This is a genomic window from Brachybacterium sp. AOP24-D1-21 (assembly GCF_052378665.1).
Lineage (GTDB): Bacteria > Actinomycetota > Actinomycetes > Actinomycetales > Dermabacteraceae > Brachybacterium.
This window is the reverse complement of record NZ_JBQSXX010000001.1, coordinates 2,823,127-2,879,421: the sequence shown is the minus strand read 5'-3', so window position 1 is coordinate 2,879,421 and position 56,295 is coordinate 2,823,127. Positions and strand designations below refer to the sequence as shown.

Annotated in this window: 55 protein-coding genes (2 of these 55 cut by a window edge); 26 read left to right on the top strand and 29 right to left on the bottom strand. The window is 69.9% G+C overall.

Features of this window, described 5'->3' with window-relative positions; all coding sequences use genetic code 11:
* Positions 1-1,404 carry the 5' portion of a hypothetical protein gene (locus ACT3UF_RS12935; RefSeq protein ID WP_441444722.1) on the bottom strand. 108 nt of this gene lie to the left of the window's left edge, so the window shows 1,404 of its 1,512 coding nt (coding positions 1-1,404); its start codon is at positions 1,402-1,404; the stop codon falls past the left edge of the window.
* Positions 1,401-2,069, bottom strand: coding sequence for an ABC transporter ATP-binding protein (locus ACT3UF_RS12930; RefSeq protein ID WP_441444723.1), 669 nt, complete (start codon positions 2,067-2,069; stop codon positions 1,401-1,403). The genes ACT3UF_RS12935 and ACT3UF_RS12930 overlap by 4 nt, the downstream gene beginning before the upstream one ends.
* 379 nt (positions 2,070-2,448) lie before the next feature.
* Between ACT3UF_RS12930 and ACT3UF_RS12925 the strand changes: the two genes are divergently transcribed.
* Positions 2,449-2,988 (top strand): CarD family transcriptional regulator, encoded by a 540-nt coding sequence (locus ACT3UF_RS12925; protein WP_441444724.1) that lies wholly within the window; start codon positions 2,449-2,451, stop codon positions 2,986-2,988.
* A gap of 59 nt (positions 2,989-3,047) precedes the next feature.
* Here the strand turns inward: ACT3UF_RS12925 and ACT3UF_RS12920 are convergent, their stop codons facing one another.
* Together ACT3UF_RS12920 and ACT3UF_RS12915 are read right to left on the bottom strand one after the other, a co-directional pair.
* Positions 3,048-4,364 (bottom strand): MFS transporter, encoded by a 1,317-nt coding sequence (locus tag ACT3UF_RS12920; protein WP_441444725.1) that lies wholly within the window; start codon positions 4,362-4,364, stop codon positions 3,048-3,050.
* Positions 4,365-4,522: 158 nt separating this feature from the next.
* Positions 4,523-5,185 carry an SRPBCC domain-containing protein gene (locus tag ACT3UF_RS12915; protein ID WP_441444726.1) on the bottom strand — a complete coding sequence of 221 codons (663 nt, stop codon included), beginning with the start codon at positions 5,183-5,185 and terminating at the stop codon, positions 4,523-4,525.
* Between the two features lie 156 nt (positions 5,186-5,341).
* Here ACT3UF_RS12915 and ACT3UF_RS12910 point away from each other — a divergent pair, with 156 nt between their 5' ends.
* From ACT3UF_RS12910 to ACT3UF_RS12875, 8 genes are all read left to right on the top strand, one after another.
* Positions 5,342-6,088, top strand: coding sequence for an HAD family hydrolase (locus tag ACT3UF_RS12910; RefSeq protein WP_441444727.1), 747 nt, complete (start codon positions 5,342-5,344; stop codon positions 6,086-6,088).
* Positions 6,085-8,631 carry a glycoside hydrolase family 65 protein gene (locus ACT3UF_RS12905; protein ID WP_441444728.1) on the top strand — a complete coding sequence of 849 codons (2,547 nt, stop codon included), beginning with the start codon at positions 6,085-6,087 and terminating at the stop codon, positions 8,629-8,631. Before ACT3UF_RS12910 ends, ACT3UF_RS12905 begins: the two co-directional genes overlap by 4 nt.
* Before the next feature lie 96 nt (positions 8,632-8,727).
* Positions 8,728-9,900, top strand: a complete 1,173-nt coding sequence (locus ACT3UF_RS12900) for a YihY/virulence factor BrkB family protein (RefSeq protein WP_441444729.1) — start codon at positions 8,728-8,730, stop codon at positions 9,898-9,900.
* Positions 9,897-10,463 carry a peptide deformylase gene (gene def / locus ACT3UF_RS12895; RefSeq protein ID WP_441444730.1) on the top strand — a complete coding sequence of 189 codons (567 nt, stop codon included), beginning with the start codon at positions 9,897-9,899 and terminating at the stop codon, positions 10,461-10,463. The genes ACT3UF_RS12900 and def overlap by 4 nt, the downstream gene beginning before the upstream one ends.
* An 85-nt stretch (positions 10,464-10,548) precedes the next feature.
* Positions 10,549-10,974 (top strand): ubiquinol-cytochrome c reductase iron-sulfur subunit, encoded by a 426-nt coding sequence (locus ACT3UF_RS12890; RefSeq protein WP_441444731.1) that lies wholly within the window; start codon positions 10,549-10,551, stop codon positions 10,972-10,974.
* Complete coding sequence (gene trmB, locus ACT3UF_RS12885) at positions 10,964-11,788, top strand: tRNA (guanosine(46)-N7)-methyltransferase TrmB (RefSeq protein ID WP_441444732.1); 825 nt, start codon at positions 10,964-10,966, stop codon at positions 11,786-11,788. The genes ACT3UF_RS12890 and trmB overlap by 11 nt, the downstream gene beginning before the upstream one ends.
* Before the next feature lie 73 nt (positions 11,789-11,861).
* A complete protein-coding gene (locus tag ACT3UF_RS12880; protein ID WP_441444733.1) occupies positions 11,862-12,911 on the top strand; it encodes an LCP family protein in 1,050 nt (349 codons plus the stop codon).
* Positions 12,912-12,978: 67 nt separating this feature from the next.
* Positions 12,979-13,329, top strand: a complete 351-nt coding sequence (locus tag ACT3UF_RS12875; protein WP_441444734.1) for a DUF4235 domain-containing protein — start codon at positions 12,979-12,981, stop codon at positions 13,327-13,329.
* A gap of 146 nt (positions 13,330-13,475) precedes the next feature.
* Here the strand turns inward: ACT3UF_RS12875 and phoU are convergent, their stop codons facing one another.
* On the bottom strand, positions 13,476-14,156 hold the full coding sequence (gene phoU / locus ACT3UF_RS12870) for a phosphate signaling complex protein PhoU (RefSeq protein WP_441444735.1): 681 nt from the start codon (positions 14,154-14,156) through the stop codon (positions 13,476-13,478).
* Between the two features lie 174 nt (positions 14,157-14,330).
* Between phoU and ACT3UF_RS12865 the strand changes: the two genes are divergently transcribed.
* The gene (locus ACT3UF_RS12865; RefSeq protein ID WP_442332149.1) at positions 14,331-15,563 is read left to right on the top strand and encodes a sensor histidine kinase; all 1,233 of its coding nucleotides are present in this window, start codon (positions 14,331-14,333) and stop codon (positions 15,561-15,563) included.
* 1 nt (position 15,564) lies between these two features.
* A complete protein-coding gene (locus tag ACT3UF_RS12860) occupies positions 15,565-16,254 on the top strand; it encodes a response regulator (protein ID WP_441444737.1) in 690 nt (229 codons plus the stop codon).
* An 85-nt stretch (positions 16,255-16,339) separates the two neighbouring features.
* Here the strand turns inward: ACT3UF_RS12860 and ACT3UF_RS12855 are convergent, their stop codons facing one another.
* Positions 16,340-16,837 (bottom strand): hypothetical protein, encoded by a 498-nt coding sequence (locus ACT3UF_RS12855; RefSeq protein ID WP_442332150.1) that lies wholly within the window; start codon positions 16,835-16,837, stop codon positions 16,340-16,342.
* 324 nt (positions 16,838-17,161) lie between these two features.
* Here ACT3UF_RS12855 and ACT3UF_RS12850 point away from each other — a divergent pair, with 324 nt between their 5' ends.
* Positions 17,162-17,644: a CarD family transcriptional regulator gene (locus ACT3UF_RS12850; protein ID WP_441444739.1), complete on the top strand. Its 483-nt coding sequence runs from the start codon at positions 17,162-17,164 to the stop codon at positions 17,642-17,644.
* 14 nt (positions 17,645-17,658) lie between these two features.
* Complete coding sequence (locus ACT3UF_RS12845) at positions 17,659-18,402, top strand: 2-C-methyl-D-erythritol 4-phosphate cytidylyltransferase (RefSeq protein ID WP_441444740.1); 744 nt, start codon at positions 17,659-17,661, stop codon at positions 18,400-18,402.
* A gap of 125 nt (positions 18,403-18,527) precedes the next feature.
* Here the strand turns inward: ACT3UF_RS12845 and ACT3UF_RS12840 are convergent, their stop codons facing one another.
* Entirely contained in the window at positions 18,528-18,839 is a 312-nt protein-coding gene (locus ACT3UF_RS12840; protein ID WP_441444741.1) for a hypothetical protein, read from the bottom strand.
* Positions 18,840-18,849: 10 nt separating this feature from the next.
* Entirely contained in the window at positions 18,850-19,605 is a 756-nt protein-coding gene (locus ACT3UF_RS12835; protein ID WP_442332151.1) for an IspD/TarI family cytidylyltransferase, read from the bottom strand.
* A gap of 153 nt (positions 19,606-19,758) precedes the next feature.
* On the opposite strand from ACT3UF_RS12835, the gene ACT3UF_RS12830 reads away from it, so the two are divergent.
* Genes ACT3UF_RS12830 through ilvA form a run of 3 tightly spaced genes read left to right on the top strand, consistent with a single transcriptional unit; the run spans position 19,759 to position 21,931 of the window.
* The gene (locus ACT3UF_RS12830; RefSeq protein ID WP_441444743.1) at positions 19,759-20,076 is read left to right on the top strand and encodes a PTS sugar transporter subunit IIB; all 318 of its coding nucleotides are present in this window, start codon (positions 19,759-19,761) and stop codon (positions 20,074-20,076) included.
* The gene (gene ispF / locus ACT3UF_RS12825) at positions 20,073-20,621 is read left to right on the top strand and encodes a 2-C-methyl-D-erythritol 2,4-cyclodiphosphate synthase (RefSeq protein WP_441444744.1); all 549 of its coding nucleotides are present in this window, start codon (positions 20,073-20,075) and stop codon (positions 20,619-20,621) included. Before ACT3UF_RS12830 ends, ispF begins: the two co-directional genes overlap by 4 nt.
* Positions 20,618-21,931 carry a threonine ammonia-lyase IlvA gene (gene ilvA / locus ACT3UF_RS12820; protein ID WP_444598948.1) on the top strand — a complete coding sequence of 438 codons (1,314 nt, stop codon included), beginning with the start codon at positions 20,618-20,620 and terminating at the stop codon, positions 21,929-21,931. The genes ispF and ilvA overlap by 4 nt, the downstream gene beginning before the upstream one ends.
* A 117-nt stretch (positions 21,932-22,048) precedes the next feature.
* Here ilvA and galE read toward each other — a convergent pair whose 3' ends face one another.
* The 3 genes from galE to ACT3UF_RS12805 form a co-directional block, all read right to left on the bottom strand.
* On the bottom strand, positions 22,049-23,047 hold the full coding sequence (gene galE, locus ACT3UF_RS12815; protein ID WP_441444746.1) for a UDP-glucose 4-epimerase GalE: 999 nt from the start codon (positions 23,045-23,047) through the stop codon (positions 22,049-22,051).
* A gap of 86 nt (positions 23,048-23,133) precedes the next feature.
* Positions 23,134-24,594, bottom strand: a complete 1,461-nt coding sequence (locus ACT3UF_RS12810) for a GuaB1 family IMP dehydrogenase-related protein (protein ID WP_444598947.1) — start codon at positions 24,592-24,594, stop codon at positions 23,134-23,136.
* 75 nt (positions 24,595-24,669) lie between these two features.
* Positions 24,670-25,014 carry a hypothetical protein gene (locus tag ACT3UF_RS12805; RefSeq protein WP_444501703.1) on the bottom strand — a complete coding sequence of 115 codons (345 nt, stop codon included), beginning with the start codon at positions 25,012-25,014 and terminating at the stop codon, positions 24,670-24,672.
* 256 nt (positions 25,015-25,270) lie between these two features.
* Here ACT3UF_RS12805 and ACT3UF_RS12800 point away from each other — a divergent pair, with 256 nt between their 5' ends.
* A complete protein-coding gene (locus tag ACT3UF_RS12800) occupies positions 25,271-27,256 on the top strand; it encodes an LCP family glycopolymer transferase (RefSeq protein WP_441444748.1) in 1,986 nt (661 codons plus the stop codon).
* A gap of 81 nt (positions 27,257-27,337) precedes the next feature.
* On the opposite strand, the gene ACT3UF_RS12795 is transcribed toward ACT3UF_RS12800, so the two are convergent.
* Positions 27,338-28,774 carry a mycothione reductase gene (locus ACT3UF_RS12795; RefSeq protein ID WP_441444749.1) on the bottom strand — a complete coding sequence of 479 codons (1,437 nt, stop codon included), beginning with the start codon at positions 28,772-28,774 and terminating at the stop codon, positions 27,338-27,340.
* A gap of 92 nt (positions 28,775-28,866) precedes the next feature.
* Here ACT3UF_RS12795 and ACT3UF_RS12790 point away from each other — a divergent pair, with 92 nt between their 5' ends.
* From ACT3UF_RS12790 to ACT3UF_RS12780, 3 genes are all read left to right on the top strand, one after another.
* Positions 28,867-31,242: an ATP-binding cassette domain-containing protein gene (locus ACT3UF_RS12790; RefSeq protein WP_441444750.1), complete on the top strand. Its 2,376-nt coding sequence runs from the start codon at positions 28,867-28,869 to the stop codon at positions 31,240-31,242.
* 35 nt (positions 31,243-31,277) lie between these two features.
* On the top strand, positions 31,278-32,117 hold the full coding sequence (locus tag ACT3UF_RS12785; RefSeq protein WP_441444751.1) for a putative RNA methyltransferase: 840 nt from the start codon (positions 31,278-31,280) through the stop codon (positions 32,115-32,117).
* 174 nt (positions 32,118-32,291) lie between these two features.
* Positions 32,292-33,113 carry an HAD hydrolase family protein gene (locus ACT3UF_RS12780; RefSeq protein ID WP_441444752.1) on the top strand — a complete coding sequence of 274 codons (822 nt, stop codon included), beginning with the start codon at positions 32,292-32,294 and terminating at the stop codon, positions 33,111-33,113.
* A 117-nt stretch (positions 33,114-33,230) separates the two neighbouring features.
* On the opposite strand, the gene ACT3UF_RS12775 is transcribed toward ACT3UF_RS12780, so the two are convergent.
* The 6 genes from ACT3UF_RS12775 to sucC all read right to left on the bottom strand — a co-directional run bounded on the left by ACT3UF_RS12775 (position 33,231) and on the right by sucC (position 39,218).
* Complete coding sequence (locus ACT3UF_RS12775) at positions 33,231-34,052, bottom strand: hypothetical protein (protein ID WP_442332074.1); 822 nt, start codon at positions 34,050-34,052, stop codon at positions 33,231-33,233.
* Positions 34,053-34,138: 86 nt separating this feature from the next.
* Positions 34,139-35,041, bottom strand: coding sequence for a C40 family peptidase (locus ACT3UF_RS12770; RefSeq protein ID WP_441444754.1), 903 nt, complete (start codon positions 35,039-35,041; stop codon positions 34,139-34,141).
* 200 nt (positions 35,042-35,241) lie between these two features.
* Positions 35,242-35,949 (bottom strand): metal-dependent transcriptional regulator, encoded by a 708-nt coding sequence (locus tag ACT3UF_RS12765; RefSeq protein ID WP_441444755.1) that lies wholly within the window; start codon positions 35,947-35,949, stop codon positions 35,242-35,244.
* Positions 35,950-36,041: 92 nt separating this feature from the next.
* On the bottom strand, positions 36,042-36,959 hold the full coding sequence (locus ACT3UF_RS12760) for a CPBP family intramembrane glutamic endopeptidase (protein ID WP_441444756.1): 918 nt from the start codon (positions 36,957-36,959) through the stop codon (positions 36,042-36,044).
* A gap of 186 nt (positions 36,960-37,145) precedes the next feature.
* The gene (gene sucD / locus ACT3UF_RS12755; RefSeq protein ID WP_441444757.1) at positions 37,146-38,036 is read right to left on the bottom strand and encodes a succinate--CoA ligase subunit alpha; all 891 of its coding nucleotides are present in this window, start codon (positions 38,034-38,036) and stop codon (positions 37,146-37,148) included.
* Between the two features lie 12 nt (positions 38,037-38,048).
* Positions 38,049-39,218 carry an ADP-forming succinate--CoA ligase subunit beta gene (gene sucC / locus ACT3UF_RS12750; RefSeq protein WP_441444758.1) on the bottom strand — a complete coding sequence of 390 codons (1,170 nt, stop codon included), beginning with the start codon at positions 39,216-39,218 and terminating at the stop codon, positions 38,049-38,051.
* A 270-nt stretch (positions 39,219-39,488) separates the two neighbouring features.
* Here sucC and ACT3UF_RS12745 point away from each other — a divergent pair, with 270 nt between their 5' ends.
* From ACT3UF_RS12745 to ACT3UF_RS12730, 4 genes are all read left to right on the top strand, one after another.
* On the top strand, positions 39,489-39,821 hold the full coding sequence (locus ACT3UF_RS12745) for a hypothetical protein (protein WP_441444759.1): 333 nt from the start codon (positions 39,489-39,491) through the stop codon (positions 39,819-39,821).
* Between the two features lie 14 nt (positions 39,822-39,835).
* Positions 39,836-40,321, top strand: coding sequence for a hypothetical protein (locus ACT3UF_RS12740; RefSeq protein WP_441444760.1), 486 nt, complete (start codon positions 39,836-39,838; stop codon positions 40,319-40,321).
* Positions 40,322-40,470: 149 nt separating this feature from the next.
* Positions 40,471-43,479: a multicopper oxidase domain-containing protein gene (locus ACT3UF_RS12735; protein WP_441444761.1), complete on the top strand. Its 3,009-nt coding sequence runs from the start codon at positions 40,471-40,473 to the stop codon at positions 43,477-43,479.
* Between the two features lie 28 nt (positions 43,480-43,507).
* Positions 43,508-43,924: a VOC family protein gene (locus tag ACT3UF_RS12730; protein ID WP_441444762.1), complete on the top strand. Its 417-nt coding sequence runs from the start codon at positions 43,508-43,510 to the stop codon at positions 43,922-43,924.
* A 163-nt stretch (positions 43,925-44,087) separates the two neighbouring features.
* On the opposite strand, the gene ACT3UF_RS12725 is transcribed toward ACT3UF_RS12730, so the two are convergent.
* Both ACT3UF_RS12725 and ACT3UF_RS12720 read right to left on the bottom strand, forming a co-directional pair.
* The gene (locus ACT3UF_RS12725) at positions 44,088-46,925 is read right to left on the bottom strand and encodes a UvrD-helicase domain-containing protein (RefSeq protein WP_444608372.1); all 2,838 of its coding nucleotides are present in this window, start codon (positions 46,923-46,925) and stop codon (positions 44,088-44,090) included.
* Positions 46,926-47,046: 121 nt separating this feature from the next.
* The gene (locus ACT3UF_RS12720) at positions 47,047-47,394 is read right to left on the bottom strand and encodes a hypothetical protein (RefSeq protein ID WP_444608371.1); all 348 of its coding nucleotides are present in this window, start codon (positions 47,392-47,394) and stop codon (positions 47,047-47,049) included.
* A 60-nt stretch (positions 47,395-47,454) separates the two neighbouring features.
* Between ACT3UF_RS12720 and ACT3UF_RS12715 the strand changes: the two genes are divergently transcribed.
* Positions 47,455-48,603, top strand: coding sequence for a lysylphosphatidylglycerol synthase domain-containing protein (locus ACT3UF_RS12715; protein ID WP_444608370.1), 1,149 nt, complete (start codon positions 47,455-47,457; stop codon positions 48,601-48,603).
* A 101-nt stretch (positions 48,604-48,704) separates the two neighbouring features.
* On the opposite strand, the gene ACT3UF_RS12710 is transcribed toward ACT3UF_RS12715, so the two are convergent.
* The 3 genes from ACT3UF_RS12710 to ACT3UF_RS12700 are packed head-to-tail and all read right to left on the bottom strand — an operon-like array spanning position 48,705 to position 50,444.
* Entirely contained in the window at positions 48,705-49,181 is a 477-nt protein-coding gene (locus ACT3UF_RS12710; protein WP_444608369.1) for a hypothetical protein, read from the bottom strand.
* Positions 49,162-50,229, bottom strand: a complete 1,068-nt coding sequence (locus tag ACT3UF_RS12705) for an alpha/beta hydrolase (protein WP_444608368.1) — start codon at positions 50,227-50,229, stop codon at positions 49,162-49,164. The genes ACT3UF_RS12710 and ACT3UF_RS12705 overlap by 20 nt, the downstream gene beginning before the upstream one ends.
* On the bottom strand, positions 50,226-50,444 hold the full coding sequence (locus ACT3UF_RS12700) for a BldC family transcriptional regulator (protein WP_441444768.1): 219 nt from the start codon (positions 50,442-50,444) through the stop codon (positions 50,226-50,228). Before ACT3UF_RS12700 ends, ACT3UF_RS12705 begins: the two co-directional genes overlap by 4 nt.
* A gap of 314 nt (positions 50,445-50,758) precedes the next feature.
* On the opposite strand from ACT3UF_RS12700, the gene ACT3UF_RS12695 reads away from it, so the two are divergent.
* Entirely contained in the window at positions 50,759-50,959 is a 201-nt protein-coding gene (locus ACT3UF_RS12695; RefSeq protein WP_441444769.1) for a DUF3073 domain-containing protein, read from the top strand.
* A gap of 141 nt (positions 50,960-51,100) precedes the next feature.
* On the opposite strand, the gene purM is transcribed toward ACT3UF_RS12695, so the two are convergent.
* The 6 genes in view from purM to ACT3UF_RS12665 are tightly spaced (at most 53 nt apart) and all read right to left on the bottom strand, a layout consistent with a single transcriptional unit that may run on beyond the window.
* Positions 51,101-52,249: a phosphoribosylformylglycinamidine cyclo-ligase gene (gene purM, locus ACT3UF_RS12690; protein WP_441446313.1), complete on the bottom strand. Its 1,149-nt coding sequence runs from the start codon at positions 52,247-52,249 to the stop codon at positions 51,101-51,103.
* On the bottom strand, positions 52,246-53,736 hold the full coding sequence (gene purF, locus ACT3UF_RS12685; RefSeq protein ID WP_441446312.1) for an amidophosphoribosyltransferase: 1,491 nt from the start codon (positions 53,734-53,736) through the stop codon (positions 52,246-52,248). The genes purM and purF overlap by 4 nt, the downstream gene beginning before the upstream one ends.
* Positions 53,737-53,789: 53 nt before the next feature.
* Positions 53,790-54,236: a hypothetical protein gene (locus ACT3UF_RS12680; RefSeq protein WP_441446311.1), complete on the bottom strand. Its 447-nt coding sequence runs from the start codon at positions 54,234-54,236 to the stop codon at positions 53,790-53,792.
* Between the two features lie 5 nt (positions 54,237-54,241).
* Positions 54,242-55,039, bottom strand: coding sequence for a copper homeostasis protein CutC (locus tag ACT3UF_RS12675; RefSeq protein ID WP_441446310.1), 798 nt, complete (start codon positions 55,037-55,039; stop codon positions 54,242-54,244).
* The gene (locus ACT3UF_RS12670; RefSeq protein WP_441446309.1) at positions 55,036-55,440 is read right to left on the bottom strand and encodes a sterol carrier family protein; all 405 of its coding nucleotides are present in this window, start codon (positions 55,438-55,440) and stop codon (positions 55,036-55,038) included. Before ACT3UF_RS12670 ends, ACT3UF_RS12675 begins: the two co-directional genes overlap by 4 nt.
* Position 55,441: 1 nt before the next feature.
* A protein-coding gene (locus ACT3UF_RS12665; protein ID WP_444605755.1) for an adenylosuccinate synthase crosses the window boundary here: on the bottom strand, positions 55,442-56,295 show its 3' portion. 445 nt of this gene lie beyond the right edge of the window; only the last 854 of its 1,299 coding nucleotides appear in the window; its start codon lies off the right edge, out of view; it ends in the stop codon at positions 55,442-55,444.

Here is a 56,295-nt window from a genome sequence, read left to right as displayed (position 1 = left end):
GAGCACCGCACCGGAGAGCACGGCGAGCAGTATCGCATCGGACTGCCAGGCCAGCATCGGGATCACCGCCATGTCCCCCTGCGGCGTGGGCATCGGGGTGATCAGGCCCAGCGGCATCGGGCCCTTCGCAGCGTCCCGCGCCCGGCCGACGATCATCACCGGCGCCAGGGCCGCGGGCAGGATGACCATCTCGACTGCTGTGAGCCCCTCGCCGGCCGCCAGCATCGTGGTGGCTCCGCCGAGTGTCGCGAGCACGCTCAGCAGCAGTGCCGGCGCGACGGAATGCAGGAGCACCTGGACGGCGGCCGACTGGCCGAACAGCGTGGGCGCCCCGAGGGTATGGACACCGTGACGGATCCCGTCGACCAGGGTGCCACCGGCGCCCCAGAGCGCCGCACTTCCCAGCACCACCGCACCCCAGGCGAGCGGGCCGGTGAGCAGGGTGGAGCCGGCGAGCGCTGCGGCCGCCAGCAACGCCACCACCACTCCCGCGACAAGCCGTTCCGGGCTGCGCAGCCACGTCACCACATCTCGTCTGGCGTACAGCAGCACCAGCGGCCGCGATCCGATCGCAGGCAGGCGCCGTCCGGCCGACGGCGGGAGCTGGAGCATCCCGGCGGCACCAGCCACGTCCCCGGTGGTGACGATCGTGGTGGTCGATGCCCACCGCTGGCTCTGCTCTCGCAGCACGCTTCCCCGCAGCCTGTCCAGCTGCGAGAAGCCCGCCGCGGTGGCGATGACCCCCGCTCCCAGCAGGAGCAGCGCCCAGATCTTCGGCCGGGTCTCCGTCACCGGGTAGGCGCCGCCGAGCCCCGGCGCGTGGGGCAGCGCCGTGCAGAGCGCGGCCGCTACCAGCAGCACGCCTGCCAGGAGCCGTCGATGCATTGTCCCGAGCAGCTCGCCGCCGAGCCAGGCCGCACCGAGCAGCAGGCCGGTGCCGACTCCAGCGACCACGAACCATGCGCCACCTGCTCCCGTGGCGGCGCCGTCGGTCACCAGGGTCGCCGCGATCAGGGAGGTCACGATGACGATGCCGAGAGCTGGCACCAGCAGCGCCCGAGCGAGCGGCCGCCAGAGGACGTCTCGTCGGCGGATCCCACTGGCGGCGAGGGTCGCGGTGAAGAAGGGCGCGATCAGCGCCGGACCGCGCACGGCGCCGAGCATCACCATCACGCTCGCCGCGGCGAGCGACACGGTCGTGGTGACCTGCGGGGCGAGGGGGTGCAGCAGCGCGGGGAGCACATCGGGCCGGGCCAGGAACGTTCCCGACATCTGCAGGACGGGTGCGGCGAACACCAGCACGCTCAGTGCCACCACGTAGAGCAGGTACAGCAGATCGGCGCGGGTCCGGGCCTGGCTGCGCTGCGCCCAGACCTCGCGGACGGCGCTGAGATCCCCGGTCACGGAGCGTCCTCCAGGTGGAGGCGGTGATCGGCGAGCGCCTCGAGCATCCGGGGATGGTGAGTGGCCATCACCACGGCCGTTCCCGCGTCGACGCGGGCACGGATCGCATCGATCACCAGCTCCAGCCGGTCGGCATCCAGTCGCTGCTCGGGCTCATCCAGCAGCAGCACCTGGGCCGGCCGCGCGAAGGTCAGCGCGAGGGACACCAGCTGCGTCTGCCCGCTGGAGAGCTCATGCGGGAATCGGCGTCCCAGCGGCGTGATCGCCAGCTCCTCGAGCAGCGCCTGGGCCTGCTCGGCCCCGGCGGCCGCGGGCGTCCCCCAGGTGGCGGCGATGAACTGGAGGTGTTCGGCGACGGTGAGGTCCCGGGCCGTCTGCGGCGGGCCGATCAGTGCGCCGAGAGCGGTGCGGAAGGTGCGGTCGCGATCATCCGGTGTCCGCCCGGCGATCTGCACCGTGCCCGCAGTGGGCTCGAGCAGGCCGGCGAGCACCCGCAGCAGCGTGGTCTTGCCGGAGCCGTTGGCACCGGTCAGTGCCAGCACCTCTCCGGCCTGCACGCTCCCGGTGGCCTCGAGCAGGAGCACGTTGCCGTCGAGCACCACCCCGATGTCCTCGAAGCGGACGAGCTCGCGCTCGGTGGAGGATGCTGCGGAGCCGGGGACCATATCCCTATCGAACCGCATCACGACCCGCAGGAGCCTCCGACTTCCGTCTCGAACAGACCGTCGCGATGACCCAGCTCCGACGTGACGCTGATGCGGCTCCGACACGCTGTCGACGCGATGCCGATGGTCTACCGATGATCTGCCGATGTGATGTAGGTGGAGACGTCACGCTCTGGATATTTTGTCAGATCCGTGAGAGAATGAACTGCTCCGTCGTAGGTGCCGTCACCCTGTTCCTGCAGGTCGAGCGGCACTCGAGCCACTTCGTCACCCCCGTGTCCCGGGCCCTGTCCGGGACCGCACGATGCCGGACGTGGCCGCCTCGACCCCACCAGGGCCGCGGTACCGCCGGTGCGCAGGTCCACAGAGGAGGAACCCCTTGTCCGTTGCCGAAGCGTCTGACGTCACCGCCGCCCCGAACGCCGGAGAAGTGCTCACACATCCCGTCCACGGACCGGTGCGCGTCGTCTCCACCTCCACCCGCGCCGTCCGCGGCGTCGAGCGTGAATATGTCGATCTCGTGGTCATCGGTGACGAGATGCGCATCTCCGTGCCCTCCGGCGGCAAGGACGTCATCGGACTGCGTGCGCTCCTGGTCGAGAAGGAGATCGTCACGATGATCAAGCAGCTCGGCGAGCCCATCGAGCCGCCGGAGAAGAAGGCGTCCTGGGCTCACCGCATCAAGTCGCTCCAGATGCAGCTCCAGACCGGTCGTCTCACCGACCGCATCGAGGTCATCCGCAACATCGTCCGTGACTCGGGCGGCGTCCCCTCGAGCCTCGCGGAGCGCAACCTGCTCAAGCAGGCCATCGACCCGCTGGCCTCCGAGATCGCGATCGCCCGCTCGATCCCTCGTGAGGATGCCCAGGTGCTGCTGCACAGCACGGCCGAGAACGCCCTGGTGCCCGCCGCCGCCTGAGCTCCTGGCTCCAGCTGATCTCCTGGCTCCGGCTTCGTCGGTGTCCACGCTGCCCCGCCTCACCTCCTCCGGGTCCCCCCGGAGGGTGTGACGCGGGGCAGTATTCGTGTCAGCCAGATTCCCCCTGCGACGCAGATCGCTCCGGTCGCCGCTCCGGCGATGGCCACCGGGGCGACCAGCGTGACGCCGGTGACGATCAGCGGCGCCGCCAGGCGTCCCGCCCCCAGCATCGTGTTCCACCAGGCGAGGTAGGTCGCACGGTCATACACCGGGGAGACGTCGATGCCGAGGGTCATCACGAGCCCCGAGCCCAGGCCGTTTCCCAGACCGATCAGCAGGCTGGGCACGAGGAGCGCCACCAGTGCGAGCCCTGGACCCTGCCCCTGCAGGACGATGCCGAGCACGGCCAGCAGCAGGAAGCCGGCACCCATCAGCAGCGCGCAGGGGACGGCGACCGCAGCGCGGCCGAAACGATCCATGAGGCTGCCTGCGGGGATCACCAGCAGGATCTCGAGCGCCGCGCTGACCCCGAAGACGATCGAGATCCACACCGGGTCCAGCCCGAGCGAATCGCCGAGCAGCGGCACGATCACCGGCCGGTTCACGCGCGCCATCATCACCGGGGAGATGCCGAGACCCACGGCGATCATGCGGCGCAGCACGGCACGATCCAGCCGGCCGCGTGCCTGGCTGCGCGGCCGTCGCTCGCTGCGGCGGCCGCGCGCGGGGGCCGGTCCCGCCTCCCCCGGAGGGAGGAAGAGCGCGATCATCACGGTGCCGGCTGCGGCGGTGACGGCGAACAGCAGGAAGACCCAGGCCATCGAGCCCACTGCCATCACCACCGCACCGAGCAGAGGGCCGATCACCTCTCCCAGGCGGATCACCCCGCCGAACAGGGTCATCCCGCGAGCACGCATCGCCGGCGGCAGCGCGGTGCCGAGATAGAACTGGCGCCCGAACTGCCAGACCTGCGTGCTCGCCGCCATCACCAGCAGGACCCCGATCAGCAGCAGGCGATGCGTGAGGTCGCCGCCCCCGCCCAGTGCGGGGTCGAGCATCAGATACGCGGCCAGGTTCGCGGCCACCAGCACGACACCGGTGATCACCAGTGCGCGACGAGCCCCGATCCGCGAGATCAGTCGACCTGCCGGGATGGGGCCGAAGAAGGAGGTGAGCCCGAAGATCATCGACAGCGCGGCCGCCTGCGGGATGCTGAACCCGAGGTCGCGGGCGATCAGCGGCACCACGGGCATCAGCGCCGCGAGACCCGTGAACTCCAGCAGGCTCGGCGCGTACACCGACGGGGTGAGCGAGCGGAGCACCTGCGCCGGGGTGCGCGGGTCCCGAGGGCGGGAGCTCGGCGCAGGTGTGGTCACCGGCCGAGTCTGTCACCCGATAGTGAGCCTGGGCAAAGAGCTCCGGGGTGCGGACGTCACGGACAGCGCGAGCACCCCGGGAGTGGGCAGCCGCAGGGCCTCAGGAACCCAGCAAGGGCTCAGAGTTCCAGGAGGGGCTCAGACTTCCAGCAGGGAGCTCAGGTGCCCAAAGAAGTGCCGGTGGTCGCCGCCTCGCCGCGACGTGCGACGCCCTCGTCGACTCCGGCCGCGACGGCTTCGGCAGCCCAGCGCACCGACCAGGCCCGCAGATACGCAGCTGCCTGAGGACCTCGCCGCCACTCCGGGGTGGGGGTGGGCACCGAGCCCAGGCAGCTGGAGCGCCAGCCGTCGGTCTCGGCGGCGAGCGCGAGCAGCGCGAGCTCCCAGCCGATGGCGAGGGCGCCGGGGCCGGTCCGTTCGAACTCCTCGACGTCGACCAGCGCGGTGTGGCGCAGATGCAGCAGCGTGGTGCCGTCGTCTTCCGGATCGAGCCTGATCAGCAGCGGGTCCTCGCCGCTGGACGATGTCCAGGACAAGGTGAGCCGGTGGGGCGCCTCGACCTCGAGGATCCGTCCATGCACTCCGCCCGGCGCAGTGAAGCTCCCACCCTCATGCAGCTCGCCGGCGACCGGCCCGAACCATCGCGCGAGCTCTCCGGGTCTGGTGAGCAGCGGCCACAGCTGGGCGGGGGCACGGTCGAGATTCGTGGTCAGGGTGAGCACAGCGCGGACCAGAGGGTGGCCCTGGTGGCTGGTCCGCTCATCGATCTCGAGCGCGCGGCGCACTGCGCCGACCACGGACAGCGACTCCGTGACAGTCATCTTCTCCTCGAAGGGTCTCAAGCCGCTCCGCACCGGCGCCGAAGCGCGGGAGCGGACTCTCGCAGGGTAGCCCACGCCCCGGCTCCCATGCCACGCCCTGGCGATAGCCTCATACCGAGCCCGGTCCGCACCCAGGTCCACAGGGACCGCCGTAGCATGTTCGGCGTGACTGCTGCGCGTACCTTCCGACCGGCCGACTACACGGCACATCTCTTCGATCTCGACGGGGTCATCACCCCGACGGCCGAGGTGCACATGCGCGCCTGGGCAGACATGTTCAGTCGATTCCTCACCTCTCGCGGCATCGACGAGCCGTACACCGACGCCGACTACTTCGCCCATGTCGACGGGCGCCCCCGCTACGACGGCGTGCGCACCTTCCTCAGCTCCCGGGGGATCACCCTGGAAGAGGGCATCGACGATGATCCCGGCGTCCAGGATCCCGGTGCGGAGACCGTGCGCGGGCTCGGCAACCGCAAGAACGACCTGGTGCTCTCGCTGCTGCGGGCCGACGGCGTGGCGCCCTATCCCGGGACCGTCACCTACCTCGATGCCCTGCCCCCGACCGCGCGGCTGGCGATCGTCTCCTCCTCCCGCAACGCGGAGGAGGTGCTGAGCGGAGCGGGACTGCTGGACCGCTTCGAGCACATCGTCGATGGCAACGTCGCGACCCGCGAGGGACTGCCCGGCAAGCCGGCACCGGACACCTTCCTCTACGCCGCCCGGCTGCTCGGAGTCGAGCCCGCGGACTCCGTCGTCTACGAGGACGCCGTCTCCGGCGTGCAGGCAGGTGCCTCGGGTGACTTCGGCGCAGTGATCGGTGTCGATCGCGGCGCCGGCGCTGCCGAGCTCGCCGCAGCCGGTGCCACCTTCGCCGTCGCAGACCTGGAGGAGCTCGCATGACCCGCCTGCGCTCGCTGCCCGCCGACCCCGTCGACCGCACCCAGCTCCCACTCGATGAATGGCGCCTGGTCGAGTCCAGGCCCCCTCAGGACCTGGGCCTCGCCGAGACCCTCTTCGCGACCGCCAACGGGTACATGGGGATGCGCGGGACCCCGGAGGAGGGCCGGGACGCAAAGACCCACGGCACCTTCCTCAACGGATTCCACGAGACCTGGCAGATCAACCACGCCGAATCCGCCTTCGGCTTCGCGCGCACCGGTCAGACCATGATCTCGGTGCCCGATTCGTCAGTGCTCAAGCTCTACGTCGACGATGAGCCGCTGCTGCTGTCGATCGCCGATCTCGAGGAGTACGAGCGCTGGATCGATTTCTGCGAGGGGGTGCTGCGCCGGGAGCTGATCTGGCGAACCCCGGCCGGGAAGCGGGTCCGGGTCAGCAGCGCCCGGATGGTCTCCTTCGCGCAGCGGCACCTGGCGGTGATGACGTTGAAGGTGGAGATGCTCGAGGGCTCGGCCCCGATCGCGATCTCGTCACAGATCATCAACCGCGAGGACTTCCGGGACGACTTCGGCAAGGGTCTCGTGGGCGGAGCGGTCACGGACAAGGCCGACCCACGGCGCACCACCGACTTCACCCATCGGGTGCTCGAGCCGCTGCAGGACTGGCACAGCGAGCGCCGGATGCTGATGGGGTACCGGGTCGCCAACTCGGGGATGACGATGGCCGTCGGCGCGGACCACCAGGTGGAGTCCGATGCGGAGGTGACCCAGCTCGTGGACACCTCCGCGGATCTCGGCCGCCAGGTCGTGCGCGCCCATCTGGAGGAGGGACAGTCGCTGACCGTCCGCAAAGCAGTCACCTACCATTCCTCGCGCTCCGTCCCCCACCGCGAGCTGTTCGACCGCTGCCGGCGCACTCTGGATCGGGTCCGCGAGAGCGGCTTCGAGGTGCAGTTCGCTGAGCAGCAGGCATACCTCGACGACTTCTGGCTGCGCTCTGACGTGCAGCTGCCCGGGCAGCCCGCGGCGCAGCAGGCGACCCGCTGGTGCCTGTTCCAGCTGGCCCAGGCCGCCGCCCGCTCCGATCAGTGGGGCATCCCGGCCAAGGGCGTCACCGGCTCGGGGTACGAGGGGCATTACTTCTGGGACAGCGAGATCTATGTGGTCCCGTTCCTGACCTTCACCCAGCCCCGGTGGGCGCGCAATGCCCTGCGCTTCCGCACCAACCTGCTGCCCAAGGCCCGCGAACGTGCTCGGGAGCTGAACCAGCGCGGAGCGCTGTATCCCTGGCGCACGATCAACGGCGATGAGGCCTCGGCCTATTACGCCGCCGGCACCGCGCAGTACCACATCGATGCCGACGTCGCGTATGCCTTCGCCCAGTACGCCGATGTGACCGGCGATCTCGACTTCCAGCATCGCGACGGGGTCCCGGTGCTGGTGGAGACCGCGCGGATGTGGGCTGATCTCGGGTTCTGGCGGATGACCGCCGATGGCGCAGCGAGCTTCCACATCAACGGCGTGACCGGCCCCGACGAGTACACCACTGTGGTGAACAACAACATGTTCACCAACGTCATGGCCCGCTTCAACCTCCGGCGTGCCGCGCGGGCGGTGCGCGAGCTGCGCGCTGCGGACGACAGCGCCTACGAGAGCATGCGCGTCGAGCTCGAGCTGGACGAGATGGAGCTCGAGCAGTGGGAGGCCTGCGCGGACGGCATGCATGTCGCCAAGGACGAGTCGCTGGGGATCCATCTGCAGGAGGACCGCTTCCTCGAGCGGGAGATCTGGGACCTCTCGAGCACCTCGGACGAGGCCTTCCCGCTGCTGCTGAACTACCACCCGCTGGTGATCTACCGCTTCCAGGTGCTCAAGCAGGCAGATGTCGTGCTGGCGCTGTTCCTGCGCGGGAGCGAGTTCACCGCCGAGGAGAAGCGCGCGGACTTCGAGTACTACGATCCGATCACCACCGGGGACTCCTCGCTCTCGGCGGTGGTGCAATCGATCATGGCGGCAGAGGTCGGCCATCAGAAGGCCGCACTGGACTACTTCCGTGCCGGACTCTTCGTGGATCTCGCCAACCTCCACCACAACACGGCCGACGGGGTGCACATCGCCTCCGCGGGCGGGGTCTGGAACGCGCTCGTGCACGGCTTCGGCGGGATGCGGCACGACGACGGCCAGGTGTCCTTCGACCCGCGGCTGCCCACCGACTGGCCGGAGCTGTCGTACCCGCTCACGGTGCGGGGCTCCCGGTTCCGGGTCCGCCTGGTGCGCGAGGAGATCTCCTTCACGCTCGAGAGCGGCGATGAGGTCGAGGTCACGGTGCGCGGCGAACGGGTCACGGTCGATGCGGGGGGCGTCACGGTGCCGCTCGTGGATCAGGGGCCGTTGCTCGACGATTCCGTGCTGGCCAGGCCCGTCGGGCTGGGCGATGAGCGCGCCGACGGCTCGATCATGACCTCTCACGTCCCCGGCGATCCCGACGATCCCTGGGAGTACCCGGTCGCCAGTGACCCTGACGACATCATCGACGAGAGCTGATCGGCGAGCTGACCGGCCGGGCCGCGGAGAACCTGGTGGAATAGGCTCGATCAGCGCCCATCCTCGGCGCACAGACCCTGAGCCCGGAGCAGCACGGTGACCTCTTCACGACCGCGACGCATCAAGCCGGTGGTCGAGCTGTCCCGACCCCGGCTGAGCGTCCTGCACGTCCTGAACCGGGTGCGGATGCGGATGCTCGACATCCAGGTCTGGGACGTCGCGGGCACGATGACGTTCTATCTGGTGCTCTCGCTGTTCCCGGGCGCGGTCGCAGTGGTCTCGATGATGTCGCTGATCGGGATCGAGGCGGAGACGCTCACTGCGCTGTCCGGAATGATCACCGAGATCTTCCCGACCCTGGACCCCCGCCCCTTCCTGAGCGCGATCCAGGCGGTGTCCTCCACCAGCGGCGGTCTGCTGGGCCTGCTGCTGGGCACGGCCGGCTCGCTGGTCTCCGCCTCGAACGGGGTCGCGGCCTTCCACCGCGCCCTGCATCGCGTGTATGACACCCGCGAAGGGCGTCCCTTCCTCCTGTTCCGCACCATCGTGTTCGGCGAGACCATGCTGATCGTGTCCGTGGTGCTGCTGGCCATCGGCATGATCATCGTGGGCGGCGAGGCCTCGCAGCGCATCGGCGAGTTCGTGGGCATCCCGCGGATCGCCTTCGCAGCCTGGAACCTCGTGAAGTGGCCGATCTTGCTGGTCATCCTCATCATCGGGGTGTCCATGGCGTACTACCTGTTCCCCAACGTGCGCCTTCCCCGCTACCGGCTGATGACGCTCGGTTCGACCGTGAGCGTGCTGGTGCTGTTCGGCACCGCGCTGATCGCCGGCCAGCTGATGGTCTACGCCACCCGCTTCGCGGAGATCCTCACCGCCCTGAACGGGCTGATCGCGATCCTGCTGCTGATGTGGATCTCGAACATCGTGGTGATCTCCGGAGCGGCGCTGGACGCCGAATTCCTGCGAGCACGCCAGATCGCCAGCGGCCTGGATGCCTGGCACCGCATCGTGCTCGACCCCCACGCCACGCACACCCTCGACTTCCTCGCCGCGGACGCGGTGCGGGCGGAGGAGCTCGGCCGCGTGGTCGCCGAGGCGGCCCGTGACGGAGAGCCGCTGCGCCGGGAGCGAGGACCGTGGATCGTCGACGCCCGCAATCCGCTGGCCGTCAACCCGCCCGCGCGCCACCGCATCACCAGCACCCCCCTCCCTCCCGCACAGGGCGGGCCCACTGATCCCCCGCACACAGGAGAACTCTCCGCATGACCGTCCGCCCGATCACCATCGTCGGCCACCGCGCCCTCTCGCAGCGCACCCGGCGGGTCCGCGAGGTCACCTCCGAGCTTCGCGCCCTGGTCGCTGACATGTTCGAGACCAACGATGCAGCCAGCGGTGCCGGGCTCGCCGCGCCGCAGGTCGGCTCGCGCTGGCGCCTGTTCGTGTACTCGTGCCCGGATGCCGGCGGAACCCTGCGGCGCGGGGTGGTCATCAATCCCGTGCTGGAACGCTTCGGCGGGATCGAGCTCGACGAGGAGACCCTCGAGGGCTGCCTCTCAGTCCCCGGCGAGGGCTTCCCCACCGCCCGCCACCGCGGGGCACGCGTGACCGGCATCGATCTGGAGGGTGCCGAGGTCGTGGTGGAGGACGAGGGCGGGGTGCTCGCCCGCGCCCTCCAGCACGAGGTCGACCACCTCGAAGGATCGCTGTACCTGGACCGCCTCTCTCCTGCCCGCAAGCGGGAGGCGCTGGACGCGGTGCGGGAGCGAGGCTGGCGCACCCACGGCATCCTCACCTGGGACCCGCGTGAGCTCGAGGCCGCTGACGTCTGATCTCGCACGGCGCAGCACCGTCACCGCGGTCACACCGACCCTCCGTGCAGTGCCGTCGCCCAGCTCGGCTCGCTATCCTGGCGCCATGGAACGCCCGTGCCTCTCCCGTCGTCATGCCCTGCTGCTCCCTGCCACTGCGGCCGGGCTGGGAGGGCTCGCGGCCTGCGGGCCCGAGGATGAGGGCTTCGGCACCGCCGCGCCGCTGCGCGCGGAGGACGGCACGATCTCGCTCGAGGACGTGCCCGAGAACGCCAGCACCCTGGTGAACTTCGGTGGCAAGGAGCCGTTCGTGCTGCTGGTGCGCGGCGCCGGCGAGGACATCGCTGGCTACTCCGGCTACTGCACCCACAACGGCTGCGCGCTGCGCCAGGAGGAGAAGGAGCTCGACTGCCCCTGCCACGGCTCCCGCTTCGATGCCACGACCGGTGACGTGCTGGTGGGCCCCGCCACCCGCCACCTCCCCGAGGTCGCCGTGGTGGTCGAGGACGGTCAGATCCGCCGTGAGCAGTGACGTGAGCAGTGATCCGTCGATGACAGCGAGCCAGGAGAAGACGCATCGCGATGTCGTCTCCTTCGTGCGGCGCGGGGAACGACTGACCCAGGGTCGCCAGAACGCCTGGGACCGCCTCTCCCCCTTCTACGTCATCGACCCGCCGCGCGGACATCGCGACACCCTGCCCGCCGAGGGGACCCGCCTGGATCCCGCAGCGGTCTTCGGCCGGAAGGCCGAGCTCGTGGTCGAGGTCGGCAGCGGCACCGGCGAGAACATCGTCGCCGCCGCCCTCGCCCATCCCGAACGTGATCACCTCGGAGCCGAGGTGTACCTGCCCGGGCTCGCCCAGACGCTGAGCCGGGTGGAGCGTTCGGGAAGTCCCCAGAACCTGCGGATGCTGCCGCTGGATGCGCAGCGGGCGCTGCCCGCGATGCTGCCCGAGGGCTCGATCGACCAGCTCTGGGTGTACTTCGCCGATCCCTGGCCCAAACAGCGTCACCACAAGCGCAGGCTGATCAACCCGCCGTTCCTGGACGCGGTGCTGCCGCTGCTGGCCGACGGTGCGACATTCCGCCTGGCCACCGACTGGGCGCAGTACGCCCACCACATGAGGACCCAGCTGGATCCGCGTCCCGAGCTCGCCCTGCTGCATCCCGAGGGGCTCCGCCCCGAAGGGAGCTCCTCGGACGCGATCCCGGCGAACATCCCGACCACCGGATGGGCGCCACGTTTCGAGGGTCGTGTGAAGACCGGCTTCGAGAGCAAGGGCCGGACCGCGGGACGCCTAATATGGGATCTCGCGTATACCCGGGTGCCTCGGTACCCGGGATAGTACGGCGCCCCGGGCATCGGGGCGTCGTCGGCAGCGTGTCCGCCTCGGCGGCACCGTCTGAGAGGGACACCGAATGAATGACCCCGCCGACGTCGATCTTCCCGCTGACTGGGATGATGACGAGAATCCGCGCACCGATCGGCGCCGCAGCCGACGGGCGGCGCTGATCGCCCTCGGGCTGGTCGCCGTGCTCGTGCTCGGCGTGGGCCTGGTGATCGGCAACTACCTCAACGGGCTCAAGGACTCCTACGAGAAGCGCACCGTGGTGCAGATCACGCGCGGCGCCTCCGACGGAGACCGCCCGGAGGCGATCGAGGGCAGCGGTCGTAACTTCCTGCTGCTGGGCTCGGACAAGCGATCCCCCGAGGACGCCGCCTCCGAGGGCGTGAGCGGGCAGCGCTCGGACGTGATGATGCTGGTGCACATCAGCGATGACAACCAGAGCGTGTACATCACCTCCTTCCCGCGCGACCTCTATGTCGACATCCCCGGCCATGGCAAGGACCGCATCAACGCGGCACTCGCCTTCGGCGGCGTGGGCCTGGCGGTGACCACGGTCGAGAACTACACCGGGGTCCCGATCGACCATGTCGCACTGATCGACTTCGACGGCATCGAGGGCCTGGTCGACACCCTCGGCGGAGTCGACGTGAAGATTCCCCAGACCTTCGAGGCGCAGGGCCACCAGTTCACCGAGGGCACCCAGACCCTCAACGGCGAGGAGGCCCTGGCCTTCGTCCGCGAGCGCAAGCAGTTCGCCGAAGGCGACTTCCAGCGCAACCGCAATCAGCAGGCGGTCCTCAAGGGCATCGCCGACAAGCTGATCAGCGCTGACACGCTGAGCGATCCCGGCAAGCTCGCCGACACCATCGAGAGCATCTCCCCGTATCTCACCACCGACGACGGCCTGAGCGCCGGCGCGATGGTCGAGCTCGGACTCTCCTTGCGATCGGTCCGCAGCGGGGACATGTACTTCCTCTCCGTCCCCCACGCCGGGCCGATCACCACCAGCGGCGGAGCCAGCGTCGTCGGCACGGATGACGAGGCGATGGAGGTGCTGCGCGAGGCCCTGCGCACGGATGACATGGGAACCTATTACGCTCAGCACGCAGGGACGTACTGATCCGCCGGGAGCAGCGTCCCGTACACAGACCATTCGACGCCTGGAGGAAACAGTGGCCAATCCGCTCGTGAGCATCGTCGTCCCCGTGGCAGGAATCGTCGCGGCCACCGTCGGCAACAAGGCCGCAGCCGCTGGCTGGGGCGCCGTCTTCGGGGAGGACGCCCCCACCGTCAAGGCACAGAAGTCTGCGAAGAAGGACGTCGCGAAGCGTCGCAAGCAGGCGAAGAAGGACGGCCTCTCGAAAGCTGAGATCGCGGCGATCAAGGATCCCGAGGACGACCAGCCGCTCTGGAAGATCCTGCTCTGGGCGACCGTCTCCGGGGTCATCCTGCAGGGACTGCGCGTGGCTGCCAAGCGCGGAGCCAAGAGCGGCACGGAGCGCCTGACCTCCCGCCGTCCCCGCCCCAACCGCGGCTGAGCCCCAGCGCGAGCCCGACAACACCTGCTCGCCCGCCAGGCCCAGCCCACCGGGTCAGCCCACCGGGTTCAACCCACCGCGACCTCGACGACGAAGGGCGCCCCGCAGAAACCTGCGGGGCGCCCTTCGTCGTCGTGACTGCCGGCTCAGAACTCCGGGACGTCGACACCTTCGCTGAGCGTGTCGAGCGCGTCTCCGGTCACCAGGAAGCCGATGCGTCGCACCAGGGAGACCGCGTGGTCGCCGATGCGCTCGTAGAACCGGATGAGCAGCGTGAGGTCGATGACCTCGGCGTTGGTGTAGATGTCCTCGCCGCTGCTGGAGATCTGGCGCGAGATCTCGATCATCAGATCGTCGAGCTGATCGTCCTGCTTCTCCACCTGCGCCCCGAGCGCCAGATCACGGCTCTGGATGACCTCGGTCGCCCCCTTGAGAGCAGTCAGCCCGAGCTGGGACATCTTCGCGATCTGCTCGCGATGCTGCTCCGGGACGGCCGGGTCCGGATGCGTGCGGCGCGCGACCAGCGCGACATGCGCGGCCAGGTCGCCCATGCGCTCGAGCGATGAGCTCATGCGCAGGGACGCGACCAGCAGTCGCAGGTCGGTGGCCACCGGGGACTGCCGAGCCAGCAGCTCGACCGCCTTCGCATCCAGCTCCAGCTGGCGGGCATCGATATGGGGGTCGGCCGTGACGACCCGCTCCGCGAGGGCGAGATCGCCCTCGAGCAGGGCGGTGGTCGCGTCCTCGAGGGCCGTCCCGACCAGCTCGGCCATGTCGACCAGGTCATCGACGATATGCCGCAGGTCGCTCTGGTACGCCTCGCGCATGGTTACTACTCCTCTGTCTGAAGGGACCTTCGCCACCGATGATCGCAATCTCGGGTGAACGGACTGCGGCGGCCGGTGAACGTGAAGCGTAGTCCCCATGAACTCCTGACCTCATTGTCCTTCATGCTGGCTGGGCAGTCCGGGAGAGCGCGGCCGGGGGCCTAGGCTGTACGGGTGCCCCTGTCTGCGCTCCTCGTGCTCGCCGGCGCGATCGGTCTGGTGATCGGCGTCGCCGCGATGCTTGCGCTCGCCCCGCCGCCGCGGCGCCGTGCAGAGCCGTCGACAGCCCCCGGCCAGAACGTCCCCGAGGCCGCGGCCGAGGTCCTCGCGATCCTCTCCTCCGCCTACGTCGTGCTCGACTCCAGCGGTGACGTGCTGCGCGCCTCTCCCCTGGCCTACTCCTACGGCATCGTGCGCGCCTCCGAGGGGGACTACCCGCGCCTGGCCAGCGCCGAGCTGATGGCGCTCGCGGCCGATGTGGGCCGCAACGGCGGGTTCCGCGATGAGCGCCTCAGCCTGCGCCGCTCGTCCCAGGGCGATTCCGATGCCGTGATCGATGTGCGCATCGGGGCCCTCGGCGAGCATGGGGCGCTGCTGCTGGCCGACGATCTCACCCGTGCGGTGCGGGTCGAGGAGACCCGTCGCGACTTCGTGGCCAATGTGTCCCACGAGCTGAAGACCCCCGTCGGCGCCATCACCCTGCTGGCCGAGACGATGGAGGACGCCGCCGAGGACCCGGACGCGGTGCGCCGCTTCGCCGAACGGATGCAGACGGAGTCCCGCAGGCTGTCGCACCTGGTCAAAGAGATCATCGAGCTCTCCCGGGTCCAGGGCGGCTCCGCACTGCCCGACGCCGAGCCTGTCGAGATCGACGAGGTGATCGAGGAGGCGGTGGCGCTGAACCGGAACTTCGGACTGGGCTCGAAGATCGAGGTCAGTGTGGGCGGGACACAGGGGCTGACCGTCTTCGGCTCCCCCGCCATGCTCACCACCGCGCTGTCGAACCTGATCTCCAACGCGATCTCCTACTCCGATCCGCACACCCGGGTCGGGGTGTCCGTGCGCCGTGATCACGGCATGGTCGAGATCTCCGTCAAGGATCAGGGCATCGGCATCTCCAAAGAGAACCTCGAGCGGGTCTTCGAACGCTTCTTCCGCGTCGACCGCGCCCGGTCGCGGGCCACCGGCGGCTCCGGGCTGGGCCTCGCGATCGTCAAGCACATCGCGAGCGACCACGGAGGTGAAGTCACCGCCTGGTCGATGCCGGGCCAGGGATCGACGTTCACGCTCCGACTGCCGGAGATGGGTCGGACCGAGACCATCACCGTCGGCGCCCGCGCGGTCGATGACCCCCACAGCAGCCCATCCGCCTCGATGACCCGTCATGGGTCGGGAAAGGGACATTGATATGACGCGCATCCTGATCGTGGAGGACGAGGAGTCCTTCTCCGATCCCCTCTCGTACTCGCTGCGGAAGGAGGGCTACGAGGTCGCCGTCGCAGACACCGGCACCGACGGGCTGCGGATCTTCACCGCCCACGGTGCCGACCTGGTTCTCCTGGACCTGATGCTCCCGGGGATGAGCGGCACCGAGGTGTGCCGGGAGATCCGCCGCACCTCGACGGTGCCGGTCATCATGCTCACCGCCAAGGACGACGAGTTCGACAAGGTCCTCGGCCTCGAGCTGGGCGCCGACGACTACGTCACCAAGCCGTACTCCTCGCGAGAGCTGCTGGCCCGGATCAAGGCGGTGCTGCGCCGCGGCCAGGACTCAGCCGAGACGGAGGAGTACACCACCCTGAACGCCGGCGGCATCATGATGGACGTCGAGCGTCACGTGGTGGAGGTGCACGGCACCGAGGTCGCACTGCCGCTCAAGGAGTTCGAGCTGCTGGAGATGCTGCTGCGGAATGTGGACCGGGTGCTCACCCGCGGGCAGCTCATCGACCGGGTGTGGGGTGCCAATTACGTCGGCGACACGAAGACCCTCGATGTGCATGTCAAGCGGCTGCGGGCCAAGATCGAGGATGACCCCAAGAACCCCGTGCACCTGGTGACCGTGCGAGGACTGGGCTACAAGTTCGAGTCCGGCAGCTGACCCTCACCGGGACGACAGCATGCAGAACGCCCCGCAGCCGAGGCTGCGGGGCGTTCTGCATGCTGGATGGTGACAGCGGCGGGTCTCAGCCCCCGGCCGGCTGTTCGAAGTCGTAGTAGCCCAGGCTGGTGTCGAGCGTGGGCAGGGAGATCGTGGTGGTCTCGTCGCCAGCGGTCACATCGAGGTTGAGGATCGTGCCGGTCTCCACGTCGAGCGCACCGACCGGGACCAGCTGCTGGCCCTCGCTGGGGCCGAGCTCGACGACACCGTGCGCGGGGACCTGCACCTGGGCGGAGAAGATGGCACTGCCCTCGGCGCTGCCCTCGACCTCTACCGTGATCTCCTCATCGGAGTAGTTCACAACCGTCGAGGAGAACACCGGGGTGCCATCTTCACCAAGGACCAGCACGGCATTGCGCACGCCGGCGAAGAGGGTGCCGTTCTGCTCGAGATTGGCGTTGGTGCCGTCGGCGGCCTGATAGAACTCATGGGTCTGCACCGGGCTGAAGTACGTGCAGCCGGTGGCCGCGAGCGCCAGGCCCATGGCGGCGGCGGAGAGCACGAGACGGCGGGGACGGCGCACGGAGGACTCCTCTTCGATGCCGGATCGCGGCACAGACGTTCTAGGGACAGCTCTGACAGGTTACCCCACCACAAGCCCCGCGCGGCCCCGGGGCGGCACGGCGTGACCGGGTCGATGCAGGAGAAGCCGGAGGGGCTCTCCTGAGGTTCGCGACCGCCGTTCCCGAGGGCGTACGGCTGGTGAGGCAGGAGCGCCGCACTGTGCCCCAACGGCGATCAGCCCGAGCTGTTGGGCGAGCGCTCCGGCAGGTCAGCGGGCAGGTCGGTGCGCATTTTAGCGTGACCCCCCGGTGCTAGACTGGTCGGCGGAAAGGGGACCCACCACATGAATTTTGCTGTCGGCGAGACCGTCGTCTACCCGCACCACGGTGCCGCGCTCATCGAAGAGGTCAAGACCCGCACCATCAAGGGGGAGGATCGCACCTACCTCAAGCTGAAGGTTGCCCAGGGAGATCTGACCATCGAGGTCCCCGCCGACAACGTCGATCTCGTGGGAGTGCGCGACGTGGTGGACAAGGAGGGCCTCGAGGAGGTCTTCGAGGTGCTGCGTCAGCCCTATACGGAGGAGCCCACCAACTGGTCGCGCCGCTACAAGGCGAATGTCGAGAAGCTGGCCTCCGGAGACGTCAAGAAGGTGGCCGAGGTCGTTCGTGATCTGTGGCGCCGCGATCAGGATCGCGGGCTCTCCGCCGGTGAGAAGCGGATGCTGTCCAAGGCCCGTCAGATCCTGGTCTCCGAGCTCGCACTCGCGGAGAAGACCGACGAGGCCAGCGCCGAGTCGATCCTCGACGAGGTCCTCGCCTCCTGAGCCCCCTGCCCCCCGTGTCACCCCTCCCGACCGCCGCGACAGTGCGGCCCGTCGTCCTCGCCCTGGCTCCCCCCGCGCCAGGTCTCTCCCGCGGTGCGGCGACACCATGTCTCGAGCTGCTCGGCGGTTCGCGACTGATCAACCGGCTGCTCGGCACCCTCCACGGCCTCGGGCTCCCGATGCCGCTGGTGGTCACCGCCGACGTCGCCGCATCGCAGCTGCGTGCGGCCCTCGATCCCCGCATCCCCGTCGTCTCTGTCGCCGGCGATCGCCGCAACGCTTTGCAGACGGTCCTCGAGCGCACCGACGAGGAGCTGCTGCTGCTGCATGATGCGGAGCGCGCGCTCACCCCGGCCTCTGTCATCACCGAGGTGCTCTCCGCTCTCGAAGCCAGCATCGATGCCGTGGTGCCCGTGATCGCCCTGACCGATTCGGTCAAGGAGGTCCGGCCCGACGGCCTGCGGAACATCGACCGCACCACCCTGGCCGGCCTGCAGAGCCCCCGGCTGCTGCGGCGCGAGCTGCTGGAGAGGGTGCTGGAGCCTGCTGCTCCGGAGAGCATGCCCCGCGCAGGGATCGATCGCGGACGCTTCGACGAGATCCTCGTGGCCCTCGAAGGCGGGGCCGAGGTACGCACCGTGCAGGGCTCTCATTCCGGTTTCGCGGTACTGGACCGACTCACCCTGTGGCAGGCGCAGATCTCCCTGGGCCTGGCCCGGGACACCTCGCACCGGTACGGCATCTCACGACGCGGCTGAGAGGCCGCGCAGGGAGGTTCCCCGGGAAATCAGGGCCGTCGCCCGGGCAGGTCGCGCAGACAGTCCGCCCGGCGGCCAAATCGCCCGGCAAAGTCGCGCAGATAGGTCGCGCAGCACCCCGCAGCTCAGCGGCCGCTGCGGCTGCGCCAGACGGTCCGGAACTCCGCGGCCATCCGGCCCGGTTTGGACAGCGTGCGCACCGGCAGGCTCGTGGCGAGCTCCCCGGGGTCACGGCGCAGCCGTCGCATCAGGCGCCGTGGCTTGCTGGAGATCCGCTGGCGGAGATCCGGCAGATAGTCGTCGGACACATCCAGTCTGGTCACGGCTCCGCAGCCGGTGCACTGGATCTGGGACACGAACCTGCCGGCGTAGACGACCACGTGCTCCGCCTCCTGATCGCAGGCGGTGCAGCGCAGGTAGCTCTCCTCGACGTTCATCGGCTCCTCCTCACCCTGTCCTCAAACCTAGCGCGCTGACCACGTCCTGGGCCAGCAGCAGATCCTGGGCGTAGGTGATCTTGAAGTTCGTCTCCTCGCCGCGCACCCAGGTCACCGGGATGTCGGTGTACTCCTCGGCGCAGGAGGCGGTGTCAGTGCCGACGAATCCGTCCCGGGCCGCGGCCTCATAGGCGTCCAGGATCGTGGCGGCGTGGAATCCCTGCGGGGTCTGCACCCTCACCAGGGCGTCCTCTCGCAGATCGGCGCCGGGAGCCAAGGTGTGCCCCGGCCCCGCTGAGGCGATGTCCAGGGCGGGGATGCCCGGAACCGCCCCGCCGCTCTCCCTGGCCGCATGCAGCACTGCTGAGACCAGGCCGTGGGAGACCAGCGGGCGGGCGGCGTCGTGGATCAGCACAGTGTCCACCGCGCCGGAGTCGATGCGGTCCGCCAGATGGCGCAGTGCCAGCAGCTCGGACTCCTGGCGGGTCTCGCCGCCGGTGATGATCTCCAGCGGATGCTCGGTCTCGCGCGAATCCACGAAGCGGGCGTGTTCGAGATCGTCCGGTCGCACTACGAAGACCAAGATGCCTATCCCCTCGACCGCGGCGAGCGTGTTCAGGCCCCAGCCTGCGATGCTGCGACCAGCCAGGGGCAGGAACGCCTTGTTGATGCCGGCGCCCACGCGGGTGCCCGAGCCGCCGGCGAGCACGACTCCGGCCGCCCGCCCGGGCGGACGGGGAGTGCGGAGGCGTCGGGGCTGAGTCACGCTGGCATCGTAGACGGCCGCGGACCTCTCGTGGATCACCCAGCGAGGACGTGACAGAATCGACCCTCGCCGGTGTCTTCCGGTCCTCACCCGACAGCCTCCTCAGATCGTCGGGACGCTGGTCGTCACCCGACCCACAGCTCAGGAGTTCGTATGCTCACCATCGCCATCGTGTGCGGCGCAGGAATCGCCACCTCCGCACTGATCGCGGAGCAGGTGCGGGAGCATCTCACCTCCGGCGGCCGACAGATCCAGGTCGTCCAGGCCACCGTCATGGACCTGCTCTCCCCCGACTTCCGGGCGGACCTCGTGGTCAGCACGGTGGATCTGCCGGACGCCCTGGGCATTCCCCGGGTGTCCGGGATGCCGCTGCTGCTGGGGACCAACCCTCAGGTGACCTACGACGACATCGATCGCCTGCTCGAGCGCATCGCTCCCCGCAGCGCGGGCGGGGAGGACGGCTCCCGATGACCTCGCACCCCTCCCCCCTGCCCCGTGTCGGGACCGGAGTGGATGTCCATGCCTTCGCCTCGGCCGAGTCCGGGCGCGAGCTGTGGGTCGCGGGACTGCGCTGGGACGGGGAAAGAGGCCTGGCCGGCCACTCCGACGCGGACGTCGCCTGCCATGCAGCCTGCGATGCGCTGTTCTCAGCCGCGGGGATCGGTGACCTGGGCACGCACTTCGGTGTCGACCGGCCCGAATGGGAAGGCGCCTCAGGAGTCCGTCTGCTGGAAGAGGCGGCGCGACTGGTGCGTGCGGCCGGCTTCACGATCGGCAACATCTCCGTGCAGATCATCGGCAATCGTCCACGCCTCTCCGGGCGCCGCGACGAAGCGGTCTCGGTGATGAGCGAGGCGGCCGGTGCACCGGTATCCGTCTCCGGCAGCACCACGGACGGTCTCGGGCTGACCGGCCGCGGCGAGGGTGTGGCAGCGATGGCGACGGCGCTGGTCGTCGCCGTCGGGAAGAGTACCTCCGACGACGAGAGAACCTCCGACGAGGAGAGAACAGCATGAGCGAGACGACGCCATTACCGGTGCGCGCCCCGGAGGTCGAGAGCGCCGCAGCACGCCTGGCCCCGGTCCTGCGGCGCACGCCGCTCGAGCTCAGCGAACGGCTGAGCAGGCTGACCGGAGTGCCGGTCTGGCTCAAACGTGAGGACCTCCAGTCCGTGCGCTCCTACAAGCTGCGCGGCGCCTATCTCTTCCTGGACTCGTTGAGCCCGGAGCTCCGGGCCGCCGGGGTGGTGGCCGCGAGCGCAGGCAACCATGCCCAGGGAGTCGCATACGCCTGCCAGGCCCTGGGCATCCACGGCCGCATCTACGTGCCCGGTACCACCCCCCGTCAGAAGCGCGAGCGGATCACTGCGATCGGCGGGGAACTGGTGGAGCTGGTGCTGATCGGGGACACCTTCGACGATGCTGCCGAGGCCGCCGCGGATGACGCGGAGCGCACCGGTGCCACCCAGGTGCCCCCTTTCGACCATCCGGTGATCATGGCCGCGCAGGGGACCGTGGCGCTCGAAGCCGCCGATCAGCTGCGCTCAGAGCACGGTCGCGAGCTCGGCACCATGGTCCTTCCCGTGGGCGGGGGCGGGCTGCTCGGCGGCTGCGGCGCCTGGCTGCGGGAGCGGAGCCCCTCCACCCGGATCATCGGTGTGGAGCCAGCCGGTGCGGTCTCCATGGCCGCTGCGGTCCGCGCCGGCCGTCCGGTCACCCTGCACGAGATGGACCGCTTCGTCGATGGCGCCGCGGTGCGCCGGGTCGGTGCGGGCCCGCTGCAGATGGTGCAGGCCATCACCCCCGAGCTGGTCGCGGTCGAGGAGGGCGCCGTATGCACGGAGATGCTCGAGCTCTACCAGGTCGAGGGGATCATCGCCGAGCCCGCCGGGGCTCTCGCCGCGACGGCGGTGACCTCTGGCGCGATCGCGCACCTGGGCCGGGCGGGGGCTGGCGCGAATGATCCGGAGGAGGAGACCGGTGACATCGTGGTCGTCGTCTCCGGCGGCAACAACGACGTCTCGCGGTACAACGAGGTCGTCGAGCGCTCCCTCGTGCACGAGGGCCTCAAGCATTACTTCCTGGTGACCTTCCCTCAGGAACCGGGCGCTCTGCGTCGCTTCCTGGACCGCGTGCTGGGGCCGAACGACGACATCGTGCTGTTCGACTACATCAAGCGCAACAACCGCGAGTCGGGGCCGGCCCTGGTGGGCCTCGAGATCGGGAACCGCTCGGACCTCGAGCCGCTGATGGCGCGCATGGCCGCCTCGAACATGGAGATCGAGCGGGTCGATCCGGAGAACCCGATCTACCGCTACCTCACCTGAGAGGCGTCGGCGGCGGGGCAGACGCCCCGCACATACGCGAAGAGCCGAGTCCTGGAAACGCCCCTGGCCTCGGCTCTTCACATGCTGCGGTGAGGGTCAGCCCTCGGTGCAGGCCTCTCAGCCTTCGGAGTACGCCTCGACATCCGGGGTGATCGCCGCCGAACGGGCCTCGACGGCCGAGCGCACGATGTCATCCAGACCGTGCTCGGACTTCCAGCCCAGGGTCTGGGCGATGCGGTCCCCGGAGCAGATCAGGCGAGCCGGGTCCCCGGCTCGTGGTGCGCCGATCTCGGGGATGATCTCGATGCCCTTGGCCCGGGCGATCGCGTCGATCACCTCGAGCACGCTCGATCCCTCGCCGGTGCCGACGTTGAAGGTGCGGTGGGGGCGCTCTTCGCCGCGCAGGTAGTCCAGGGCGGCGATATGTGCATGGGCCAGGTCGAGCACATGCACGTAGTCGCGGACGCAGGTGCCGTCGGGGGTGTCGTAGTCGTCGCCGAACACGATCGGGGTCTTCCCCTGTTCGAGCCGGTCCAGCACGATCGGCACCAGGTTCATCACCGCGGTGTCGGCCAGCTCGGGCCAGCCCGCGCCGGCCACGTTGAAGTACCGCAGGGCGACGGTGCGCATGTCGTGGGCCCGCTCGGCGTCGGCGAGCATCCACTCCCCCACGTACTTGGTCGCGCCGTAGGGGTTGATGGGCTGCGGGGCGAGCTCCTCGGTGACCAGGTCCACGTCCGGCATCCCGTACACCGCGGCGGAGGAGGAGAACACGACGTCGCGCACCTCTGCGCTCGCACAGGCGGAGAGCACGTTGGCGAGCCCGCCGATGTTGTCATGCCAGTACATCTCGGGATTGGCGACGGATTCGCCGACTTGCTTGTGGGCGGCGAAGTGGATCACGGAGTCCGCACCGCTGGCCCGCATCTGGAAGGCGAGCTTCTCGCGCGCGTCCGGGAGCGTCACGTCGAGCTCAATCAGCTCAGCGCCCTCGGTGCGCTGTCGCAGACCTGTGGAGAGGTTGTCGACCACGACCACCTTCTGCCCCTGTTCGAGCAGGAGTCGCACCACATGCGATCCGATATATCCGGCGCCACCGATCACGAGAGTCGTCATGGGCCCAGCCTACCGGCCCGCCGGCGTCGGCCGCCCAGGAACGGTCATCCAGGAATGGCCGGCCGACGCCAGGGCCGGTGCCGCGGTCAGCTCCAGGAGCTGGAGATCGGACGGCCCTCGTTGTAGCCGGCGGCGCCCTGCAGCCCGATCACCGCCCGCTCACGGAACTCCTCGGTGCCCGCTGCTCCCGCATAGGTGAACGAAGAGCGCACCCCGGCAGTGATCTCGTCGAGCAGGTCCTCGACGCCGCCCTTCCCCTCGGTGAGGTACATGCGCGAGGTGGAGATGCCCTCCTCGAACAGTCCCTTGCGGGCACGAGCGAAGGCATCTTCATGCGCGGTCCGGTGGGAGACCGCACGCTTGGAAGCCATGCCGAAGGACTCCTTGTAGCGTCGGCCGGCCTCGTCGGTGCGCATCTGGCCGGGAGACTCATAGGTCCCCGCGAACCAGGAGCCGATCATCACGTTGGACGCCCCGGCGGCCAGCGCGAGCGCGACGTCGCGCGGGTGACGCACCCCGCCGTCGGCCCAGACGCTCCCGCCGAGCCGGCGGGCCTCTGCGGCGCACTCCAGGACAGCGGAGAACTGGGGCCTGCCCACGCCCGTCATCATCCGGGTGGTGCACATCGCTCCCGGCCCGACTCCGACCTTGACGATGTCGGCGCCGGCTTCGATCAGCTCCCGGGTGCCCTCGGCGGTGACGATGTTGCCCGCGGCCAGGCGCACCGCTGTCCCCTCCCGGGGGCCGAGCGCCTCGCGAGCGAGACGGAGCGCGTCGATCATCTTGTCCTGGTGCCCGTGAGCGGTGTCCAGCACGATGACGTCCACGCCGACAGCGACCAGCTCACGCACCCGCGTGGCGACATCGGCGTTGACCCCGACGGCGACCGCGATCCGCAGCCTGCCCTCGGCGTCGGCCGCCGGGCGATAGATGGTCGAGCGCAGCACGCCGTTGGCGGTGAGGACACCGCGCAGCATCCCGTCCTCGTCGACCACGACCGCGGCGTCATGGTGAGTCGCGGCGATCCTGCCGTGCAGCTGCGCCGGGCTCACCTCGAGATCGCTCGGGCGCAGCACCGGCACATCTTCGCTGAGCACCTCCCCCACCTCGGAGAAGGAGTCCCGGCCGGCGATCTCCTCCGCGGAGATGGTGCCCAGTGGGCGGCGCTCCTCATCGACCACCACGACGATGCCGTGGGGCCGCTTGGGCAGCAGGTCCGCCGCCTGGCCGAGGGTGCCGGTGGCGGTGAGGGTGAGCGGGTGGTCCACCAGCAGGTCACGTGACTTCACCGAGCGTACGATCGAGTCGATCCGGTCCGGGGAGAGGTCCTGGGGCAGCACCGCGAGACCTCCACGTCGGGCCATCACCTCGGCCATGCGCCGCCCGGTCACGGCGGTCATGTTCGCGGCGATCAGCGGGATCGTGGTGCCGGTCCCGTCATCGCTGCTGAGGTCGACGTCGAAGCGCGAGGTGATCGCGGAACGACCCGGCAGGAAGAAGCAGTCGTCGTACGTGAGGTCGGTCGACGGAGTGTGGATCAGGCGCATGCGGCCAGGATACGGGTGGCCCCATGTGCCCCACCTCCACGAAGTTCTCACAGGCTGTTGCATGACCAACCAGCGTCAAGCTCCTAGGATGTAGCGCATGACGGACCCATCCTCGGCCTCACGGCGCAGACGTCGTCGGTCCGGCAGACACCAGCAACCAACCCGACGCGCCCCTTCGACCCCGCTCCCCGCAGACGAGGCGCGGAGGAATCGCGACGCCGCCTTCGGTTCCCCGAACCCCAAACGCACCTGGCTCGGCGGATCCGCGAGCTCGGCGGAATCAGCGAGCTCCGCGAACTCGGCGTCCTCGGCGTCCTCGGCGAGTTCGGCGAACCCGAGGTCCTCGGCATCCAGCGCGCCGGTCCCGCCTTCGGCGCCCACGCCGACGGCTGAGCAGAACCCGCCCTCGGCGCGACGCACCTCGTTCCCCGGAGGATCGGTCTCCTCCGCCGCCGCTGCCGGATCTGCAGCAGCATCCCCGGCACGCCCCGACGATTCCGCTCGGTCCGCATCCCGATCCGCAGAGCAGTCCGAAGAGCAGTCCGCGGCTCGGCCCGCAGATCAGCCGGCAGAGCAACCGGCAGCGCAGACACCTGCTCGGCCACGGGGCCGTCGGGCCGCTTTCCCGCTCCACCAGCTCGACGGCACCGGATCCCCCGGGGCCGCCGCCGACTCAGTGGACACCGGCGCAGTCGGGACCGGCGCAGTCGAGGCCGGGGCAGTCGGCGCTGACGCCGCAGGCCCCGGGGAGTCAGCGCATGGCCGCCATGCCACGGCAGGGCCCGTCACCGAGCAGGACCTCTGGTCGACCACCACGGACGAGGCCTCCGCACCGGAGGATGACTCCGCACAGGAGCCGGCCTCCTCCTCCCCGCTGGCTCCGCCCGTCGGTGTCGAGCCGGCGACGATGGACGCCGAGCCCGCAGCCCCCTCCGGATCTGCGTCCGGTTCTCCCGCGGCGAGCGGTCCGAGGATCGTTCCCGGACGGGCCGCACCGCTCTCCGGCACCTCGGCCGAGCACACCGGCGGGTCAGCCGACGCTGCCGACGGCGCCGACCAGGACAAGGACCGTGCGGAGGGCGCCGTCTCCGGCTCACTGCCGCGAGTCGCGTTCTGGACCGTGCTCACCTCGGTGCTGCCCGGTGCGGGCCTGGTGACCACCCGCCTGCGCCGGCTCGGCTGGGTGCTGCTGGCGGTGTTGCTGCTCGCGCTGGTCTCGGTCGCGGCCTTCCTGTTGCTCGGAGATCCTCTGCGCAACGCGATGATGCTGGTGACCAATCGCAGCGTGCTGATCGGGGCCATGCTCGCGGCGGGCGTCGTGGGCCTGGTCTGGGCGCTTCAGATCGTGCTCGCGAATCTCGCGCACTCGACCCGGGAGCGGCTCCAGGGGGCGAAGCGATATCTCGCCCTGGCACTGGCCGCGCTGATGGTTGTGGCGGTCGCACTGCCCTTCGGGCGCGGGGTGCAGTCGCTGTGGGCGCTGCAAGGCTTGATCGGCTCCGAGTCCGTGTTCGGCGGCGGTGGCGGCGGCGATCACCCCTTCACCTCCGGCAAGGACCCGTGGGCCAACACCGGGCGGCTCAACGTCATGCTGCTGGGCCAGGACGCGGGCGCGGACCGCACCGGCACCCGCCCCGACACCATCATGGTGGCCTCGATCGACACCGCGACCGGGCAGACGGCGCTGTTCTCGATCCCCCGCAACCTCGAGAACGTCGAGTTCCCCGAAGGCACGGTGGCCGCCGAGACGTTCCCCGACGGCTTCGACTACTTCGGCAAGAACCAGAACCTCATCAATGCCGTGTGGACCTGGGCAGAGGATCGCCCCGATCTGTTCCCGAATGATCCGGAGCCGGGCCTGACCGCGACTCGCTGGGCCGTTGAGGAGACCCTCGGTCTCGAGATGGACTACTACGCGATGGTCAACCTGCAAGGTTTCGAAGACCTCGTGGATGCTCTGGGCGGCGTGGATATGGTCGTCGAGCGCCGGATCCCGATCGGTGGCGGCGCCGCCAAGATCGACGGCTACATCGAGCCCGGGCAGCAGAAGCTCGACGGCTTCCATGCGCTGTGGTACGCCCGCTCCCGCGAGGGATCCAACGACTTCAACCGCATGTGCCGCCAGCAGCGCATCGTGCGGGCGGTCACGGAGGAGGCGGATCCGACCACACTCGCCCTGTCGATCCCCCGGCTGGTCAACGCCACCGAGGAGAACATCGTCACGGATATCCCGGTGGGCAACCTCGATGCCTTCGTCGACCTCGCCCTGCGGGTCAAGGACGGCGGCTTCACCTCGTACCCGATCACGCAGGACGTCACCTTCTCCGGGAACCCGGACTTCGAGTACCTCGAGGAATGGGTCGACGCGTCGATCGAGGATTCGATGACCCGGGAGGCACCGGAGTCCGTGCTCGGCGAGACCGAGCCCGGCTCCACCGCACCTGCGGAGACCGGCACCGCGCCGGCGGACGAGGAGCAGGAGCCCGGCGTCGATGAGGGCTCCGCGAGCGCGGAGGAAACTCCGAGCGACGAGCCGAGCAGCGACGCCGAGACCCCGACCTCGGAGGAGTCCGCCAGCCCCGGTGCCGGGGAGGAGAGCTCCCCGGCTCCCGAGATCGAGAAGGATCCGCTGAAGTCCTGCCTGCCCGGTTACGAGGAGTGACGAGCCGGGACCCGGCAGCGGCCCTGCTCACCCCACGGCGAGCGGGGCCGCGTCCTATGCACCGCTGCGCGCAGGGCTGACTCAGTCCACGAGCTGCAGCAGCGCGTTCTCGATCAGCTCCGGCATCGCCGGGTGGATCCAGTACTGGGTCGAGGCGATGTCGCGGGCGGTCTGCCCGGTGCTCATCGCCTGGATCAGCAGCTGGACCAGGGTGGTCGCTTCGGGACCGATCAGGTGCGCGCCGAGGATCTCCGTCGTCTCCGCATCGGCGATGATCTTCACGAATCCGGTGGTGTCCTCGAGCGCCCAACCGTAGGCGATCGAGGCGTACTCCTGGACCGCGACCTTCACCGCCCGGCCGCTGCTCCGGGCCTGTTCCTCGTCCATCCCGACCCAGGCGACCTGGGGATGGGTGAACACGCCGCTGGGGATCGGCATGGTGTCGCTGCGGCGCAGCTGCTCGGGATGCAGGATGTTGTGCCGCACGATGCGCTGCTCATGGTTGGCGACGTGCTTGAGCTGGTACGGGCTGGAGAGGTCGCCGAACGACCACAGGCCCGGCACCGGCGTCCCACCGGCGAGCACGCGCTGGTGCTCATCCACCTCCACCCGGCCGTCCTCTGCGGTGTCGATGCCGGCGGCATCGACGTCCAGCAGGTCGGAGTTCGGGCGGCGGCCGACGGCGACCAGCAGCTCCTCGGCCTGGATCAGCACCTCGGCGCCATCCCGCTCGCCACGCAGCTCGACGCCGCCGGCAGTACGGCGCACCGAGGTGGTGGACAGCCCGCGCTCCAGCCGCAGCCGCTCTCCGAGGATCTCGGTGAGCCGTGCCGAGACATCCGCGTCCGCGGAGCGCAGCACCTGCGAGGAGCGGGCGATCAGCGTGACCTCCACGCCGAAGGAGGCGAAGATGTGTGCCATCTCCACCGCGATCACGCCGGAGCCCAGGATCGCGAGCGAGGCCGGCAGCTGGTCGATCCGCATGATGGTGTCGGAGGTGTGGGGCTTCGCCTCGGCGAGACCGTCGATCGGAGGCAGCGTCGGGCGCGATCCCGCCCCCAGCACGATGGTCTCGGCGCTGATCGTCTGCACTGAGCTCTCATCGCCGTCGTTCAGCGTCACACGCAGCGTCTTCGCACCCGTGAAGCGAGCGGTGCCGCGCAGCAGCGTGAGGTTGGCATTGTCCTCGTGGTCGCGGCGGTACTCCTCCCCACCGGCGGTGATCGGATCGATGCGCCCGAAGATGCGGTCGCGGATCGCGGGCCAGTCCACATGGCGCAGCTGCTCGGTGAGCCCGAAGCGGGTGGACTCTGCGGGCGTGCGGGCGAGGTCCGCGGTGTGCACGAACATCTTGGTGGGGATGCACCCGAGGTTCAGGCAGGTTCCCCCGAACACCTGATCGGGGCCCACGCCGCGGTCGATCTGCACGATGCTGCGGCCAGCGAACTCCGGACCCGGGAAGGAGTTCGCGGAGCCGGAGCCGATCAGGGCGATGTCGTAATGCGTCACGTCAGTCACCTCCCCAGGCTAGCCGGGGCAAGCAGCCCGAGTGACACAATGGCTCGGCGTGGGATGGTCCGCGCTCCGATGCGCCCCGAGGAGCCTGCTCGATGTCTGCTTCCCACCACCCGGCCGATGCCCACGATCTGATCCGAGTGCGCGGCGCCCGGGCGAACAACCTCCGCAACATCTCCCTCGACATCCCCAAACGCCGCCTGACCGTCTTCACCGGCGTCTCGGGATCGGGCAAGAGCTCACTCGTGTTCGGCACCATCGCCGCCGAGTCGCAGCGGATGATCAACGAGACCTACAGCTCCTTCGTGCAGGGTTTCATGCCGCAGCTGGCCCGGCCCGATGTCGACTCTCTGCAGGGATTGACCACCGCGATCATCGTCGACCAGGAGCGGATGGGCGCGAACGTGCGCTCGACCGTCGGCACCGTCACCGATGCGAACGCCTACCTGCGCACCCTGTTCTCCAAGCTCGCGCAGCCCCACGTGGGCGGCCCCGGCGCGTACTCCTTCAACGTCCCCAGCGTGAGCGCCGCCGGGGCGCTGACGGTGCAGAAGGGTGCCAAGACCATCGCGGAGAAGACCACCTTCTCCCGGGTGGGTGGGATGTGCCCGCGCTGCGAGGGCATGGGGCAGGTGACCGACCTCGATCTCACCGAGCTGTACGACGAGGACAAGTCGCTCCAGGAGGGTCCGTTCCTGGTGCCCGGATACTCCGCCGGCGGCTGGTACGAGAAGCTGTTCGCCTCCTCCGGCTTCTTCCCCGCAGACAAGCCGATCAGGTCTTTCACCACGCGGCAGCTCCACGACTTCCTGTACAAGGAGCCCACCAAGGTCAAGCTCGACGGGGCGAACATGACCTACGAGGGCCTGATCCCGAAGATCCAGAAGTCGATGCTGTCCAAGGACCGCGACTCGATGCAGCCCCATATCCGCGCCTTCGTGGACCGGGCGGTCACCTTCATCGTCTGCCCGGACTGCGAGGGGACGCGCCTGGCCGAGCACGCCCGCAGCTCGCGGATCGACGGAGTCTCGATCGCTGAGGCGACCGCCCTGCAGATCACCGACCTCGCCGCCTGGGTCTCCACGCTCCAGGCGCAGCACGGCAGCGAGAGCGTCGCCCCGCTGCTGACGAACCTGTCCGCGCTGCTGGACGCCTTCGTGAAGATCGGCCTCGGCTATCTCTCCCTGGACCGTCCCTCGGGCACCCTCTCGGGTGGTGAATCGCAGCGCACCAGGATGATCCGTCACCTCGGTTCGGCGCTCACCGACGTCACCTATGTGTTCGACGAGCCGACGATCGGGCTGCACCCCCATGACATCTCGACCATGGACTCGCTGCTGGTGGATCTGCGGGACAAGGGCAACACGGTGCTGGTGGTCGAGCACAAGCCCGAGGCCATCGCGATCGCCGACCACGTGATCGACCTCGGCCCGCGCGCAGGTGCCGAGGGCGGCGTCGTGCAGTACGAAGGGGATCTGGCCGGGCTGCGCGCCTCAGGGACCCTGACCGGCACGCACCTGGACCGGAAGGTCTCCCTCAAGGAGGAGATCCGCACCCGCTCCGGCGTGCTCGAGATCCGCGGCGCGGACCAGCACAATCTGCGCTCCGTGGATGTGGACATCCCGCTCGGGGTGCTCACCGTGATCACCGGGGTCGCCGGTTCGGGCAAGAGCTCGCTGGTGCACGGCTCGTTGCCGAAGGGCGCCGGCGTGGTCGTGGTGGACCAGACCGCGATCCGCGGCTCCCGGCGCTCGAACCCGGCGACCTACACGGGGCTGCTGGAGCCGATCCGGAAGGCGTTCGCGAAGGCGAACGGGGTGAAGCCCGCCTTGTTCTCGAACAACTCCGAGGGTGCCTGCCCCGTCTGCAAGGGCGCCGGGGTGATCTACACCGAGCTCGGCTTCATGGAGACCGTCGCGACCCCGTGCGAGGAATGCGAGGGCAGACGGTTCCGCACCGACGTGCTCGAGTATCGCTTCGGCGGGAAGGACATCTCCGAGGTGCTCGCCCTCTCCGTGGCGCAGGCCCGGGAGCTGTTCTCCGGCCCCGAGACGAAGGTTCCGGCCGCGGCGAAGCTGCTGGGCCACCTGGACGAGGTGGGCCTCGGCTATCTCACCATCGGCCAGCCGCTGACGACGCTCTCGGGCGGTGAGCGCCAGCGTCTCAAGCTCGCCACCCATATGGGCGACAAGGGCGGGATCTACGTGCTCGACGAACCGACCACCGGCCTGCACCTGGCCGATGTGGACCAGCTGCTCACCCTGCTGGACCGCCTGGTCGACTCGGGCAAATCGGTGATCGTCATCGAGCATCACCAGGCGGTGATGGCCCATGCCGACCACCTCATCGATCTGGGGCCCGGAGCCGGCCAGGAGGGCGGGCGGATCGTCTTCGAGGGCTCCCCCGCCGCGCTGGTCGCCGACGCCTCGACCCTCACCGGGAAGCATCTGAAGCAGTACGTCGGCGCCTGAGCAGCAGCCTCCCGGCCGGACGTACCCTGGTCCTCGTGTCCCGCCCCCTCCCCGCGCCCCTCGCCTCCTGGCTCGAGAGCCTGGCCTGCCCGCGCTGTCACCGCCCGCTGGAGATCGCGGACCGCACGCTGCGCTGCACCGAACGCCATTCCTTCGACGTCGCGCGTGCCGGCTACGTCTCGCTGCTCACCGGGGCACCAGCCACCAGCGGCGATGACGACGATATGGCCCGGGCACGGGACAGCTTCCTGGCCACCGGCGCCTACGGCCCGCTGCGGGACGTGATCGCCGATCTCGCACCGAGCTCCGCCCGCAGGATCCTCGACATCGGCGGAGGCACCGGCTACTACCTGGCGGGGCTGCTCGAGCAGCTCCCCGCAGCGCAGGGTCTGTGCGTGGACACCTCGGTGCGGGCGCTCCGCTTCGCCGCCCGTGCCCATCCGCGGGCCGCGGCGGCGAGCTGGGACGTGTTCACCCGCTTCCCCCTGAAGGATGCCGCCGCAGACCTGGTGCTCGATGTGTTCGCGCCCCGCAATCCGGCGCAGTTCGCGCGGGTGCTGGAGCCTGGCGGCCACCTCCTGGTCGTGCGGCCCGACGCCGATCACCTCTCCCAGCTGCGCGCGCAGGTCCCGGGCATGGTCGGGGTGGACCCCCGCAAGGAGGAACGCCTGCATGAGGCTCTGGATCCGCTGTTCAGCACCGTCCGGACCGTCCCTGTGCGCTTCGAGGTGTCCCTCGACGCCGCTATCGCCCGGGATCTGGTGGCCATGACGCCGAGCGCGCGGCACGTCGACGAGGAACAGCTGAGGCTGCTGCTGACCGGCACCCGCGAGGTCACCGTCTCGGTGCGGGCGAGCCTGCACCGTCGGCGCTGAGGGCCCCTGGGAACACAGCGTTGTGGCCTCGCCGGTGCACGGAACTGAGGCCCCACGGGCGCTCAGCGGTGACTCTCCCAGCTCAGAGGTGACATCCCGGACCTGATGGCCGCCGCGCCCAGCGTGCTCACCTAGGCTGAGAGAACCGAGACCACCAGGGAAGAAGGAGCATCCGTGGCAGATCGCCGCTGCGTATTCATCGATTTCGACGGCACGTTCGCCCATCGGGGGGTGGCTCCGCGGTCGCACGCTGACGCCGTCCGCCAGGCACGGGCGAACGGGCACGTGATCCTGCTGTGCACCGGCCGGCCCGACTCCATCGTCGCCTCGGAGGTGGCTGCCCTCTTCGACGGCGTGGTGGCCTCCGCCGGTGGCTGGATCAGCGTCGGCGGCCGGGTGCTGCGCGATGAGCGCTTCCCCGAGGCGCTGGGGCGGCGCGCGGTCCACGTGCTGCAGCGCCACGACATCCCGTTCACGCTGGAGACCCCGGAGGCCCTGCTGTGCACGCCACGTTCCGCGCACGAGCTGCGTGCCCGGGTGCGCCCGCAGCTGCCGCAGGGCGGCGTGGGCAACGGTCTGCAGGACCTGATCGACGCGATACACATGCCCGAGGACCTCGCCTCCGCCTCCTTCGCGAAGATCTCCCTGTGGGGTTCGCCGGTGAAGATCGAGCAGCTGGCCGCGGAGATCGGGCCCGAGGTGGGCGCACTGCCCAACTCGATGACGGAGGACGTCAGCTCCGGGGAGCTGCATCTGGTCTCGATCGACAAGGCCGACGGAGTGCGGAGGGTCGCCGACCACCTGGGCATGGCTCTTGCCTCGACGGTCGGTATCGGAGACGGGATGAACGATCTGGGCATGCTGCAGGTGGCCGGGACCGCCATCGCGATCGACGGCGCCCCCGCGCCGGTCCTGGACGCCGCCGGTGGCAATACGGTGCCAGGACCGATGGAGCACGGCATCATCACCGCCTTCGAGCGACTCGGGATGCTCTGAGTCAGGAGGCGAGGAGCTCTCCCCCGAGGGCCTCTCCCCCAGAGCCCGATCCCCGGACCTGGTGGAAGTCGGACCCGATCCCCGGGGCCGATCTGATCCCCGAGCCCGACCCGCGGTTCAGCTGCGACGGCGCAGGCCCACCAGCACGAGGCCGATCGCGGTCACCAGGGCGCCGGCTCCGAGCATGATCACTCCCTGCGGCATCATCGCCGTCTGGAAGTGGCCCTCGAAGACCTGGACGATCGGGCCGACGAAGGGTGCCTGATCGATCGAGTCGGGCACCACGGCCTGCACCTGCTCGCCGAGCCACCACACGCCGGCCCCCGCCAGGATCCCGCCGAGACCGGCCATGATCAGCATGGCGCGGCGGTGCAAGGCGATCAGCAGGGCCAGGGCGAGCAGCACGAGCGCCGCCGGCCCCGCCCAGTACGCCCACGGGGTCACGGCGGAGACTCGGGTCAGCAGCGGGATGTCGGGGATGCTGGCCAGGGTGATGGTCGCATCCTCAGGTCGCGGGATCTCGATCGGCAGCTTCTCCTCCACCGGGGTGAGGATCCTGTCGATCACCGGGCCGAGGTCGACGTCCAGGTCCGAGGCGCCCGGGGAGAAGAGCGCCCCGTGCAGCTCGACCATGGTGGCCTTCCACATCGTGGCGTACACGCCGGTTCCGGTGAGCGCCGCGGCCTGCTCCTCGGCCAGCGGCGTCAGGCTCTCCTCGATCCATCCCGGGATCCGGTCGTCGCCCAGCAGCATCTCGACAGCGCTGTCGCTCAGGGTGCGCTGGAAGCCGGGATCCTCGGCGAGCGGGTCGGTGATGGCGAGGAATCCCTCGCGCTCGACCACGTTGTGGTGGAGCCAGGTGGCCGGCGCCCACAGTGCGCCGAGCACGACGGCGAGGATCAGCAGGACGACGGCGAGGAGATCACGGGCGGAGGACACATGCCTACGGTACCGGTCTCAGGTGCCTCGAGAATGGGAGCGGCCCCGCACCACGAAGTGGTACGGGGCCGATGCTGCGAGGGATATCAGCCGACGCGGATGAAGGTCCAGCTGCCGGAGTAGATGTTGCGCTCGGAGGTGTCCACGCGGCTGTTGCCGGCGTCGACGAACTGATTGCCGCCGGCGTAGATGCCGATGTGACCGGGCTTGTAGACCAGGTCGCCGGGGCGCGCCTCGGAGCGGGAGATGACGGTGCCAGCAGCGGCCTGGTCGCCGGCGCCGCGCGGCAGGCTGACACCGTGCTGGGCGTAGACCCACTGGACGAAGCCGGAGCAGTCCCAGCCGGAGGGGGAGGTGCCGCCGTAGACGTAGGGGGTGCCGATGCCGGAGCGCGCGGTGGCCAGGACCGAGCCGCCCTTGGCTGCGGAGGGAGCCGGAGCGGACTTCTCCTCGGACTTCTCCTGCGAGGAGGACGAGGAAGAGCTGGAATCGGACGAGCGGGACTCCTCCTGCTCGGAGCCGCCGTCGCGGCTGGAGCGCTCCTCGGAGCGCGAGGAGGTGTCGTCCCCACGGGTCTCGGTGCCCTCGCTGGAGGAGTCGTCCTGCTCGGTGGACTCCTCCTGCTCGGACTGCTCAGCGGCCTCGAGCTCAGCGGCTTCACGCTCAGCGGCCTCTGCCGCAGCGATCTCCTCCTCGGTGGGGCCCACCTCGATGGAGATGGCGCCGGCGACCGGGGCGAGCGCGGGCTCAGCCTCAGCGGTCGCGACCTCGACGGCCGGGATGCCCACGGGGGCGATGGCGGGGCTCAGCAGCGCGGGGGCGGCGTCTGCCTGGGGTGCGTCGGCCTGCGGGTCGGCGGTCGCGGCGGCCGCTCCTCCGAACAGCATGGCGGCGGCCATCGCTGCACCGGCACCGGCGCGTCCCGCCCTGGAGACGGGGGTCACCGTGCGCATGGCGCGGCGGTGAGTGTTGTTCGCAGTCTTCGACACGTTGTGGCTCCCAGCCCCGGGTGAAACCCTCGCGCAGCTCCGACGTCCTGCATCCCGTTCCGGTGCGCGTGGGGCTTCCGGGGGGAGTGCCGAGATCCTTGTCGCCTTGGCACGCCCTCGAGACTAGGTGCCCGGACCCGCCTACGTCAGGGTGACAGGAAGCTTCTGGGGAGAGCTTGACGGAGCCTTTACCCGGCGGTCTACGTCGTCACATGGAGCTGGTCCGCCACCACGTCGCCCACGGCGACCTCTCCCCCTCCAGGGCCCCGCAGCACGAAGCTGCCAGCCACTCTCTCCACCGCCATCTGGGCCCCCGGAAGAATGCCCTGACGTGCGAGTTCTCCGAGCAGCGCGACGTCGCTCTGGGCCCGCTCCCCGATCCGCTCGAGGCGCACCTGGCGGGTCTCGCCATCGGCGACCGCCTCGCTCAGCTCACGGCTGGGATTGGAGGGGTCTTTACCTGCCGAGGTGGTGTGGGTCTCGTCGATCCCGAGGGCGGCGAGGCCTGGGATCGGATTGCCGTAGGGATCCACATAGGGCGGCGTCATCTGCTGCGCGAGCCGCTTCTCGACCTCGAGGCTCATCACGTGCTCCCACCGGCACGCCTCCTCATGGACGTGCGCATAGTCCAGCCCGATCACGTCCAGCAGATGCCTCTCGGCGAGGCGATGCTTGCGCATCACGTCGGTGGCCACCGAGGTGCCCTCCTCGGTCAGCCGGATCCGCCGCTGGTCATCGAGATGGAGCAGGCCGTCCCGCTCCATGCGGGCGACAGTCTGGGAGACCGTGGGACCGGAGTGGCCGAGACGCTCAGCGATACGGGCCCGCATGGGCGCGATGCCGGCCTCGTGGAGCTCGAACACCGTCTTCAGATACATCTCTGTGGTGTCGATGAGATCTCCGGACACGGGCCCTCCTCAGTAGCTGTACGACTGGCGCGGTCCAGCTTAGTCGGCGCTCCGGGAGGCCACCGGCGATTTCGCCACTGGCGTCGGTCGCCTCAGCCGAGCAGGCTCAGCAGGTGCAGGAGCACAGCGAAGCCGTTGAGGAGGATATGGGCGAGCACACATGGCCACAGCCGCCGCCAGCGGCTCCAGATCACGCCGAGCGCGATCCCCGTAGTCCCCTGCAGCGCGATCACCTGTGCGGCATTGACCCATAGCGGTCCGTCGCCATGGGAGAAGATGTGCATCAGGCCGAACAGAAGGGACGCCGCCAGGATTCCGGTCCAGGGGCCGGCCAGCGCCTCCAGACGGGTCTGCAGCAGCCGGCGGAAGAGGACCTCCTCGCCGATCCCGGCGGTGACCGCTGTGGCGGTCGCCGCGATGATCAGCATCGGCAGCGGCGGCCAGGAGCTCGGCATGCCCGGGGAGAACGGGCCGATGCTCGAGAGCACTCCGAGCACGAGCACCGGGAGGATCAGGACCCACCGCGGAACCTGCGGCCGCGGGATCCGCACGCTGGAGCCCCGGCGCCTCTTCCCCACGCCGAGCACGAGCCCCGGGATCAGCAGGAACATCGCGAACTTCAGCAGCACGTAGTCCTCGGGCAGCGGGAGCACCGGCACCAGCAGCAGAAAGCCAGCTGCCAGCCCGATCAGTCCGGCGGACTCCGTGGCAGCACGAGGCTGTCTGCGCACGATGGCCGAGCTGTCTCCGCTGCCCGCCGGCAGCAGCAGCGCGAGCACGATCGCGAGCCCGGCGGGGACCAGCAGCAGCGGCACAGCCATCGGCACGTAGCCGGGATCGGCGGAGACGACGACCCCTTGAGGGCTGCGGAGCGCGGTCACCACGATGGCGGTCACGAAGATCCCGCTCAACACCCCGATCACCGCCGGATGGTCGGCGCGGGCGCGGTCGGCGAGCGGAGGCGTCACAGCGGACGATGGCGGTGCCGGAGCCGGGAGCTGAGCAGTCATGAGGACATCCTTCCCGCAGCCTGCGGGACGGCGCCTCCGCCGGACGGAGGAGATCCTCTCATCATCCTCCGCGAGCGATCCTCCGCGATCGACCTCGAATGCGCAGCGCCCCGGATCCGCAGGGGTTCCGGGGCGCTGGCGTCGCGGTGGGACGGACTCAGCCGTCGATGCCGCGTGGGTCGGCTCTCAGGCCAGGCCCTTCATGATCTCGCGCATCAGGTCAGCGGTCTCGGTGGGGGTCTTGCCCACCTTGACGCCGGCGGCCTCGAGAGCCTCCTTCTTGGCCTGCGCGGTGCCCGCGGAGCCGGAGACGATGGCGCCGGCATGGCCCATGGTCTTGCCCTCGGGGGCGGTGAAGCCCGCGACGTAGCCGACGACCGGCTTGGTCACGTGCGCCTTGATGTACTCGGCCGCACGCTCCTCGGCGTCGCCACCGATCTCACCGATCATCACGATGCCGGCGGTCTCCGGATCGTTCTCGAACGCCTCGAGCGCATCGATGTGGGTGGTGCCGATGACCGGGTCGCCGCCGATGCCGATGGCGGTGGTGAAGCCGATGTCGGCCAGCTCGTACATCATCTGGTAGGTCAGGGTGCCGGACTTGGAGACCAGGCCCAGCTTCCCCGCACCGGTGATGTTCGAGGGGGTGATGCCCGCGTTGGACTTGCCGGGGCTGATCAGTCCCGGGCAGTTCGGCCCGATGATGCGGGTCGAGCCCTTCTCCTGCGAGTAGTTGAAGAACTCGGCGGAGTCCTTGACCGGGATGCCCTCGGTGATGATCACCAGCAGCTCGATCGCGGCATCAATAGCCTCGATCGCGGCGCTCTTGGCGAACTTCGGCGGCACGAAGACCACCGAGACGTTCGCACCGGTGGCCTCCATGGCCTCGGCGACGGTCCCGAAGACCGGCACCTCGGCGCCGCCCTCGAAGGTGACGGACTGGCCGGCCTTGCGGGGGTTCACGCCGCCGACGATGTTCGTGCCGGAGTCGAGCATGCGCTGGGAGTGCTTCATGCCCTCCGAGCCCGTCATGCCCTGGACGATGACCTTGCTGTTCTCATCGAGAAAGATAGACATGTCGGGTGCTGCTCACTTTCCTGCGGCGGCGAGCTCGGCAACCTTCGCGGCGCCGCCGTCCATGGTGTCGGCCTGGGTGACGAGGGGATGGGCGAAGTCGGCGAGGATCTTGCGACCCTCCTCGACGTTGTTGCCGTCGAGGCGGACGACGAGCTGCTTGGTGGCTGCATCGCCAAGCTTCTTCAGGGCGCCGACGATGCCGTTGGCGACCGCGTCGCAGGCGGTGATGCCGCCGAAGACGTTGACGAACACCGCGGAGACCTGCTCGTCGCCGAGGATCACGTCGAGGCCGTTGGCCATCACCTCGGCGGAGGCGCCGCCGCCGATGTCCAGGAAGTTCGCGGGCTTCACGCCGTGGGACTCACCGGCGTAGGCGACCACGTCGAGGGTGGACATGACCAGGCCCGCGCCGTTGCCGATGATGCCGACCTCGCCGTCGAGCTTGACGTAGTTGAGATCCAGCGCCTTGGCCTTGGTCTCCAGCGGGTCCTCGGAGGTGACGTCGACGAGAGCGGCGTGGTCCTCGTGGCGGAACTCCGCGTTGTCGTCGAGGGTGATCTTGCCATCCAGGGCGACGATGTCACCGGCGCCGGTCTTCACCAGCGGGTTCACCTCGACGAGGGTGGCGTCCTCGTTCTTGTAGACATCCCAGAGCTTCTCCAGCACGGGGGCGACCTTCGCGCCGGTCTCGGCGTTGAACTTCGCGGCCTCGACGATCTCCTTCGCCTTGGCCGCGTCGATCCCGACGTTGGGGTCGACGGCCACGCGGGCGAGGGCCTCGGGGCGCTCGACGGCGAGCTGCTCGATCTCCATGCCGCCCTCGACCGAACACATGGCCAGGTAGTTGCGGTTGGCCCGGTCCAGCAGCAGCGAGAAGTAGTACTCCTCGGCGATGTCGGCACCGGCCGCGATCATGACGCGGTGCACGGTGTGGCCCTTGATGTCCATACCGAGGATCTCGGAGGCCTGCTGCTCCGCCTCCTCGGGGGACTTGGCGATCTTGACGCCGCCGGCCTTGCCGCGGCCACCGGTCTTCACCTGGGCCTTGACGACGACGACCGGGGTGCCGAGCTTCTCTGCGCCGGCCTTGGCGGCCGCCGGATCCTCCGCGACGACTCCTCCGAGCACGGGCACGCCGTGCTTCTCGAAGAGATCGCGGGCCTGGTATTCATACAGGTCCACGGGGTGGGTTTCCTCTCGATGTCGGCAGTGGGCGGCCGGCCGCACTGGCCTCGATGCCACCCCTGGGAACATCGCCAGGGTATCGCTTCCCCCGACCGTGATCGCACCACTGGCAATGGTGTGCGTGGAGTCTCACTCGATGCGGTCACGACCTGGCGGGGCTCCCCCGCGCCCGTCCTGCGCTCCCCGCGCCCGCCCTGCCCCCGCACCGCCCACGAGACCCGACCTCGTCCTGGGTGCATGTCCAGCCGGCGCGACTACGATGACGGGATGAATCGACGACCCCGCGGCCTGGTCCGGCGAGTACGGGACCACATCGGCTTCAGCGTGATCGCGATCGGCGTGCTGTTCATCGTGCTGCGGCTGGTCGGGGTGCGCTCCACGTTCGCGGGCTTCGTCCTGTCCGTGGCCATCACGCTGGCCCTGAACGTGGGCCTGTCCTACTACACCGACTACCGCGCGAAGCATCCCCGGCCGCAGCGGGAGAACCGCGGAGGCGGAGACATCCGCTTCCGTGAGGACGATGCGCGAGATCAGCGCCGCATGGACCCTCGTGACCGCGACCGCCACCCGGTGCGCGAGCATCGCGACGAGAACCGCTGAGAGGAAGAGTCGCCATGGCCGATTGGAAGACGTACGCGAAGGCCGCTCGAAATACGGCCCGCAAGCAGGCCCCGGAGGCGCGCGACGCCGCCCGGCGCGCTTCCGACCGAGCGGGCGGTTACGTCCGCGCCGCCGGGAAGGCGATCGACGAAGGGCGCGACGAGCACTCCTCGCCGCGGACCACGACCTCAGAACGGCCACGGGTCGACGGCGACAGGCTCCGCAGCGACGCCGTCGCCTACTACACGGTGGCCAGCCGCCGCGTGACGGCTGCGAACATCGGCCCCCGGATCCTGCGTTCTCTGCGGGACGCCCTGCTGATCGGGCTGTCCCTCTTCATCATCTGGGGCGTGCTCGCTGCGGCCGGGATCCCGATCCCTTTCACCACGGTGCTGATCATCGTCGCGGTGATCGTGGTGGTCAGCTTCGCCGGTGGCGTGTATGCGCAGTGGAAGCGCGCCCGGGAGGCGCAGCCGCCCGCCGCCGAGCCGCGGGCCTGACCGGCCGGCTCCGCAGAGTCGCGGGCCTGACCGACCCAGGACCTTCGCCACCGCCGTAGTGCGGCCCACGGATCTACTCTGGATAGGTCCCTGCCCGTGGCTCGACCGGATGAACGTCGTCCCGGCCGGAGCCTCCCCCCGAGGTGGTCATGCCTGAGCCGTCCCTCCCCCACGCCGCCACCCCGCTCCGCGGTCGTCCCCGCCCGGAGGGCTCGTCGGGCCGTGGCTCCTGGCATCGCCGCGCGTCCCGCCCCGTCTCGTTGTGGATGGTCGCGCTGGTCGTGGTGGTGCTGACCCATCAATGGATACCGCAGTCACGCTGGCTGCTGGTGCACATGGTGACCCTGGGGCTGATCACCACCTCGATCATGGTGTGGGGGCAGCATTTCACCGAGGCGCTGCTGAAGACCCGCCTGGGTGAGGAGTCCCGGCCCCGACAGCTCAGCCGCATCCGTCTGCTGAGCGCCGGGGTGCTGGTCACGATCCTCGGCATGCTGCCGACCTGGCCCTGGGTGGTGGTGCTCGGGGCTCTGATGGTCTCCGCTGCGCTGGTCTGGTACGCCGTGGCGCTCGGTGCCCAGATCCGAGCGGCTCTGGCGCCTCGCTTCGAGTTCACCGTCAAGGCGTACATCGGCGCGGCCTGCCTGATCCCGGTGGGTGCGACGCTCGGCGCAGTGATGGCGTTCAGCCCGGGCGAGCCGTGGCAGGGACGTCTGCTGCTCGCCCACCAGCTGGTGAACATCCTGGGCTTCGTGGGGATCACGGTCACCGGCACCCTGCTGACGCTGTGGCCCACGGTGCTGCGCACCCGGATCGAGCTGGCCGCTGCTCGGCGGTCAGCGGGCGGCCTGCTGGGCATGCTGCTGGCGGTGCTCGGTGCGACCGCAGGCGCCCTGCTGGGCTCGACGCTCCTCGGCTGCGCCTTCCTGCTCGCCTACCTGGGCTCCTTCGCCTGGGTCGCGGTGACCCTGATCCAGGTGACGCTCCGCGCCGCCCGCCAGGAGCGCACCGTGCCGCTGCCGCTGTTCCCCGTGCTCTCGATCGCATCCGGGGTGATCTGGTTCGCGGTGACCGTGGTGGGGCTGCTGGCGATGTGGTGGCGATCGGCCGACGAGCAGCTCGCCAGCTCGCTGGTCGCCGCGGATATCCAGCAGCTGACTGTTCCGTTCGTGACCGGCTTCCTGCTGCAGGTGCTGCTGGGCGCGATGAGCTACCTGCTGCCTGTGACGATGCGCGGCGGCCCACGGTCCACGAAGGCCGCGCTCGAGGTGATGAGCCGCTTCGCGGTGCTGCGCATCGTCACCTACAACCTCGCGGTCGCACTGTTCGTGCTGTCCGGGATCGGGACCTCCGCCTCTGGGGCGGTGTTCGCTGCGCTCACGCTCGGAACGGCCGACGTCGCGGACTTCGGGTCGTTGTCGCGGGTGGTGCTCTCGCTGCTGGGCTTCGCGGTGCTGTTCACGTTCCTGGTGCTGATGGTCATGGCCATCAGGGCGAGCGTGCGGAATCGAGGCGTCGGCCTGCCGATGCCGGTCCGGGCCCCTGACACGGCGCCCGGCGCCGCGACCGGGACCGCCTCGGCCCTGCCGGTCCCGTCGACTCCCGTCAGCGCGGCGGCACCGGCCTCCGTTCCAGCCACCGCCGACGCAGCGGCATCGCCTTCCGCTCCGGCCCCCGCCAGCGCGGAGGCAACGCCCTCCCCGTCGGCCCCGCCCCGGGCAGCGGCCGCTTCGGCGTCCCGCTCCGAGGGGATGGACCGTCGGGCGCTGACCGGTGCGCTGCTGGGGATCGGTTCGGTGCTGGGAGCGACAGCGCTGGGCACCTCGCTGGACCGTGCACAGGGTTCGGTCCCCGACCACGGCGCTCTGCACGGGGCCGGCGTCGGCAGCGCGGTCGCCCCCACCGGAGCGACCACCACCATCGCGGTGAGCATGGCGGAGATGCGCTTCTCCCCCTCCACTCTCGACGTGCCCGCCGGGAACGCGCTGGTGATCGAGCTGAGCAATGACGACCCCTATGACGTGCACGACCTCGTGCTGGCCAGCGGTGTCTCCTCCGGTCGGCTGCAGCCCGGGGAGAGCACCACGGTGGATGCCGGGGTGATCGGCCACGACCTGGAAGGCTGGTGCTCGATCGTCGGCCACCGCGCGATGGGGATGACCCTCCAGATCACTGCCGGCGGAGCAGGCGCCGCACCCGGGCCCGAGCATCCTTCCGCTGGTGCGACCGGGCAGGAGCTCGCTCGGATCCCCCTGGATCTGCAGGCCGCTCCGGGCACCGCCCACCGCCCCCGCCCGGCGCTCCTGCCGCCGAGCGCAGGACCGCAGCAGCGCCTCCCCCTCGAGATCACGGAGGTCGACGCCGAGATCGCCCCGGGGGTGCGGATGGACGCCATGACCTTCGGCGGCACGGTGGTCGGCCCGGTGCTGCGCTCTGAGCTCGGGGCACGGCTCACCGTCGATCTGGTGAACCACGGCTCGATGGGGCACTCGCTGGACCTGCACGCCGGACGCATCTCCCCGGACCAGTCGATGCGCACCATCCCGCCCGGCGAGAGCCTCGAATACTCGATCACCACCGACTATGCCGGGATCTGGCTCTATCACTGCTCGACCATGCCGATGAGCGTCCACCTGGCGGCCGGGATGGTCGGGGCGCTGATCGTCCCGCCAGCGGTCCTGGCGGAGGTGGACCGCGAGTACGTGCTGGTCCAGTCCGAGCACTACCTGGTGCCCGAGGGTGCCGCCGGATATGACGCGGCGATGCACGAGGGCGCCCATCCCGTCAGCCCTGCGAAGATCGCAGCCGAGCAGCCGGACGCCACCGTGTTCAACGGGCATGCCAACCAGTACGTCCACGCCCCGCTCGAGGCTCGAGTGGGTGAACGGGTGCGCCTGTGGGTGCTCGCCGCCGGCCCGTCGCGGGGGATCTCCTTCCATGTGGTGGGCGGGGTGTTCGACACCGTGTTCAAGGAGGGTGAGTATCTGCTGCGCCCGGACAACGAGAACCGTGGCGGGTCGCAGGCGCTGGACCTCGCTGCCGCGCAGGGCGGGTTCGTCGAGCTGGTCTTCGACGAGCCGGGCACCTATACCGCGGTGAACCACTCCTTCGTGGAGATGGAGCGCGGGGCGCGAGCACTGATCCGGGTGACCGGCTGAGAGTCCGCTGCGGTGGTACCGTCAGCCCATGACCTCACCGCCGCCTCGTTCAGGCCTCCATCATCTTGAGCTGTGGACCGCAGATCTCGCCGCCGCAGAGCCAGCCTGGCACTGGCTGATGACGACCCTCGGCTGGGCGGCCGAACGGTTGGAGGGCTGGGAGCGGGGCCGCATCTGGCGCTCGGCAGATGGCGGCTACCTGGTGCTCGAGCAGTCCCCGGACGTGCTCGGCACGCGCTCGGAGCGTCGCTCCCCGGGCATGAACCATCTCGCCCTGCGGGTGACCGACCGTGCCGTCCTCGACGCGATCAGGAGCGCCGCCCCGGAGCACGGCTGGCGCGAGCTGTTCGCCGAGCGCTACCCACACGCCGGCGGGCAGGACCACACAGCCTGGTACGGCGAGGACGCCGAGGGCATCGAGGTGGAGCTGGTCCTCGCTCCCTGAGCCCGGCTGAGCAGGCCGCGCCGGAGTTCGGTCCGACGGGCCACGCACGAGCCAGGCCCCTGGGCTCCGCCGGAGTCAGGCCCTCGACCCCGCCAGAGCCCGGCCCCGCGAGTCCCGCAAGAGCGGGGCCTCGCGGTCCAGGTGTGCTCAGAGCTTGGTGTGCTCAGAGCTTGGTGACTGCGGCGTAGCGCAGCACCAGGCGCTTGGTGCCGTGCGGAGGCTTGAACTGCACCTCGATCTGGGTCTTGTCCCCCTGCCCGGCGACCTCGGTGACCGTCCCCATCCCGAAGGAGTCATGGGTGATCCGATCACCTGCCACGAGCTGGGGCAGCTTCTCCGCAGGGGTCGCCTTGCGGCCCGAGCCGAGGCTCGGTCGCTTGATGTCGCTGCGCCCGCCGCCGATGCCGCCGCTGAAGGAGGGTCCGCGTTGGGAGCTGGTGCTGCGGCCCCCGCCGTAGCCGCCCGAGCCGCTGTAGCTCCCGCCGAATCCGGCACCGCTGAGGGTGGACCCCGCACGGGCGACGTCGAGCACCTCTTCAGGGACCTCGTCGAGGAAGCGACTGGCGGGCATGAACTGCGACTGCCCCCAGGTGGAGCGCATCTGCGCGCGGGTCAGGTAGAGCTTCTCTCGGGCGCGAGTGATGCCCACATACGCGAGGCGCCGCTCCTCCTCGAGCTCCTCCGGGTCGCCGAGCGTGCGGTTGTGGGGGAAGGTGCCGTCCTCCATCCCGGTGAGGAAGACGACCGGGAACTCGAGGCCCTTGGCGGTGTGGAGGGTCATCAAGGTGACGAACTGGTCCTCCTCCCCGGGGATCTGGTCCGCATCGGCGACCAGGGAGACCTTCTCCAGGAAGCGGTCCACAAGGCTCGCCTCGGGATCATCCGGAGCAGTCAGTGCGGCATCGGGCGCGACGTCGGCGCCGGGAGCATCCGCTGCGGGGGTGGCGTCAGCGGCGGTGGTGGTGGTGACGGTGGCGGAGCTCACATCGACCGCTGCCGGAGCGTCGCCTGCCTCCGCCATCTCGTCCTCGTACTCGCTGGCCACCGCGTCGGCCTCTTCGGTCTGCGCCTCGAACTCGGCGGCGACGCTGATCAGCTCGGCGAGGTTCTCCAGACGGGACTCGTCCTGCGGATCATCGCTGCCCTGCAGCTCGGCGTAATAGCCCGAGCGCTGCAGGATCGCCTCGAGCAGCGCGGCGGGGCCGTGCCCGGCCTCGGCCATCTCCTGCAGATCCTCGAGCATCGCCACGAAGACGCGCACGGCGTTCAGCGAGCGCGTGGCGATTCCGGGCGCCTCCTCGGCACGGCGCAGTGCCTCGCCGAACCCGATCCGGTCTCGTTCGGCGAGCATCGCAATCGTTGCTTCGGCCCGGTCGCCGATGCCGCGTTTGGGGACGTTGAGGATGCGGCGCAGGTTGATCTCGTCGGCCGGGTTGGCGAGCACCTGCAGGTAGGCGATCGCGTCCTTGATCTCACGGCGCTCGTAGAAGCGCGTGCCACCGACCACCCGATAGGGCAGCCCGACCCGGATCAGCTGATCCTCGAGCGCCCGGGACTGGGCGTTGGCACGGTAGAAGATCGCGATCTCGCCGGCACGGCGGCCGTCGTCCACCAGGGCGTCGATCTGGCGGCCGATGTACCGCGCCTCCTCCCGCTCGTCGTCAGCGACGTAGAGGGTGATCTTCTCGCCCTGGCCCTGATCGGTCCACAGGTTCTTCTTGCGCCGCCCGGCATTCTCCTCGATCACGGAGTTCGCCGCGGACAGGATGTTCTGGGTGGAGCGGTAGTTCTGTTCGAGCACGATGGTGCGGGCCGAGGGGAAGTCCTGCTCGAACTCGACGATGTTGCGGATGGTCGCACCGCGGAAGGCGTAGATCGACTGATCCGAGTCGCCCACGACGGTGAGGTCAGCGCGAGGGTCCTCCCCCACCAGCTCCCGCACCAGCTGGTACTGGGCGGTGTTGGTGTCCTGGTACTCGTCCACCAGCAGGTGCCGGAACCGTCGGCGATAGCCCTCCCGGATCGCCGGGTTGTCCCGCAGCAGGGCCACCGTCAGCCCGATCAGGTCATCGAAGTCCACGGCGTTGGCCTGGCGCAGCCGCTCGGTGTAGTTGGTGAAGATCCGGGCCAGGGTCCGCTCGAAGGGGTTCTTCGCGCTCTCTGCCTGGGCGGCGAAGTCCGCCGGCTCGACCAGGTCGTTCTTCAGACTCGAGATGCGCGAGGCCAGTGCCCGGGGGGCGTGCTTCTTGGTGTCCAGCTGCAGGTCCTTGGCGATCGTGGTGATCAGCCGCAGGGAGTCCGCGCTGTCGTAGATGGTGAAGGAGCTCTTGAGCCCTGCCGCCTGGGCATCTCGGCGCAGGATGCGCACACAGGCGCTGTGGAAGGTGGCGACCCACATGCTGCGGGCCACCGGCCCCACCAGCTCTCCGACGCGTTCCCGCATCTCGGCCGCGGCCTTGTTGGTGAAGGTGATCGCGAGGATCTCGCCGGGCATCGCCTCGCCGGTGCGCAGCAGGTGCGCGATCCGGCGGGTGAGCACGCGGGTCTTGCCCGAGCCGGCGCCGGCGACGATCAGCAGGGGGCTGCCACGGTGCTCGACGGCCTCATGCTGTGCCGGGTTCAGCCCGTCGGTCAGTTCTGCCAGATCCGCCGCTGCGGCGCCGGCGGGTGATCGCCAGCTTCCCCTCGCCTGCTCTCGCTCGGCGGGGTGCGGGGCCTCGGCCAGATCCGCCGGAGGCTGCGGCACGGGGCGGTCCTGCGCCGGGGGCGCCGCATCGAATGGAGACTCCTCGCCATAGTGCGGCTCGTCCTCGGCATAGGGGGGCTCGTCGTCGCCGTAGGGGGGCTCGTCCTCCTCCGGCGGTCCGTCGGGCAGAGGCGGCTCCACGGAGCGGTCGCGCTCCTCGACTCGCCTCATCGCAGGAGCGGCAGGGGTCACCGACACGCCATCCAGTCGGCGGAAGGCATCGGGCAGCGAGAGGTCGTCGAAAAGTGAGCTCATGAGGGTTCCAGGATAGGCACGGGGCCCGACAGCGTGTGTGCTGTCGGGCCCCGTTGTGGACTGATCGGTGAGGAGAGTGAGCGTGAGCACGCTCCGGCGGTGTGTTTCAGCCGGGCGCGGCTCAGACGAAGACGGCGATGATCACGTTCGCGACGATCGCGGTGGGAATGCCGAACCACACCGCGGAGGAGGTCTCGGGGCCCTTCTTGTTCGCGATGTAGGCGAGCACCACGGCGACCACACCGATCAGCAGCTTGATCCCGAGCTTCATGTGGTTCGGGTCGCCGGGGAGGGCGCCCGGGATCGAGACCAGAGCGGCGAGCAGGACGCCGATCACGACGGCACCTGCCGTGGCGTGGGCCATGCCCTTGTTCGGCTGGCGGGTACGGGCAGCTGCCACCCAGGTGCCGAGCGCCACGGCCCAGCAGATCAGGTGCAGCACGACAAGGAGGGAGAACAGGAAGGACATGACACCATGTTAGATCCTTCCCCTGAGAGAACTCTGCCCACCGCGTGCGAGAATCACCGCATGTCAGCGGCTTCCCCAGGCTCCCCCGATTCTCCGGATCCCGGTCCCGGCGCCGAGCCGCTCGGCGCGAACGACGCCGCGCCCGCTCGGCGAGATCCCGACTGGCTCGCCCAGGAGCTCTCCGAGTTCGACGCCGAGCGCCCGCCCCGCCTCACCCCGGGGCGCCTCGTCGCAGGAGCTCTCTCCGGAGCGCTGGTGATCGCGCTGCTCGGCTGGGCGCTCCCCTGGGCCACCGGTGCGAGCTGGGCGGAGATCGGTGGGACCCTCGCGTCCTTGCCGCTGTGGGCGCTGCCCGCCATGGTGGTGCTCGGAGTCGGGGCTTTGGTGCTGGAATCGCTCACCGTGCGTGCCGCTCTGCCCGGGTCACGCTGGCGCCCCGCCCTGCTGGGGCACGCCGCCTCGTCGGCGACCACCCTGGCCATCCCGGGGGGCTCAGTGCTGGGGCTGGGCGTGCTGGGCTGGATCCTGCGCCGCTCCGGGCTCGCGCTGCCGCTCATCTTCACCGGCATCGTCGCCGCGTCACTGGTCGAGATGGTGATCACCTCGGTGCTGATCCCGCTGCTGGGACTTGCCGCCTATGCGCTGAGCTCGGTGCTGGCGCCGACGGGGATCGCGCTGCCCGGTGCGCTGTGGGCGGCGCTGGTCGCGGTTCTCGGCGCTGTGCTCGCCCTCGCGCTCACCGCAGTGCTGCTGCGCCGGCCGGTGCTGGCGAAGATCCTCGCCCAGTTCGGGCAGACGCTGCCCGAGCACCTCGCCGCTGAGATCCTCACGCAGCGCGACGCCCTGGTGCAGATGCTCCGGCGACGTCCGCTGCAGCTGCTGGCACCCACGATCGGCGCCCGGCTGCTGCAGTGGATCGCGCTGCTGGCGGCCTTCGAGGCGGTGGGGGCCACCGTCCCGCTGGCGCTGACGGTGGCGATCTTCGCGCTCGGGAGGCTGCTCTCCCTGGTACCCCTGACCCCGGGCGGTGCCGGCGTCTCCGAGGCCGTCGGAGCCGCTGCGCTGGTGGCCCTGGGGGTGGGTGCCGCCGAGTCCGCTGCGGCGATGCTCCTGCTGCTGGTGACCATGTTGATCGTCCCGCTGCTGGGAGGTGCGCTCGCTGCGGTGGCCGCGCTGAGCTTCGCGCCTGATCGCCGCCCGGCGCGCTGAGCCGGCAGCACTCATCCTGGAGCACTCAGCCTGGAGCACTGAGCCGGCAGCGCTGGGCCAGTCGGCAGGGCCCGGCCCGGGTCCCGTGGGAGGAGAGGGACTCAGCCCATCTCGTCGTAGTCGGGGGTGTCGATGCCGAGAGTGTGGGAGGGGTGGGCGAGGAGGCCCTCGCTGGCGCTGGGCAGCAACGGGAAGCCACCGATGCTGGCACCGTGCTCGGTGCCGACGAAGGCAGCGACATCCTGCACGTGACGATGCGCGTCATCACCACTGCCCAGGAATCCAGCGCCCGAGTATCCGCCGAGCCTGCGCCCGCTGCTGCGTTCGGCGGCCACGGCGGCGTCGTCCAGCTGCTTGGCGCTGGCCCGCATTCCGCTCGCGACCCTTCCCAGCTCCGGATAGTGGTCCAGGGTCCAGCGGTCGTGGATCTCCTCGCCGATCTCGCGGGTCTCCGGATCCTCGGAGAGGGTGACGTCGACCAGGGAGTTGGCAAGTCGCAGCCGCAGGATGGTGAGGCGATCGGCGGCCCGGCGCAGGGCAGCGGCGTGCCCTCGCAGCTCATGCGGATCCGTGGCCATCGTTCAGCTCCTTCCCGGGACGTGCTGGCACCGAGGTGCCGAGGTCGGAGGCACCGTCGAGTGCACTCATGGTAGGGGCACGTGCGCTGAACGTATCCAGCCATTCGTCCAGGATCGCGATGGCCCTGGACCGGGCATCCGCGTCGGAGAGGAAGACGTCATGGCGGGCGCCTTCGATCGCCTCGATCCGCACCTCGGGACCTAATCGGGCGGCGGCACGGGCGAGGGCACGGACGTCCAGCACCGAATCGGCGCGCCGCATCTCCTCGACGAACCGGCCGCCTATCCGGCTGCGCGCGGAGTGCATCACCAGCACGGGGATCGTCAGCGGACCAGCAGCGGCGAGGCGGCGCTGGCCGTCGATGATCGCGCCGAGGGTGTCGGCCGGCAGTCGGTGACCTCCGGGGGGTTTGAGCGCCAGATCGTAGTCGTAGGGCCCGCCGAAGTCGCGATGGGTGGCACGGGCGTAGTTCTCGCTGCCGGTGGGAAGGATGGGACGCTCGCGGAGCCGGCCAGCGAGCAGCCTCACCGGGCCGTCCGCGAGGGATCGGGCCACGGGGCCCAGGTGCATCTCGAGCCACGGGGAGTTCAGCGCCAGGCCTGCCACCGTGCCGGGATGACGCTGGGCCCAGAGCGTCGCGGTGAGCCCGCCGGTGGAGTGGGCCAGCAGCACGGGTGGCCGGTCCCGACCGATGATCCGCAGCGCGGCCCCGATCTCCTGGTCATAGCGGTTGAGATGATCGACCTCGGTCGCGGTCTGGCCGGGGAGCAGGCTGCGTCCGTGCTTGCGCAGGTCCAAGCCCCAGACCTCATGCCCGTGGCGTCCCAGGTGCTCCATCAGATCACGGTTGAACAGATAGTCGGACCATCCGTGCATCAGCAGGATCGGCGGCTTCTTCGCCGCACCCGACGCCTCTGCACCGACCGGCTGTGGGGTGTCCGTCGCCTCGCGATGTATCAGCGTGGCGATCAGGGGTCCTTCGTCATCCGCTCCGAGGTCGATCGGGTGCGCTGTGTACCCCTCCCCCAGGATCGGGTCTCTGCTCACTCGTCCTTGGTGCTGTCCTGGAGCAGGTCGACGACCTCATCGCGGCGGTAGCGGCGATGGCCGCCGAGGGTGCGCATGTAGGTGAGCTTTCCTGCCTGGGCCCAGCGGGTGACCGTCTTGGGGTCGACGTGGAACATCTTGGCGACCTCGGCGGGGGTCAGTAGTTCCGCGGTGTCCTCATTGCCCGCGGGGTGTTGCTCCGTGGATGCATTCATGGGGCGTGCGACCTTTCACTGCGGGCATCGGGGAGCGGGCAGCGCCCTGATAGACAGGTGATGTGCGCTCCGGTCTCCAGACTACTGGGTAATGTCTGAAGTCGAGCAAACTTATGACCAGTGTCGTGCCAATATCCAGAGTTCGGCCGTGCCCTCTGGGTCACATCCTGATTCCCCGAAGGGATGTCCGGCACGTCTCACTCCTCGGGGTTCGCCGGACGACAGGGCGACCATGTACCCTGGGCCCACGAAACTAATGCCATCTTCCGGGTCGACAAGAGCACCCGGCAGCCGATGCACAGGGGGTCAGATCCATGGGTCGCGGCCGACAGAAAGCCAAGCACACCAAGGTGGCACGGGACCTCAAGTACTACAGCCCGCCGACGGACCTCACGGCACTGCAGCGCGAGCTGCAGTCTCAGAGAGGCGAGACAGCCTCCGCCAATGGAGACAGTCGGGCCGAGGACAGCGACGACCGGGCCGACGAAGACGCTCCGTCCGTCTATCGCCGTTGAGGACGCCCGGCACCAGCCGGGAAGCACCGTGACACAGCAGGAGGGCCGACCCATTGGGTCGGCCCTCCTGCTGTGTCACGGCCCCTGTGTCACGAAGTCACGGCCCCTGTGTCACGAACCAGTGCCGTGACCAGCGGAGTCTCAGGACCAGCCGGGGTACTGCCCCGCAAGGAGAACCGAGCCGCCGTCGACGCCCTTCGCGCCGGCGACCACATGCTCGAGTGCAGCGCCCGGCTCGGGCAGCGCGTCCTCGCCGACGACCTCGCCGATCACGCGCGCCCCGAGACCCTGCTCGGCGAGCACCGCCAACGTGGCGTCGGCCTTCGTGGGATCGACCAGCGCCACCATCCCGACGCCCATGTTCAGGGTCCCTTCGAGATCCAGCTGAGGCACCGAGCCCCACTGCGCCACGCGGGAGAACACGGCGCCGGGCTGCCAGCGTGCACGGTCCACGCGTGCGGCGAGCCCGCGGGGCATCACGCGGGCGAGGTTCGCGGCGAGGCCGCCGCCGGTGACATGGCTCAGCGCGTGGATCGCACCGGTGGTGCGTGCATCCCGCAGCACGGCGAGCAGATCCGCGGTGTAGATGCGGGTGGGCTCGAGGAGCTCCTCGCCGAGCGTGCGACTGAAATCGTCGACATGCGCCTCCAGCGAGACGCCTGCGGCCGCGATCACGGCGCGCACCAGGGAGTATCCATTGGAGTGGAGACCGGAGGCGTCCATCCCGATCACCACGTCGCCGGCCCGGACGCGGTCCGGTCCGAGCAGCTCATCAGCTTCGACGACGCCGACGGCGGCACCGGCCACGTCATAGTCCTCGGCGGCCATCAGCCCGGGGTGCTCAGCGGTCTCTCCACCCACCAGGGCGCAGCCGGCGATCTGGCAGCCCTCGGCGATGCCGCGCACGATGTCGGCGATCCGCTCGGGCACCACCTTGCCGCACGCGATGTAGTCGGTCATGGCCAGCGGCGCTGCACCGACCACGATGATGTCGTCCACGACCATGCCCACCAGGTCACGTCCGATGGTGTCGTGGATGTCGAGTTCGCGGGCGATCGCGATCTTGGTGCCCACTCCGTCGGTCGAGGAGGCCAGCAGCGGGCGCCGGTACTCCTTGAGCGCGCTGACGTCGACGAGGCCGGCGAAGGCGCCGATCCCGCCGAGCACCTGCGGCCCGTGGGTCGCGGCCACGGCCTCCTTCATCAGCTCGACGGCGCGGTCTCCAGCGGCGGTGTCCACCCCCGATCCGGCGTAGGTGATCGAAGCGGGCCTGGGGTCCGTGGTGTTCATGCGTCCTTCCCGACGACGGCGGGCTCGGGCTCACGAGCCTGGGTGATGCCCTGCGCCCGGGCGACGGGCTCCGGCAGGGCGACCGGGTACTTCCCGGAGAAGCAGGCGGTGCACAGCGCCTCTTCCGGCTGTGCGGTGGCGGTGATCATCCCCTCTTCGGAGATGTAGCCGAGCGAGTCCGCACCGAGGGACCGGGCGATCTCCTCGATGCCCAGACCGTTGGCGATCAGCTCTGCCCGGGAGGCGAAGTCGATGCCGTAGAAGCAGGGCCAGCGCACCGGCGGGGAGGAGATCCTCACGTGCACCTCGGCTGCTCCGGCTTCGCGCAGCATCCTCACCACGGCGCGCTGGGTGTTGCCGCGCACGATCGAGTCGTCGATGACGACCAGTCGCTTGCCGGCGATCACCTCTCGCAGCGGGTTGAGCTTGAGTCGGATCCCGAGCTGGCGGATGGTCTGGCTGGGCTGGATGAAGGTGCGTCCCACATAGGCGTTCTTCACCATCCCCTGGCCGTAGGGGATACCGGACTCCTGCGCGTAGCCGATCGCGGCCGGGGTCCCGGATTCCGGGGTCGGGATCACCAGATCCGCCTCGACGGGATGTTCGCGGGCCAGCTGGCGGCCCATCTCGGCACGGGCCTCGTTCACGCTGCGGCCGGCGATGCGGGTGTCGGGGCGGGCGAGGTAGACGTACTCGAAGACGCAGCCCTTGGGCTCGGGCTTCATGACCTGCTCGCTGCGCAGGCCCTGCTCGTCGATGACGATCATCTCGCCGGGGGCGATCTCCCGCACGAAGCTCGCACCGCAGATGTCCAGGGCGGCGGTCTCGGAGGCGACCACCCAGCCGCGCTCGAGCCGGCCCAGCACCAGCGGGCGGATCCCCTGCGGGTCACGCGCCGCATACAGGGTGGTCTCGTCCATCAGGGTGAAGCAGTAGGCGCCGCGCAGGTGCGGCATCAGCTCGCGCAGCGCGTCCTCGAGCGGGCCTTCGCTGTTCAGCAGTGCGGTGACCAGGGCGGTGTCGGTCGTGTTGCCGCGTCCCAGCTCACCGGTGCGCGGCGTGCCATGGCGCTCCGCGATCAGCTCGAGCAGCTCCTCGGTGTTCACCAGGTTGCCGTTGTGGGCCATCGCCACGGTGCCGTCGGGGCGGGGGCCCAGTGCCGGCTGGGCGTTGGACCAGTTGGAGGCACCGGTGGTCGAGTACCGGGTGTGCCCGAGCGCGATGTGTCCCTGGAGCGCTCCGAGGGAGGCCTCGTCGAAGACCTGGGAGACCAGCCCCATGTCCTTGTAGACCATGATCTGGGAGCCGTCGCTGGTGGCGATGCCGGCAGATTCCTGCCCGCGGTGCTGCAGCGCATAGAGACCGTAATAGGTCAGTTTCGAGACGTCCTCGCCGGGCGCGAAGACACCGAAGACGCCACAGGCGTCTTGCGGGCCCTTCTCACCGGGGAGCAGGTCATGGGAGAGTTTTCCGTCGCCGCGTGCCACCGGTCCATAGTGCCACAGCGCGAGGTCCCGCCGACATGCCGTCCAGCATGGGATCAGCGCTCGGGCGAGCTCTTCCGACGGTGGCGAACCGAGTCGATGACGGCCGCGATCGTGGCCAGCGGGAGACCGACGATGACTGCGGCGAGCAGCACGAAGTTGAGCACTCCGCCGAGGTCTGCGAAGTCGAAGAACGGGGCGCTGATCAGCGCGGCCACAGCAGGCAGCGCGATCGCGACGGCGGCCCAGAAGCCCAGGGTCGGGGTGCGACTGCGACGCACGTAGATGCTGGTCTCGTCCGGCTCCGCGGTCGCCGTCGCCGGATCGTCGGCCTCTGGGGCGTCCTCTCGGGTGGCCTCCTGCGGGGTGGCGACCTGGTGACCGTCAGGGGTGTCGCTCTCATCACGGCCAGCGGGCTCGGCGCGCTCAGGGCGCTCAGAGCGTTCAGGGCGTTCAGGGCGTTCAGGGCGTTCAGGGCGTTCAGGGTGTTCGGGTGCATTCACAGTGTTCACAGTCCTCCAGCAGCGTCGACCGCCGCGGCGACGATCGCCGGGTCGGTGCGGGTCTCGGGGGCGTCGGCCTCGACCGGTGCGCCGGCGCGACGGCGAGCGGACAGGTGCACGTCGGGCACGCCGCTGCGGCGCGCGAGATCGACGAGGTCCGCGGGACGCACTCCGCCACCGGCGCAGATGTCGAGCAGCCCCTCGGCGGCGTCGACCATGGCGCCCAGATCCTCGGCTCCGTCCAGGGCACGGTCCGCGCCGCCCGAGCTGAGCACGCGGTGGAAGCCGAGGCCCAGCAGGGTCCGCACGGCGTGCTCGCGCTCGGCACGACCGGGCAGTGCGTCGACGGCGCGGTGGGCGGTGAGGGTGATGCCTCGCAGTGCGCCGCTGCCGGCGGTCAGAGCCCCGTCCCGGATGACCTCGATCGCGGGGACGTCCAGCTCCCCCGACTCGGTGAGGGCCCCGATCACCACCCCGGCAGCGCCGGCGGTCACGGCGTCACGAGCTTGGCGGGCCATCAGCTCGACCTCGTCCTCGGAGTACAGGAACTCCTCGGGATGGTCCAGGAAGTCGCCGCGCTCCGCCCGGGCGCGGATCAGCACGTGCACATCGAAGTGCGGCTTCGCATCTCGGGCTGCCACCAGCGCGGCGGCCCGGCGCGTGCATTCCTCGACCAGTTCGGGCGGTGGGGTGATCCCACCGCGCTCGAGCTCGATGCACAGCTCCACCCGGTCCGCGCCCGCCTTGGCGGCGACATCGAGGCCCACGAGGTCCTCGACCGCGATCTCTACGGCGATGCTCATCGCTTCTCCTGTTCACGGGCGGCGCGCACGACGCGGCGCGGACCGGGCAGCGGCAGCAGCTCTGCGAGGTCACTGCGTTCGCCACTGGCATGCACACGACCACCGGCGACAGCCTCTGCCCAGGCGAGGTCACCGCTGACCAGCGCGAGCCAGGTGGCGGCGTCGGTCTCGACGACGGCGGGCGGGGTGCCTCGGGTGTGGCGGGTGCCGGCGATGGCCTGCACCGCCGCATAGGGTGGGACCCGAAGTTCGACGGCGCCGCCGGGGAACTCCTCGGCGAACATCTCCAGGGTGTGGCGCACCGCGGGGGCCAGGACGGGGCGTCCGGCATCCGCTGGCGCGGTCGCCCAGGTCGCGAGCGCGCTGCGCCCTGCCTCAGGATCGGTACGACGGCTCACCACGTCAGCCGGCCACCTCCGGCAGCAGGTCGTGGACAGCGATGGTCGCGGCGCGGTCCGGGCCCACGCCGATGGCGCTGATCCGGCAGCCCGCGAGCTCCTCGAGACGGAGCACATAGGCGCGGGCGTTCTCCGGCAGCTCCTCGAAGGTGCGGGCCTCGGAGAGATCCTCGGTCCAGCCCGGGAGCGTCTCGTAGATCGGCGTGGCGTGATGGAACTCGGTCTGCGTCATCGGCATATCACGGTGGATCACGCCGTCGATGTCATAGCCCGTGCAGATCGGCACCTCATCGATGCCGGTGAGCACGTCGAGCTTGGTCAGCACGATGTCGGTGAAGCCGTTGATGCGCACCGCGTGGCGGATCATCAGCGCGTCGTACCAGCCGCAGCGACGGGGGCGGCCGGTGTTCACGCCGACCTCTCCCCCGGTGGTCTGCAGGTACTCGCCCCACTTGTCGAACAGCTCGGTCGGGAACGGCCCGGCGCCCACACGGGTGGTGTACGCCTTGACGATCCCGATCACCCGGTCGATGCGGGTGGGACCGATGCCGGTGCCTGTGCAGGCACCGCCCGCGGTCGGGTTGGAGCTGGTGACGAACGGATAGGTGCCGTGGTCGACGTCCAGGTAGGTGGCCTGGCCGCCCTCCATGAGGACCACCTCGCCCCGGTCCAGCGCGTCGTTCAGCACCAACGTGGCGTCGACCACCATCGGGCGCAGGCGCTCGGCATAGGACAGGAGGTTCTCGACGATCTCGTCGACCTCGACCGCCCGCCGGTTGTACAGCTTGACCAGCAGCTCGTTCTTCTGGCGCAGTGCGCCCTCGATCTTCTGCCGCAGGATCGACTCGTCGTAGAGGT

Coding starts and splice junctions, on each gene's coding strand:
- ACT3UF_RS12930 (WP_441444723.1), bottom strand. CDS start 2,069: ATGGTCCCCGGCTCCGCAGCATCCTCCACCGAGCGCGAGCTCGTCCGC.
- ACT3UF_RS12915 (WP_441444726.1), bottom strand. CDS start 5,185: ATGACTGTCACGGAGTCGCTGTCCGTGGTCGGCGCAGTGCGCCGCGCG.
- ACT3UF_RS12910 (WP_441444727.1), top strand. CDS start 5,342: ATGTTCGGCGTGACTGCTGCGCGTACCTTCCGACCGGCCGACTACACG.
- ACT3UF_RS12905 (WP_441444728.1), top strand. CDS start 6,085: ATGACCCGCCTGCGCTCGCTGCCCGCCGACCCCGTCGACCGCACCCAG.
- def (WP_441444730.1), top strand. CDS start 9,897: ATGACCGTCCGCCCGATCACCATCGTCGGCCACCGCGCCCTCTCGCAG.
- ACT3UF_RS12890 (WP_441444731.1), top strand. CDS start 10,549: ATGGAACGCCCGTGCCTCTCCCGTCGTCATGCCCTGCTGCTCCCTGCC.
- ACT3UF_RS12880 (WP_441444733.1), top strand. CDS start 11,862: ATGAATGACCCCGCCGACGTCGATCTTCCCGCTGACTGGGATGATGAC.
- phoU (WP_441444735.1), bottom strand. CDS start 14,156: ATGCGCGAGGCGTACCAGAGCGACCTGCGGCATATCGTCGATGACCTG.
- ACT3UF_RS12860 (WP_441444737.1), top strand. CDS start 15,565: ATGACGCGCATCCTGATCGTGGAGGACGAGGAGTCCTTCTCCGATCCC.
- ACT3UF_RS12850 (WP_441444739.1), top strand. CDS start 17,162: ATGAATTTTGCTGTCGGCGAGACCGTCGTCTACCCGCACCACGGTGCC.
- ACT3UF_RS12840 (WP_441444741.1), bottom strand. CDS start 18,839: ATGAACGTCGAGGAGAGCTACCTGCGCTGCACCGCCTGCGATCAGGAG.
- ACT3UF_RS12830 (WP_441444743.1), top strand. CDS start 19,759: ATGCTCACCATCGCCATCGTGTGCGGCGCAGGAATCGCCACCTCCGCA.
- ispF (WP_441444744.1), top strand. CDS start 20,073: ATGACCTCGCACCCCTCCCCCCTGCCCCGTGTCGGGACCGGAGTGGAT.
- ilvA (WP_444598948.1), top strand. CDS start 20,618: ATGAGCGAGACGACGCCATTACCGGTGCGCGCCCCGGAGGTCGAGAGC.
- galE (WP_441444746.1), bottom strand. CDS start 23,047: ATGACGACTCTCGTGATCGGTGGCGCCGGATATATCGGATCGCATGTG.
- ACT3UF_RS12810 (WP_444598947.1), bottom strand. CDS start 24,594: ATGCGCCTGATCCACACTCCGTCGACCGACCTCACGTACGACGACTGC.
- ACT3UF_RS12790 (WP_441444750.1), top strand. CDS start 28,867: ATGTCTGCTTCCCACCACCCGGCCGATGCCCACGATCTGATCCGAGTG.
- ACT3UF_RS12760 (WP_441444756.1), bottom strand. CDS start 36,959: ATGACTGCTCAGCTCCCGGCTCCGGCACCGCCATCGTCCGCTGTGACG.
- sucD (WP_441444757.1), bottom strand. CDS start 38,036: ATGTCTATCTTTCTCGATGAGAACAGCAAGGTCATCGTCCAGGGCATG.
- ACT3UF_RS12745 (WP_441444759.1), top strand. CDS start 39,489: ATGAATCGACGACCCCGCGGCCTGGTCCGGCGAGTACGGGACCACATC.
- ACT3UF_RS12740 (WP_441444760.1), top strand. CDS start 39,836: ATGGCCGATTGGAAGACGTACGCGAAGGCCGCTCGAAATACGGCCCGC.
- ACT3UF_RS12735 (WP_441444761.1), top strand. CDS start 40,471: ATGCCTGAGCCGTCCCTCCCCCACGCCGCCACCCCGCTCCGCGGTCGT.
- ACT3UF_RS12730 (WP_441444762.1), top strand. CDS start 43,508: ATGACCTCACCGCCGCCTCGTTCAGGCCTCCATCATCTTGAGCTGTGG.
- ACT3UF_RS12725 (WP_444608372.1), bottom strand. CDS start 46,925: ATGAGCTCACTTTTCGACGACCTCTCGCTGCCCGATGCCTTCCGCCGA.
- ACT3UF_RS12720 (WP_444608371.1), bottom strand. CDS start 47,394: ATGTCCTTCCTGTTCTCCCTCCTTGTCGTGCTGCACCTGATCTGCTGG.
- ACT3UF_RS12715 (WP_444608370.1), top strand. CDS start 47,455: ATGTCAGCGGCTTCCCCAGGCTCCCCCGATTCTCCGGATCCCGGTCCC.
- ACT3UF_RS12710 (WP_444608369.1), bottom strand. CDS start 49,181: ATGGCCACGGATCCGCATGAGCTGCGAGGGCACGCCGCTGCCCTGCGC.
- ACT3UF_RS12700 (WP_441444768.1), bottom strand. CDS start 50,444: ATGAATGCATCCACGGAGCAACACCCCGCGGGCAATGAGGACACCGCG.
- ACT3UF_RS12695 (WP_441444769.1), top strand. CDS start 50,759: ATGGGTCGCGGCCGACAGAAAGCCAAGCACACCAAGGTGGCACGGGAC.
- purM (WP_441446313.1), bottom strand. CDS start 52,249: ATGAACACCACGGACCCCAGGCCCGCTTCGATCACCTACGCCGGATCG.
- ACT3UF_RS12675 (WP_441446310.1), bottom strand. CDS start 55,039: ATGAGCATCGCCGTAGAGATCGCGGTCGAGGACCTCGTGGGCCTCGAT.